The 57671-nt window shown below is 33.0% G+C and carries 52 protein-coding genes and 1 pseudogene (1 of these 53 only partly in view); 49 read left to right on the top strand and 4 right to left on the bottom strand.

The features are described 5' to 3' along the window. The 10 genes from ftsA to HMPREF3247_RS10330 all read left to right on the top strand — a co-directional run. A protein-coding gene (gene ftsA / locus HMPREF3247_RS10375; protein WP_001608325.1) for a cell division protein FtsA crosses the window boundary here: on the top strand, positions 1-160 show its final stretch. It extends 1259 nt beyond the left edge of the window; the window shows 160 of its 1419 coding nt (coding positions 1260-1419); its start codon lies beyond the left edge, outside the window; the stop codon is at positions 158-160. A gap of 32 nt (positions 161-192) precedes the next feature. Beyond that, positions 193-1365 carry a cell division protein FtsZ gene (ftsZ, locus tag HMPREF3247_RS10370; RefSeq protein WP_000888997.1) on the top strand — a complete coding sequence of 391 codons (1173 nt, stop codon included), beginning with the start codon at positions 193-195 and terminating at the stop codon, positions 1363-1365. 259 nt (positions 1366-1624) lie between these two features. Continuing rightward, the gene (gene pgeF / locus HMPREF3247_RS10365) at positions 1625-2416 is read left to right on the top strand and encodes a peptidoglycan editing factor PgeF (protein WP_000999345.1); all 792 of its coding nucleotides are present in this window, start codon (positions 1625-1627) and stop codon (positions 2414-2416) included. 23 nt (positions 2417-2439) lie between these two features. After that, a complete protein-coding gene (locus HMPREF3247_RS10360; protein WP_001548498.1) occupies positions 2440-3108 on the top strand; it encodes a YggS family pyridoxal phosphate-dependent enzyme in 669 nt (222 codons plus the stop codon). After that, positions 3105-3668: a cell division protein SepF gene (locus HMPREF3247_RS10355; RefSeq protein ID WP_000018608.1), complete on the top strand. Its 564-nt coding sequence runs from the start codon at positions 3105-3107 to the stop codon at positions 3666-3668. The genes HMPREF3247_RS10360 and HMPREF3247_RS10355 overlap by 4 nt, the downstream gene beginning before the upstream one ends. 11 nt (positions 3669-3679) lie before the next feature. After that, positions 3680-3970, top strand: coding sequence for a YggT family protein (locus tag HMPREF3247_RS10350; protein ID WP_000354110.1), 291 nt, complete (start codon positions 3680-3682; stop codon positions 3968-3970). 109 nt (positions 3971-4079) lie between these two features. Beyond that, positions 4080-4859, top strand: a complete 780-nt coding sequence (locus HMPREF3247_RS10345) for a YlmH family RNA-binding protein (protein ID WP_001805409.1) — start codon at positions 4080-4082, stop codon at positions 4857-4859. 23 nt (positions 4860-4882) lie between these two features. Further along, positions 4883-5500 carry a DivIVA domain-containing protein gene (locus HMPREF3247_RS10340; protein ID WP_001117066.1) on the top strand — a complete coding sequence of 206 codons (618 nt, stop codon included), beginning with the start codon at positions 4883-4885 and terminating at the stop codon, positions 5498-5500. A 220-nt stretch (positions 5501-5720) separates the two neighbouring features. Beyond that, entirely contained in the window at positions 5721-8474 is a 2754-nt protein-coding gene (gene ileS / locus HMPREF3247_RS10335) for an isoleucine--tRNA ligase (protein ID WP_000384691.1), read from the top strand. Positions 8475-8765: 291 nt separating this feature from the next. Further along, complete coding sequence (locus HMPREF3247_RS10330) at positions 8766-9563, top strand: VOC family protein (RefSeq protein WP_000274855.1); 798 nt, start codon at positions 8766-8768, stop codon at positions 9561-9563. On the opposite strand, the pseudogene HMPREF3247_RS14985 reads toward HMPREF3247_RS10330, so the two are convergent. Continuing rightward, positions 9538-9840 (bottom strand): annotated as a pseudogene (locus HMPREF3247_RS14985) (IS5/IS1182 family transposase); the annotation flags it as partial. The gene HMPREF3247_RS10330 and the pseudogene HMPREF3247_RS14985 sit on opposite strands and share 26 nt — an antisense overlap. A 547-nt stretch (positions 9841-10387) precedes the next feature. On the opposite strand from HMPREF3247_RS14985, the gene lspA reads away from it, so the two are divergent. The 12 genes from lspA to HMPREF3247_RS10265 all read left to right on the top strand — a co-directional run bounded on the left by lspA (position 10388) and on the right by HMPREF3247_RS10265 (position 23210). Beyond that, entirely contained in the window at positions 10388-10879 is a 492-nt protein-coding gene (gene lspA / locus HMPREF3247_RS10320) for a signal peptidase II (protein ID WP_000549207.1), read from the top strand. After that, positions 10879-11796, top strand: a complete 918-nt coding sequence (locus tag HMPREF3247_RS10315; RefSeq protein WP_070866237.1) for an RluA family pseudouridine synthase — start codon at positions 10879-10881, stop codon at positions 11794-11796. Before lspA ends, HMPREF3247_RS10315 begins: the two co-directional genes overlap by 1 nt. Before the next feature lie 399 nt (positions 11797-12195). After that, on the top strand, positions 12196-12723 hold the full coding sequence (gene pyrR, locus HMPREF3247_RS10310; protein ID WP_000003870.1) for a bifunctional pyr operon transcriptional regulator/uracil phosphoribosyltransferase PyrR: 528 nt from the start codon (positions 12196-12198) through the stop codon (positions 12721-12723). Between the two features lie 217 nt (positions 12724-12940). Then, entirely contained in the window at positions 12941-14248 is a 1308-nt protein-coding gene (locus HMPREF3247_RS10305; RefSeq protein WP_001178619.1) for a uracil-xanthine permease family protein, read from the top strand. A gap of 27 nt (positions 14249-14275) precedes the next feature. Further along, positions 14276-15157, top strand: a complete 882-nt coding sequence (locus HMPREF3247_RS10300) for an aspartate carbamoyltransferase catalytic subunit (RefSeq protein WP_001016166.1) — start codon at positions 14276-14278, stop codon at positions 15155-15157. 17 nt (positions 15158-15174) lie between these two features. Further along, positions 15175-16449, top strand: coding sequence for a dihydroorotase (locus HMPREF3247_RS10295; protein ID WP_000767028.1), 1275 nt, complete (start codon positions 15175-15177; stop codon positions 16447-16449). 1 nt (position 16450) lies between these two features. Next, positions 16451-17551: a carbamoyl phosphate synthase small subunit gene (locus tag HMPREF3247_RS10290; protein WP_001190913.1), complete on the top strand. Its 1101-nt coding sequence runs from the start codon at positions 16451-16453 to the stop codon at positions 17549-17551. Beyond that, complete coding sequence (gene carB, locus HMPREF3247_RS10285; protein WP_001126264.1) at positions 17544-20717, top strand: carbamoyl-phosphate synthase large subunit; 3174 nt, start codon at positions 17544-17546, stop codon at positions 20715-20717. Before HMPREF3247_RS10290 ends, carB begins: the two co-directional genes overlap by 8 nt. Before the next feature lie 109 nt (positions 20718-20826). After that, positions 20827-21519: an orotidine-5'-phosphate decarboxylase gene (gene pyrF / locus HMPREF3247_RS10280; RefSeq protein WP_000654067.1), complete on the top strand. Its 693-nt coding sequence runs from the start codon at positions 20827-20829 to the stop codon at positions 21517-21519. Continuing rightward, positions 21519-22130: an orotate phosphoribosyltransferase gene (pyrE, locus tag HMPREF3247_RS10275; RefSeq protein ID WP_001040248.1), complete on the top strand. Its 612-nt coding sequence runs from the start codon at positions 21519-21521 to the stop codon at positions 22128-22130. The genes pyrF and pyrE overlap by 1 nt, the downstream gene beginning before the upstream one ends. A 29-nt stretch (positions 22131-22159) precedes the next feature. Beyond that, on the top strand, positions 22160-22372 hold the full coding sequence (locus HMPREF3247_RS10270) for a hypothetical protein (RefSeq protein WP_000998557.1): 213 nt from the start codon (positions 22160-22162) through the stop codon (positions 22370-22372). Between the two features lie 436 nt (positions 22373-22808). Then, positions 22809-23210 carry a VOC family protein gene (locus HMPREF3247_RS10265; protein WP_000354184.1) on the top strand — a complete coding sequence of 134 codons (402 nt, stop codon included), beginning with the start codon at positions 22809-22811 and terminating at the stop codon, positions 23208-23210. Between the two features lie 262 nt (positions 23211-23472). Here the strand turns inward: HMPREF3247_RS10265 and HMPREF3247_RS10260 are convergent, their stop codons facing one another. Continuing rightward, entirely contained in the window at positions 23473-25170 is a 1698-nt protein-coding gene (locus HMPREF3247_RS10260) for an Rqc2 family fibronectin-binding protein (protein WP_000312767.1), read from the bottom strand. Positions 25171-25444: 274 nt separating this feature from the next. On the opposite strand from HMPREF3247_RS10260, the gene gmk reads away from it, so the two are divergent. The 5 genes from gmk to HMPREF3247_RS10235 all read left to right on the top strand — a co-directional run bounded on the left by gmk (position 25445) and on the right by HMPREF3247_RS10235 (position 31565). Then, on the top strand, positions 25445-26068 hold the full coding sequence (gene gmk, locus HMPREF3247_RS10255; RefSeq protein ID WP_000368226.1) for a guanylate kinase: 624 nt from the start codon (positions 25445-25447) through the stop codon (positions 26066-26068). Next, a complete protein-coding gene (gene rpoZ, locus HMPREF3247_RS10250) occupies positions 26068-26286 on the top strand; it encodes a DNA-directed RNA polymerase subunit omega (protein ID WP_000933956.1) in 219 nt (72 codons plus the stop codon). Before gmk ends, rpoZ begins: the two co-directional genes overlap by 1 nt. Before the next feature lie 215 nt (positions 26287-26501). Beyond that, positions 26502-27701 carry a bifunctional phosphopantothenoylcysteine decarboxylase/phosphopantothenate--cysteine ligase CoaBC gene (coaBC, locus tag HMPREF3247_RS10245; RefSeq protein ID WP_000722165.1) on the top strand — a complete coding sequence of 400 codons (1200 nt, stop codon included), beginning with the start codon at positions 26502-26504 and terminating at the stop codon, positions 27699-27701. Continuing rightward, entirely contained in the window at positions 27701-30109 is a 2409-nt protein-coding gene (gene priA, locus HMPREF3247_RS10240) for a primosomal protein N' (RefSeq protein ID WP_000560846.1), read from the top strand. Before coaBC ends, priA begins: the two co-directional genes overlap by 1 nt. 502 nt (positions 30110-30611) lie before the next feature. Next, positions 30612-31565, top strand: a complete 954-nt coding sequence (locus HMPREF3247_RS10235) for a hypothetical protein (protein ID WP_000751704.1) — start codon at positions 30612-30614, stop codon at positions 31563-31565. Positions 31566-31727: 162 nt separating this feature from the next. Here HMPREF3247_RS10235 and HMPREF3247_RS10230 read toward each other — a convergent pair whose 3' ends face one another. Continuing rightward, entirely contained in the window at positions 31728-31931 is a 204-nt protein-coding gene (locus HMPREF3247_RS10230; protein WP_001198024.1) for a TM2 domain-containing protein, read from the bottom strand. 298 nt (positions 31932-32229) lie between these two features. On the opposite strand from HMPREF3247_RS10230, the gene HMPREF3247_RS10225 reads away from it, so the two are divergent. The 9 genes from HMPREF3247_RS10225 (at position 32230) to HMPREF3247_RS10185 (ending at position 41184) form a co-directional block, all read left to right on the top strand. Next, on the top strand, positions 32230-32718 hold the full coding sequence (locus tag HMPREF3247_RS10225) for a peptide deformylase (RefSeq protein WP_000985287.1): 489 nt from the start codon (positions 32230-32232) through the stop codon (positions 32716-32718). Next, on the top strand, positions 32711-33646 hold the full coding sequence (gene fmt / locus HMPREF3247_RS10220; RefSeq protein WP_000161286.1) for a methionyl-tRNA formyltransferase: 936 nt from the start codon (positions 32711-32713) through the stop codon (positions 33644-33646). Before HMPREF3247_RS10225 ends, fmt begins: the two co-directional genes overlap by 8 nt. Beyond that, a complete protein-coding gene (gene rsmB / locus HMPREF3247_RS10215) occupies positions 33643-34950 on the top strand; it encodes a 16S rRNA (cytosine(967)-C(5))-methyltransferase RsmB (RefSeq protein ID WP_000572224.1) in 1308 nt (435 codons plus the stop codon). Before fmt ends, rsmB begins: the two co-directional genes overlap by 4 nt. 2 nt (positions 34951-34952) lie before the next feature. Beyond that, on the top strand, positions 34953-36047 hold the full coding sequence (gene rlmN, locus HMPREF3247_RS10210) for a dual-specificity RNA methyltransferase RlmN (RefSeq protein WP_000626903.1): 1095 nt from the start codon (positions 34953-34955) through the stop codon (positions 36045-36047). Positions 36048-36053: 6 nt separating this feature from the next. Further along, positions 36054-36797 (top strand): protein-serine/threonine phosphatase Stp1, encoded by a 744-nt coding sequence (locus HMPREF3247_RS10205; protein WP_000888493.1) that lies wholly within the window; start codon positions 36054-36056, stop codon positions 36795-36797. Next, on the top strand, positions 36794-38788 hold the full coding sequence (gene pknB, locus HMPREF3247_RS10200; RefSeq protein ID WP_000579564.1) for a serine/threonine protein kinase Stk1: 1995 nt from the start codon (positions 36794-36796) through the stop codon (positions 38786-38788). Before HMPREF3247_RS10205 ends, pknB begins: the two co-directional genes overlap by 4 nt. A gap of 227 nt (positions 38789-39015) precedes the next feature. Next, positions 39016-39891 (top strand): ribosome small subunit-dependent GTPase A, encoded by an 876-nt coding sequence (gene rsgA, locus HMPREF3247_RS10195; protein ID WP_000847935.1) that lies wholly within the window; start codon positions 39016-39018, stop codon positions 39889-39891. Then, on the top strand, positions 39892-40536 hold the full coding sequence (gene rpe / locus HMPREF3247_RS10190; protein ID WP_000164332.1) for a ribulose-phosphate 3-epimerase: 645 nt from the start codon (positions 39892-39894) through the stop codon (positions 40534-40536). It begins immediately after the preceding gene. A gap of 6 nt (positions 40537-40542) precedes the next feature. Next, positions 40543-41184, top strand: a complete 642-nt coding sequence (locus HMPREF3247_RS10185) for a thiamine diphosphokinase (RefSeq protein WP_000547905.1) — start codon at positions 40543-40545, stop codon at positions 41182-41184. Between the two features lie 380 nt (positions 41185-41564). Here HMPREF3247_RS10185 and rpmB read toward each other — a convergent pair whose 3' ends face one another. Further along, positions 41565-41753 carry a 50S ribosomal protein L28 gene (rpmB, locus tag HMPREF3247_RS10180; protein ID WP_000517908.1) on the bottom strand — a complete coding sequence of 63 codons (189 nt, stop codon included), beginning with the start codon at positions 41751-41753 and terminating at the stop codon, positions 41565-41567. Between the two features lie 442 nt (positions 41754-42195). Between rpmB and HMPREF3247_RS10175 the strand changes: the two genes are divergently transcribed. The 13 genes from HMPREF3247_RS10175 to ffh all read left to right on the top strand — a co-directional run. Next, on the top strand, positions 42196-42570 hold the full coding sequence (locus tag HMPREF3247_RS10175; protein ID WP_000171418.1) for an Asp23/Gls24 family envelope stress response protein: 375 nt from the start codon (positions 42196-42198) through the stop codon (positions 42568-42570). Positions 42571-42584: 14 nt separating this feature from the next. Next, positions 42585-44231, top strand: a complete 1647-nt coding sequence (gene fakA / locus HMPREF3247_RS10170; protein ID WP_000623903.1) for a fatty acid kinase catalytic subunit FakA — start codon at positions 42585-42587, stop codon at positions 44229-44231. Between the two features lie 189 nt (positions 44232-44420). Then, positions 44421-46481, top strand: a complete 2061-nt coding sequence (gene recG / locus HMPREF3247_RS10165) for an ATP-dependent DNA helicase RecG (protein WP_001151501.1) — start codon at positions 44421-44423, stop codon at positions 46479-46481. A gap of 202 nt (positions 46482-46683) precedes the next feature. Beyond that, positions 46684-47256, top strand: a complete 573-nt coding sequence (gene fapR / locus HMPREF3247_RS10160; RefSeq protein WP_001548538.1) for a transcription factor FapR — start codon at positions 46684-46686, stop codon at positions 47254-47256. 4 nt (positions 47257-47260) lie between these two features. Beyond that, positions 47261-48247 (top strand): phosphate acyltransferase PlsX, encoded by a 987-nt coding sequence (gene plsX, locus HMPREF3247_RS10155; RefSeq protein WP_000239742.1) that lies wholly within the window; start codon positions 47261-47263, stop codon positions 48245-48247. Beyond that, positions 48240-49166: an ACP S-malonyltransferase gene (fabD, locus tag HMPREF3247_RS10150; protein ID WP_000047347.1), complete on the top strand. Its 927-nt coding sequence runs from the start codon at positions 48240-48242 to the stop codon at positions 49164-49166. Before plsX ends, fabD begins: the two co-directional genes overlap by 8 nt. Further along, a complete protein-coding gene (gene fabG, locus HMPREF3247_RS10145; RefSeq protein ID WP_000167269.1) occupies positions 49159-49893 on the top strand; it encodes a 3-oxoacyl-[acyl-carrier-protein] reductase in 735 nt (244 codons plus the stop codon). The genes fabD and fabG overlap by 8 nt, the downstream gene beginning before the upstream one ends. A 433-nt stretch (positions 49894-50326) precedes the next feature. After that, on the top strand, positions 50327-50560 hold the full coding sequence (locus tag HMPREF3247_RS10135) for an acyl carrier protein (RefSeq protein WP_000426914.1): 234 nt from the start codon (positions 50327-50329) through the stop codon (positions 50558-50560). 115 nt (positions 50561-50675) lie between these two features. Then, positions 50676-51407, top strand: coding sequence for a ribonuclease III (gene rnc / locus HMPREF3247_RS10130; protein ID WP_000043237.1), 732 nt, complete (start codon positions 50676-50678; stop codon positions 51405-51407). A gap of 146 nt (positions 51408-51553) precedes the next feature. Then, positions 51554-55120 (top strand): chromosome segregation protein SMC, encoded by a 3567-nt coding sequence (gene smc / locus HMPREF3247_RS10125; RefSeq protein ID WP_000262696.1) that lies wholly within the window; start codon positions 51554-51556, stop codon positions 55118-55120. Then, the gene (gene ftsY, locus HMPREF3247_RS10120) at positions 55120-56370 is read left to right on the top strand and encodes a signal recognition particle-docking protein FtsY (RefSeq protein ID WP_000007687.1); all 1251 of its coding nucleotides are present in this window, start codon (positions 55120-55122) and stop codon (positions 56368-56370) included. Before smc ends, ftsY begins: the two co-directional genes overlap by 1 nt. Next, complete coding sequence (locus tag HMPREF3247_RS10115; protein ID WP_000531320.1) at positions 56357-56689, top strand: putative DNA-binding protein; 333 nt, start codon at positions 56357-56359, stop codon at positions 56687-56689. Before ftsY ends, HMPREF3247_RS10115 begins: the two co-directional genes overlap by 14 nt. 25 nt (positions 56690-56714) lie before the next feature. After that, positions 56715-57671 (top strand): signal recognition particle protein (gene ffh / locus HMPREF3247_RS10110; RefSeq protein WP_048517947.1); only part of this gene is annotated, 957 nt, incomplete at its 3' end.

Below are 57671 nucleotides of genomic sequence, written 5' to 3'. Positions count from 1 at the left end.
TCATGAAAATGAAGTAGAGTCAACAGATGAAGAAATTTATCAATCAGAAGATAATCATCAGGAACATAAACAGAATCATGAACATGTTCAAGACAAAGATAAAGATAAAGATAAAGAAGAAAGTAAATTCAAAAAACTAATGAAATCTCTATTTGAATGATTATTGGCCAATAAAACTAGGAGGAAATTTAAATGTTAGAATTTGAACAAGGATTTAATCATTTAGCGACTTTAAAGGTCATTGGTGTAGGTGGTGGCGGTAACAACGCCGTAAACCGAATGATTGACCACGGAATGAATAATGTTGAATTTATCGCTATCAACACAGACGGTCAAGCTTTAAACTTATCTAAAGCTGAATCTAAAATCCAAATCGGTGAAAAATTAACACGTGGTTTAGGAGCAGGAGCTAATCCTGAAATCGGTAAAAAAGCTGCAGAGGAATCTCGTGAACAAATTGAAGATGCAATCCAAGGTGCAGACATGGTATTTGTTACTTCTGGTATGGGTGGCGGAACTGGTACTGGTGCAGCACCAGTCGTTGCTAAAATTGCAAAAGAAATGGGCGCATTAACTGTTGGTGTTGTAACTCGTCCATTTAGTTTTGAAGGACGTAAACGTCAAACTCAAGCTGCTGCTGGAGTAGAAGCTATGAAAGCTGCAGTAGATACATTAATCGTTATACCAAATGACCGTTTATTAGATATCGTTGACAAATCTACGCCAATGATGGAAGCATTTAAAGAAGCTGACAACGTGTTACGCCAAGGTGTACAAGGTATTTCAGACTTAATCGCTGTTTCTGGTGAAGTAAACTTAGACTTTGCAGACGTTAAGACAATTATGTCTAACCAAGGTTCTGCATTAATGGGTATTGGTGTTTCTTCTGGTGAAAATAGAGCGGTAGAAGCTGCTAAAAAAGCAATCTCTTCTCCATTACTTGAAACATCTATCGTTGGTGCACAAGGTGTGCTTATGAATATTACTGGTGGCGAGTCATTGTCATTATTTGAAGCACAAGAGGCTGCTGATATTGTCCAAGATGCTGCAGATGAAGACGTTAATATGATTTTCGGTACAGTTATTAATCCTGAATTACAAGATGAGATTGTTGTAACAGTTATTGCAACTGGTTTTGATGACAAACCAACATCACATGGTCGTAAATCTGGTAGCACTGGATTCGGAACAAGCGTAAATACTTCTAGCAATGCAACTTCTAAAGATGAATCATTCACTTCAAATTCATCAAATGCACAAGCAACTGATAGTGTAAGTGAAAGAACACATACAACTAAAGAAGATGATATTCCTAGCTTCATTAGAAATAGAGAAGAAAGACGTTCAAGAAGAACAAGACGTTAATCGGTTAATATATATACACAAATAATTCAACACAAATCATCAGATAACATATCTGATGATTTTTTTACTAATTTTTAGAACATGTAGAAGGACATTTAAGTTTTTCAAAGTTATTAAAAGTGTTTAAGTATCGTGTGAAAATTAAGTCAAAAATTATTTGCGCAACATTTTAACTTTAAACATAAATGTTATATTATATAATTATTAACTTTGTACAGTTAGACGAAGATAATTTAAATGAAATGATGGTGACGATCGAGTGAATGATAATTTTAAAAAGCAACCGCATCATTTAATATATGAAGAGTTATTACAACAAGGTATTACTCTAGGTATTACAACTAGAGGAGATGGTTTAAGTGACTATCCTAAAAATGCTTTTAATATGGCGAGATATATTGATGATCGCCCATATAATATTACTCAACATCAATTGCAATTAGCTGAAGAAATTGCGTTTGATAGAAAAAATTGGGTGTTTCCCATTCAAACACATGAAAATAAAGTCGCTTGTATTACAAAGGATGATATAGGCACAAATATAGACACTTTAACTGATGCGCTTCATGGTATTGATGCGATGTACACATATGATAGTAATGTCTTATTAACGATGTGTTATGCAGACTGTGTACCAGTATATTTTTATAGTACAAAACATCATTTTATTGCATTGGCCCATGCAGGGTGGCGTGGTACCTATACTGAAATTGTAAAAGAAGTGCTAAAACATGTGAACTTTGATTTGAAAGACTTACATGTCGTTATTGGACCATCTACATCATCAAGTTATGAAATTAATGATGATATTAAAAGTAAATTTGAAACATTGCCAATTGATAGTGCCAACTATATTGAAACTAGAGGACGAGATCGTCATGGTATTGATTTGAAAAAAGCCAATGCTGCATTATTAAATTATTATGGTGTTCCTAAAGAAAATATTTATACGACAGCGTATGCTACATCTGAACATTTAGAATTATTTTTCTCTTATCGATTAGAAAAAGGTCAAACAGGACGCATGTTAGCATTCATTGGTCAACAGTAAACAAGGAGGAGATATGCTTGCGTGTGAAAGATAATTTACAACAAATCTCAACACAAATTAATGACAAAAGTGAAAAAAATAATTTTTCAACAAAACCAAACGTGATTGCAGTTACAAAATATGTTACAATAGAGCGAGCTAAAGAAGCGTATGAGGCTGGAATAAGACATTTTGGTGAGAATAGATTGGAAGGCTTTTTTCAAAAGAAAGAAGCATTACCATCAGATGCGGTGATCCATTTTATAGGATCATTACAATCTCGAAAAGTTAAGGACGTTATAAACGACGTAGATTATTTCCATGCTTTAGATCGATTGAGCTTAGCCAAAGAAATTAACAAACGTGCAGAACATAAAATTAAATGTTTCTTGCAAGTGAACGTTTCGGGAGAAGCTTCTAAACATGGTATTGCTTTAGAAGATGTTGATCAGTTTATAGATGATCTTAAAAAATATGACAAAATCGAAATTGTAGGTTTAATGACGATGGCACCATTGACAGATGATGAAGCATATATTAGATCGTTATTTAAACAGTTACGTTTGAAAAAAGAAGAAATACAACGACTCAATTTAGAATATGCGCCTTGTGATGAATTATCAATGGGAATGAGTAATGACTATCTTATTGCAGTTGAAGAAGGTGCGACGTTTGTTAGAATTGGGACTAAACTTGTAGGAGAAGAGGAGTGAGCCACTTGGCTTTAAAAGATTTATTTAGTGGATTTTTTGTAATAGATGATGAAGAGGAAGTAGAAGTACCTGACAAACAACAACAGGTCAATGAAGCGCCAGCAAAAGAGCAGTCACAACAAACAACAAAACAAAACGCAATCAAATCAGTCCCTCAAAAATCTGCATCAAGATATACAACAACGTCAGAAGAAAGGAATAACCGTATGTCTAATTATTCAAAAAATAATTCACGTAATGTTGTAACTATGAACAATGCTACACCAAACAATGCATCACAAGAAAGTTCAAAAATGTGTTTATTCGAACCACGTGTTTTTTCAGATACACAAGATATTGCTGATGAGCTTAAAAACCGCCGTGCGACACTTGTCAATTTACAACGTATTGATAAAGTATCAGCGAAAAGAATTATTGATTTTTTAAGCGGTACTGTTTATGCAATCGGTGGAGATATCCAACGTGTAGGTACTGATATTTTCTTATGTACGCCTGATAATGTGGAAGTAGCTGGAAGCATTACAGACCATATTGAAAATATGGAACATTCATTCGACTAAGGAGTTAACATATGGATATAAATGTGCTAGCTACAATATTTAAATTTATCCTTTTTGTTGTTGAAATTTATTATTTCGGCATGATTATATATTTCTTTACATCTTGGGTACCAAGTATTAGAGAAACTAAGATAGGTTATTTTTTAGCGAAAATATATGAACCTTTCTTACAACCATTTAGAAAAGTAATTCCACCTATTGGAATTATCGACATATCATCAATCGCTGCAATTTTCGTTTTAGTATTATTCCAAAAAGGGTTACTCCAAATCTTTAATTGGATTTTAATTCAATTACAATAAATTAAGCGACATAACGAGGCAAGGGTACATGATACTTTAGCCTCGTTTTTGATATGTATTTTTCTGAATATAAGGGCAATAGATGGTATTTTATAATTTTTTTAAGGTAGTGATTAACATAGATATTTATCAACACTTTAGACAGGAAGAATACGAATTAATTGATCAGCTAACGGATAAATGTGATCAAGCGGAACAGCATTATGCACCAGTATTAACGCATTTTTTAGATCCAAGAGGGCAATATATATTGGAAGTGATTTGTGGCAGTTATGAAGATTTAAACGTATCTTTTTATGGTGGACCTAATGCTGAAAGAAAAAGAGCAATCATTTCGCCGAACTATTATGAACCTAAAGAAAGCGACTTTGAATTAACTTTAATGGAAATAGATTATCCTGAAAAATTCGTCACTTTAAAACATCAACATATTTTAGGGACATTAATGTCTTTAGGTATCGAACGCGAACAAGTTGGAGATATAATTGTGAATGAACGAATTCAATTTGTTTTGACAAGTAGATTGGAATCATTTATTATGTTAGAATTACAACGTATTAAAGGCGCATCAGTTAAACTTTATACTATTCCAGTAACAGATATGATACAATCTAATGAGAATTGGAAAAATGAAAGTGCAACAGTTAGTTCTTTAAGGTTAGATGTTGTTATTAAAGAAATGATACGTAAATCACGTACGATTGCGAAACAACTAATCGAAAAAAAACGTGTTAAAGTGAATCACACTATTGTTGATTCAGCAGATTTTCAATTACAAGCAAATGATTTAATATCCATCCAAGGTTTTGGTAGAGCACACATTACTGACTTAGGTGGTAAAACTAAAAAAGATAAAACGCACATTACCTATAGAACATTATTCAAATAGTAATGATTTAAGGAGGATAACAAATGCCTTTTACACCAAATGAAATTAAGAATAAAGAGTTTTCACGTGTAAAGAATGGTTTAGAACCTACTGAAGTTGCTAATTTTTTGGAGCAACTAAGCACTGAAATTGAACGTCTTAAAGAAGATAAAAAACAACTTGAAAAAGTAATCGAAGAGAGAGATACTAATATTAAGTCTTATCAAGACGTGCATCAATCTGTAAGTGATGCTTTGATACAAGCTCAAAAAGCTGGTGAAGAAACTAAGCAAGCTGCAGAAAAACAAGCTGAAGCGATTATAGCTAAGGCAGAAGCGCAAGCTAATCAAATGGTTGGTGACGCGGTAGAAAAAGCACGCCGTTTAGCATTCCAGACTGAAGATATGAAACGTCAATCAAAAGTATTTAGATCGCGTTTCCGTATGTTAGTTGAAGCGCAATTAGACTTATTAAAAAACGAAGATTGGGATTACTTGTTGAATTATGATTTAGACGCTGAACAAGTGACGCTTGAAAATATTCATCATTTGCATGAAAATGATTTAAAGCCAGATGAAGTTGCAGCAAATGCACAAAATAATGCATCAAATACATCAGACAATAATCAACAATCCAATGATTCAGAAACAACTAAGAAGTAAGAATTAAATAAAGACAGACGCGTAATATACATTTAACTTTTCACAGCGAATTAGGTAATGGTGAGAGCCTAGTAAAAGCATGTATGTTATATCACTGGCTTTTTAATATTTAAATAATGTAATGAGAGAACTCTAAGTTGAGTTAATAAGGGTGGTACCGCGAGCAATCGTCCCTTTTAATTTAACTTAGAGTTTTTTAAATTTTTAAGGAGTGAAAAAAATGGATTACAAAGAAACGTTATTAATGCCTAAAACAGATTTCCCAATGCGAGGTGGTTTACCAAACAAGGAACCGCAAATTCAAGAAAAATGGGATGCAGAAGATCAATACCATAAAGCGTTAGAAAAAAATAAAGGTAACGAAACATTCATTTTACATGATGGCCCACCATATGCGAATGGTAACTTACATATGGGACATGCCTTGAACAAAATTTTAAAAGACTTTATTGTACGTTATAAAACTATGCAAGGGTTCTATGCACCATACGTACCAGGTTGGGATACACATGGTTTACCAATTGAACAAGCATTAACGAAAAAAGGTGTTGACCGAAAGAAAATGTCAACAGCTGAATTCCGTGAGAAATGTAAAGAATTTGCTTTAGAACAAATTGAATTACAGAAAAAAGATTTTAGACGTTTAGGTGTTCGTGGTGACTTTAATGATCCATATATTACATTAAAACCTGAATACGAAGCTGCACAAATTCGTATTTTTGGAGAAATGGCAGATAAAGGTTTAATTTATAAAGGTAAAAAGCCAGTTTATTGGTCTCCTTCAAGTGAGTCTTCATTAGCAGAAGCAGAAATTGAATATCACGATAAACGTTCAGCATCAATTTACGTTGCATTTGACGTTAAAGATGACAAAGGTGTCGTTGATGCAGATGCTAAATTTATTATCTGGACAACAACGCCATGGACAATTCCATCAAATGTTGCGATTACCGTTCATCCTGAATTAAAATATGGTCAATACAATGTAAATGGCGAAAAATATATTATTGCAGAAGCCTTATCTGACGCTGTAGCAGAAGCACTGGATTGGGATAAAGCATCAATCAAATTAGAAAAAGAATACACAGGTAAAGAATTAGAGTATGTTGTAGCACAACATCCATTCTTAGACAGAGAATCGTTAGTGATTAATGGTGATCATGTTACTACAGATGCTGGTACAGGTTGTGTACATACAGCACCAGGTCACGGGGAAGATGACTATATTGTTGGTCAAAAATATGAATTACCAGTAATTAGTCCAATCGATGATAAAGGTGTATTTACTGAAGAAGGCGGCCAATTTGAAGGGATGTTCTATGATAAAGCTAATAAAGCCGTTACTGATTTATTAACAGAAAAAGGTGCACTATTAAAATTAGACTTTATTACACATAGCTATCCACACGACTGGAGAACAAAAAAACCTGTAATCTTCCGTGCTACACCACAATGGTTTGCCTCAATCAGTAAAGTAAGACAAGATATTTTAGATGCAATCGAAAATACAAACTTCAAAGTAAATTGGGGTAAAACACGTATTTACAATATGGTTCGTGACCGTGGCGAATGGGTTATTTCTCGTCAACGTGTGTGGGGTGTACCGTTACCAGTATTTTATGCTGAAAATGGCGAAATTATCATGACGAAAGAAACAGTGAATCATGTTGCTGATTTATTTGCAGAACACGGTTCAAATATTTGGTTTGAAAGAGAAGCGAAAGACTTACTACCAGAAGGATTTACACATCCAGGCAGCCCTAACGGTACATTTACTAAAGAAACAGACATTATGGACGTTTGGTTTGATTCTGGTTCATCACACCGTGGCGTGTTGGAAACAAGACCGGAATTAAGTTTCCCAGCGGATATGTATTTAGAAGGTAGTGACCAATATCGTGGTTGGTTCAACTCTTCTATCACAACTTCAGTTGCTACAAGAGGAGTATCACCTTATAAATTCTTACTTTCTCATGGTTTTGTTATGGACGGTGAAGGTAAGAAAATGAGTAAATCTTTAGGTAATGTGATTGTACCTGACCAAGTGGTTAAACAAAAAGGTGCTGATATTGCGAGACTTTGGGTAAGTAGTACGGACTATTTAGCTGATGTTAGAATTTCTGATGAAATTTTAAAACAAACATCTGATGTTTATCGTAAAATCAGAAATACATTAAGATTTATGTTAGGTAACATTAACGATTTCAATCCTGACACAGATAGCATTCCTGAATCAGAGTTATTAGAAGTGGATCGTTACTTGCTAAATCGTTTACGTGAATTTACTGCAAGTACGATTAACAACTATGAAAACTTTGACTACTTAAATATTTATCAAGAAGTTCAAAACTTTATCAATGTTGAGTTAAGTAATTTCTATTTGGATTACGGTAAAGATATTTTATATATTGAACAACGAGATTCTCATATCCGTCGTAGTATGCAAACAGTGTTATATCAAATTTTAGTTGATATGACGAAGTTGTTAGCACCAATCTTAGTGCATACAGCTGAAGAAGTTTGGTCTCATACACCACATGTTAAAGAAGAAAGTGTTCACTTAGCAGACATGCCTAAAGTTGTAGAAGTAGATCAAGCTTTATTGGATAAATGGCGTACATTTATGAATTTACGTGATGATGTGAACCGTGCATTAGAAACTGCTCGTAATGAAAAAGTTATTGGTAAATCATTAGAAGCTAAAGTTACGATTGCTAGTAACGATAAATTTAATGCATCTGAATTCTTAACTTCATTTGATGCATTACATCAATTATTTATCGTGTCACAAGTTAAAGTTGTAGATAAGTTAGATGATCAGGCAACAGCTTATGAACATGGTGATATTGTCATCGAACATGCAGATGGTGAAAAATGTGAAAGATGTTGGAACTATTCAGAGGATCTTGGTGCTGTTGATGAATTGACGCATTTATGCCCACGATGCCAACAAGTTGTAAAATCACTTGTATAATTGAAATTGTATAAAGTACTCATACAGATGATATAAATTAAAGCTCTCTTCATAATCATGTTGTAGTTTTTGTTGACATGATGAAGAGAGTTTTTTTGTGAATAAAAAAAATGACCAAGTTACCGGTCATATGTGTAAAAAAATGTGTGATTTACTAAAATAAAAATTATTCAGGAATGGTACAAATTCTCTGAAGCTTATAAATGCGTTATAGTTGATATTCTCAATTATGTTCGCGATAATTTTAAGTAAAAGTAAGCACAGATATTGAATTTGATAGGAGTTAATTGAATGTATCATAACAGTAACGCAAACTTTGTCAATGGTATCACTTTAAATGTGAGAGATAAGAATGAATTAAAGCCATTTTATGAGGACGTATTAGGATTAAATATTATAAATGAGACATTAACATCGATACAATATGAAGTAGGTCAAAATAATCATGTCATTACACTTGTTGAATTACAAAATGGACGTGAACCTTTAATGTCCGAAGCGGGACTGTTTCATATCGCAATTAAACTACCTCAAATTAGTGATTTAGCTAATTTACTAATTCATTTAAGCGAATATGATATTCCAGTTAACGGAGGTATACAGCCTGCTTCGTTATCATTATTTTTTGAAGACCCAGAAGGAAACGGTTTTAAATTTTATGTTGATAAAGACGAAGCGCAATGGACGAGGCAAAATGATTTAGTAAAAATTGATATTAGACCATTAAATGTACCGAGATTAGTGAGTCATGCAACAAAATTGTTATGGTTAGGTATTCCAGATGACGCTATTATAGGTGCATTGCATATTAAGACAATTCATTTATCAGAGGTAAAAGAGTACTACCTCGATTATTTTGGATTAGAGCAATCGGCATATATGGATGATTATTCAATATTTTTAGCATCGAATGGCTATTATCAACATTTGGCCATGAATGATTGGGTATCAGCAACGAAACGTGTAGAAAATTTTGATACGTATGGATTAGCAATTGTTGACTTTCATTATCCTGAAACAACACATTTAAATTTACAAGGTCCGGATGGTATCTATTATCGCTTTAATCATATCGAAGTTGAAGATTAGTATATACTTTGAATGGACGAACCATATAATGAATCGTTTTTAATGATCTTTTTATACAAGTTATGAAGGAGGCTGGGACATTAAGTTCTTTAGGCAATGTAAAAAGCTGATTTCTATTAATTATTTGATAGAAATCAGCTTTTTTGATATGTATTTTATAATGTACAGCTCGTTGAGCTGCTATTTTCCTTATATTAAGTGCCATTAATACAAAACCTAGCTCTCGTTTAACTTTATTTATTCCTCGAACTGACATTCGAGTGAAACTCAAAATAGCCTACTTTCTTAAATTAACAATATCTATTCTCATAGAATTTGTCCAATTAAGTGTAGACGATTCATGTCTTATTTTTTTAAAGTATTTAAAAGTAAAATTACATGTTAATACGTAGTATTAATGGCGAGACTCCTGAGGGAGCAGTGCCAGTCGAAGACCGAGGCTGAGACGGCACCCTAGGAAGGGACCCATCATCAAAAATTCTATTTATAGAATTTTACAGTAATGTGCCAGATGGGCATAGCGAAGCCATTCAATACGAAGTATTGTATAAATAGAGAACAGCAGTAAGATAATTTTTAATTAGAAAATATCTTACTACTGTCTTTTTAGGGATTTATGTTCCAGCCTGCTTTCCTAATTTTTAATGTCATCTTAAATATGATAAATGAATAATTAAGTTCATATTTAATGTCAAAACATAGTAGTTTATCAAGTATTGAGTGAGTAACATTAGATTTAATGTAATATGCTTACTTTTTTTATTAGCAGGTGTAAGCTATAATATAAAGAGTTGTCTTATGGACGATTGATTGGAGGAACGAAAATGCACAAAAAATATTTTATTGGCACTTCCATTTTAATAGCAGTATTTGTCGTTATATTTGACCAAGTTACTAAATATATTATAGCTACTACAATGAAAATTGGAGATTCATTTGAAGTGATACCGCACTTTTTAAACATAACATCACATCGAAATAATGGTGCTGCATGGGGAATATTGAGTGGAAAAATGACATTTTTCTTTATTATTACCATTATTATATTAATAGCCTTAGTATATTTCTTTATTAAAGATGCTCAATATAATTTGTTTATGCAAGTTGCTATTAGTTTACTTTTTGCAGGTGCACTTGGAAACTTTATTGATAGAATTTTAACAGGAGAAGTTGTTGACTTTATTGATACAAATATTTTTGGTTATGATTTTCCAATATTTAATATCGCAGATTCAAGTTTAACAATTGGTGTAATATTAATTATTATTGCCTTATTAAAGGATACTTCCAATAAAAAGGAGAAGGAGGTTAAGTAATGGAGACTTATGAATTTAACATTACAGATAAAGAACAAACAGGTATGCGTGTAGATAAGTTGCTGCCTGAATTAAATAGTGATTGGTCTCGTAACCAGATACAAGATTGGATTAAAGCAGGTTTAGTCGTTGCAAACGATAAAGTTGTTAAATCTAATTATAAAGTGAAACTTAATGATCATATAGTTGTCACTGAAAAAGAAGTGGTTGAAGCTGATATTCTACCTGAAAATTTAAATTTAGATATTTATTATGAAGATGACGATGTTGCAGTTGTATATAAACCGAAAGGCATGGTAGTTCATCAATCACCAGGGCATTATACCAATACATTAGTTAATGGTTTAATGTATCAAATTAAAAATTTGTCAGGTATTAATGGAGAAATTCGTCCAGGTATTGTTCACCGTATAGATATGGATACTTCTGGTTTATTAATGGTTGCTAAAAATGATATTGCTCATCGTGGGCTTGTAGAACAATTAATGGATAAATCTGTTAAAAGAAAATATATCGCTTTAGTTCACGGGAATATTCCTCATGATTACGGTACAATCGATGCGCCAATTGGTAGAAACAAAAATGATCGTCAATCTATGGCTGTTGTTGATGATGGTAAGGAAGCAGTGACACATTTTAACGTACTAGAACATTTTAAAGATTATACGCTTGTTGAATGTCAACTTGAAACAGGACGTACGCATCAAATCCGTGTGCACATGAAATATATTGGCTTCCCATTAGTTGGTGATCCAAAGTATGGACCGAAAAAGACATTGGATATTGGTGGTCAAGCTCTACATGCTGGACTTATTGGATTCGAACATCCAGTAACAGGTGAATATATTGAAAGACATGCTGAATTACCACAAGACTTTGAAGATTTATTAGATACAATTCGAAAAAGAGATGCATAATTGTGTTGTGCTATAATTACGATAACATTATTATGTAAACTATAAGTATTTATCGTTTTCGTTTTTTTAAAATGAAAACACATTATAAAATAGATTAAGGTTAACATTTTTACTGAGATCGGTTAATTTTTCAATATAGATTGACAAAGCGCCTTATTAGTATTATCCTTATAACAGTTTAAGTACAACATAAAGAGTCTTTAATTGAGCGTCCAGAGAGACGTCAAAGACATGAAAATATAGATATATACTAAAATGATCATAACACTTTCACATATGCAAGAATAAGTAGTAATACTACGATTCTTCTATGTAAATAGGCTGATTGTATATACTAAACCTCATGTCGATATTAAAGACATGAGGTTTTTTGTTTCTAAATTTTGAAAGGGTGAGAATATGTCTGAACGTATCATAATGGATGATGCCGCAATACAACGTACAGTGACGAGAATCGCTCACGAAATTTTGGAGTATAACAAAGGTACTGATAATTTAATTCTTTTAGGTATCAAAACAAGAGGTGAATATTTAGCGAATCGTATACAAGATAAAATTCATCAAATTGAGCAACAACGTATACCTACTGGAACAATTGATATTACATACTTTAGAGATGATATAGAGCACATGTCATCACTTACGACAAAAGACGCAATAGACATCGACACAGATATTACAGATAAAGTAGTCATCATTATTGATGATGTGCTGTATACTGGTCGAACGGTTCGTGCTTCACTTGATGCTATTTTGCTAAATGCTAGACCTATTAAAATTGGTTTAGCTGCTTTGGTTGATCGAGGACATCGTGAGTTACCAATTCGAGCAGATTTTGTTGGTAAAAATATACCTACTTCTAAAGAGGAAACGGTAAGTGTCTATTTAGAAGAAATGGATCAAAGAAATGCAGTTATAATTAAATAATACCCCTTTTAATTCAGTACGAGAGACTGAAAAAGGTGGGGGAGTTGAATGATAAATAAGTTTTCATATGCTTGTTTATCTAATAATACCCTCATGTTCGACAACTATAAGTCAATTTCTATGGACGAAAATGACTTGTAGCAACTTGTCACACTTTTTGTCTCTTTACATATACTGATGTAAAGAGATTTTTTTATTATCGGAGGAAATGAATATTATGCAAAATGATGAAATGTTTGAACGAACAGTAAAACCTGTACTAGATGTAAATGAAAAACCACAACCAGCGCAATGGGCATTTTTAAGCTTACAACATTTATTTGCGATGTTTGGCGCAACAGTACTAGTACCATTCTTAACAGGACTACCAATATCCGCAGCGTTACTAGCTTCGGGAATCGGTACATTACTTTATATCTTAATAACGAAGGCGCAAATACCAGCATACTTGGGATCTAGCTTTGCATTTATCACACCAATTATCACGGGATTAAGTACGCATAGCTTAGGAGACATGCTTGTAGCATTATTCATGAGTGGTGTTATGTACGTCATCATCGGAATTCTAATCAAATTAAGTGGGACAGCATGGTTAATGAAATTATTACCACCAGTTGTTGTTGGACCAGTCATCATGGTAATTGGTTTAAGCTTAGCGCCTACTGCAGTCAATATGGCAATGTATGAAAATCCTGGAGATATGAAAGGTTACAATATCAGTTTCTTAATTGTTGCAATGATAACCTTGCTTGTAACAATAGTCGTTCAAGGATTTTTTAAAGGATTCCTATCTTTAATTCCAGTACTTGTAGGTATTATCGTAGGTTATGTGGTAGCGATTTTTATGGGGATTGTGAAATTTGATGCAATTATGTCAGCAAAATGGATAGATTTCCCTCATATTTATCTGCCATTTAAAGATTATGTACCTTCATTTCACTTAGGACTTGTACTTGTAATGATTCCGATTGTGTTTGTAACAGTAAGTGAACATATTGGGCACCAAATGGTATTGAATAAAATCGTAGGTAGAAACTTCTTTGAAAAGCCAGGACTTGATAAATCAATCATTGGTGATGGTGTTTCTACAATGTTTGCCAGTATTATTGGTGGACCACCAAGTACAACATACGGTGAAAATATCGGTGTATTAGCGATTACAAGAATATACAGTATTTACGTCATTGGTGGTGCAGCAGTTATAGCAATTGTTTTAGCATTCATTGGTAAGTTCACTGCATTAATTTCTTCTATACCTACACCAGTTATGGGAGGAGTATCTATATTACTTTTCGGTATTATTGCAGCAAGTGGCTTAAGAATGTTAGTTGAAAGCAAAGTAGATTTTGCGAACAATCGAAATTTAGTTATAGCTTCTGTAATTTTAGTTGTAGGTATCGGTAATTTAGTATTTAACTTAAAAGAAATTGGTATCAACCTTCAAATTGAGGGGATGGCATTAGCTGCACTTTCAGGAATTATTTTGAACTTAATCTTACCTAAAGAGAAAAAACAAAACAATTAAGATTTACAAATTAAGGAGGGCGCTTTTATGAATCATTTATTATCAATGGAACATTTATCTACAGATCAAATATACAAACTTATCCAAAAGGCAAGTCAATTTAAATCTGGTGAACGTCAACTACCAAACTTTGAAGGGAAATATGTCGCAAATTTATTCTTTGAAAATTCTACTCGAACAAAATGTAGTTTTGAAATGGCAGAACTTAAGCTAGGGTTAAAAACGATTAGCTTTGAAACATCAACATCATCTGTTTCAAAAGGTGAATCTTTATATGACACATGTAAAACTTTAGAAAGTATTGGCTGTGATTTATTAGTCATTAGACATCCGTTTAATAACTACTATGAAAAATTAGCGAATATTAACATCCCAATTGCGAATGCTGGTGATGGTAGTGGACAACATCCAACACAAAGTTTACTTGATTTAATGACGATATATGAAGAATATGGATATTTTGAAGGCTTGAATGTATTGATTTGTGGAGACATTAAAAATTCACGTGTCGCACGTAGTAATTACCATAGTTTAAAAGCATTAGGTGCAAACGTAATGTTTAATAGCCCAAATGCTTGGATTGATGATTCTTTAGAAGCACCTTATGTAAATATAGATGATGTTATAGAAACAGTAGATATAGTTATGTTGTTAAGAATTCAACATGAAAGACATGGGCTTGCAGAAGAAACTAGATTTGCAGCAGATGATTATCATCAAAAGCATGGCTTAAATGAAGTGCGCTATAACAAATTACAAGAACATGCTATTGTTATGCATCCGGCACCTGTGAATAGAGGAGTAGAAATACAAAGCGATTTAGTAGAAGCTTCAAAATCAAGAATTTTTAAGCAAATGGAAAATGGCGTTTACTTAAGAATGGCAGTCATTGATGAATTATTAAAATAGGTAAGGGGACGAAAATGATGAAATTAATTAAAAACGGTAAAGTATTACAAAATGGAGAATTACAACAAGCAGATATTTTAATTGATGGTAAGGTAATTAAACAAATTGCACCTGCAATTGAACCAAGCAATGGTGTTGACATCATAGATGCGAAAGGTCACTTTGTGTCACCTGGATTTGTCGATGTTCATGTTCATTTACGTGAACCTGGTGGTGAATATAAAGAGACAATTGAAACTGGTACTAAAGCTGCTGCTAGAGGCGGATTTACAACTGTATGTCCAATGCCTAACACAAGACCGGTACCAGATTCTGTAGAACATTTTGAAGCTTTACAAAAATTAATCGATGACAATGCTCAAGTACGTGTATTACCTTATGCTTCAATTACAACACGTCAATTAGGTAAAGAATTGGTTGATTTCCCAGCACTAGTAAAAGAAGGTGCCTTTGCGTTTACAGATGACGGTGTAGGAGTACAAACTGCAAGCATGATGTATGAAGGCATGATTGAAGCTGCAAAAGTAAACAAAGCCATCGTAGCACACTGTGAAGATAATTCATTAATCTATGGTGGTGCAATGCATGAAGGGAAACGCAGTAAAGAGTTAGGTATACCAGGTATTCCAAACATTTGTGAATCTGTTCAAATCGCAAGAGATGTACTATTAGCTGAAGCAGCAGGTTGTCATTATCATGTATGTCATGTTTCTACTAAAGAAAGTGTTAGAGTCATTCGTGACGCTAAACGCGCAGGCATTCATGTTACAGCTGAAGTTACACCACACCATTTATTGTTAACAGAAGATGATATTCCTGGTAATAATGCCATTTATAAAATGAATCCACCATTGAGAAGTACTGAAGATAGAGAGGCTTTGTTAGAAGGGTTACTAGACGGTACAATTGACTGTATCGCAACAGACCATGCACCACATGCACGTGATGAAAAAGCACAACCAATGGAAAAAGCACCATTCGGAATTGTTGGTAGTGAAACAGCATTCCCATTATTATATACGCATTTTGTAAAAAATGGTGATTGGACATTACAACAATTAGTAGATTACTTAACAATTAAACCATGTGAGACATTTAATTTAGAATACGGCACATTAAAAGAAAATGGTTATGCAGATTTAACAATCATTGATTTAGATAGTGAACAAGAAATTAAAGGAGAAGATTTCTTATCAAAAGCAGATAATACACCATTTATCGGCTATAAAGTTTATGGAAATCCGATCTTAACAATGGTTGAAGGCGAAGTTAAATTTGAGGGGGATAAATAATATGCAAAGCAAACGTTATCTAGTGTTAGAAGACGGTTCTTTTTACGAAGGCTACCGTTTAGGATCTGATAACTTAACTGTAGGAGAAATTGTATTTAATACAGCTATGACAGGTTATCAAGAAACTATTTCAGATCCATCATATACAGGTCAGATCATTACTTTTACGTATCCATTAATCGGTAATTATGGTATCAATAGAGACGATTTTGAATCATTAGTACCTACATTAAACGGTATTGTAGTGAAAGAAGCGAGTGCGCATCCAAGTAATTTTAGACAACAAAAGACACTTCATGACGTTTTAGAATTGCATCAAATTCCAGGGATTGCAGGTGTTGATACAAGAAGTATTACGCGTAAAATTCGACAACACGGTGTGTTAAAAGCTGGTTTTACTGATCGAAAAGAAGATATTGATCAACTTGTCAAACATTTACAACAAGTAGAATTACCTAAAAACGAAGTAGAAATCGTTTCGACTAAAACACCGTATGTTTCGACAGGTAAGGATCTAAGTGTCGTACTTGTAGACTTTGGTAAGAAGCAAAATATTGTTCGAGAATTAAACGTCAGAGGTTGTAACGTCACAGTTGTACCATATACAACTACTGCCGAAGAAATTTTAGCAATGGCTCCAGATGGCGTTATGCTATCAAACGGACCAGGTAATCCTGAAGTTGTAGAATGTGCGATTCCAATGATTCAAGGAATTTTAGGGAAAATTCCGTTCTTTGGTATCTGTCTAGGACATCAACTTTTTGCATTATCTCAAGGAGCAAGCTCATTTAAAATGAAGTTTGGTCATCGTGGTGCGAACCATCCAGTTAAAAATTTAGAGACTGGAAAAGTTGATATTACGAGTCAAAACCATGGATATGCAATAGATATAGATTCGTTAAAAAGTACTGATTTAGAAGTTACTCATCTTGCATTAAATGATGGTACTGTAGAAGGTTTAAAACATAAAACATTACCAGCATTTTCTGTTCAATACCATCCTGAAGCAAATCCAGGACCGTCAGATTCAAACTATCTATTTGATGATTTTGTAGCAATGATGACTAATTTTAAGGAAAAGGAGCGTCATATCAATGCCTAAACGTAATGATATCAAAACAATTTTAGTAATAGGGTCTGGGCCAATTATCATAGGTCAAGCAGCTGAATTTGATTATGCTGGAACACAAGCATGTCTAGCTTTAAAAGAAGAGGGATATCGAGTTATTCTTGTAAATTCAAATCCAGCGACAATCATGACTGATAAGGAAATTGCGGATAAAGTATATATCGAACCGTTAACTCATGATTTTATAGCGCGAATTATACGTAAAGAGCAACCTGACGCTTTACTTCCAACTTTAGGTGGTCAAACAGGTTTAAACATGGCGATTCAACTACACGAAAGTGGTGTGCTTCAAGATAATAACGTCCAATTATTAGGAACTGAGCTAACATCAATTCAACAAGCAGAAGACCGTGAAATGTTTAGAACATTAATGAATGATTTAAACGTTCCTGTACCAGAGAGTGACATTGTAAATACAGTAGAGCAAGCCTTTAAATTCAAAGAGCAAGTGGGATACCCGCTAATTGTTAGACCGGCATTTACGATGGGTGGTACCGGAGGCGGTATTTGTCATAATGATGAAGAATTACATGAAATCGTCTCAAATGGTCTTCATTATAGTCCAGCAACGCAATGTTTATTAGAAAAATCTATCGCAGGTTTTAAAGAAATCGAATACGAAGTAATGCGTGATAAAAACGATAATGCCATCGTTGTATGTAACATGGAAAATATTGATCCAGTTGGTATTCATACTGGCGATTCAATTGTTGTGGCTCCTAGTCAAACATTATCAGATGTTGAGTATCAAATGTTACGTGATGTTTCATTAAAAGTTATTCGAGCTTTAGGTATCGAAGGTGGTTGTAATGTTCAATTAGCATTAGATCCCCATTCATTCGATTATTATATTATAGAAGTAAATCCGCGTGTATCACGTTCATCAGCGTTAGCTTCAAAAGCAACAGGATATCCTATTGCAAAATTAGCTGCTAAAATCGCGGTTGGTCTAACATTAGATGAAATGTTAAATCCAATTACAGGAACATCTTATGCAGCGTTTGAACCAACTTTAGACTATGTGATTTCAAAAATACCAAGATTTCCTTTTGATAAATTTGAAAAAGGAGAACGAGAGCTTGGCACACAAATGAAAGCAACAGGTGAAGTTATGGCCATTGGTCGAACTTACGAAGAATCATTGTTAAAAGCAATTCGATCACTTGAGTATGGTGTGCATCACTTAGGATTACCAAATGGTGAAAGCTTCGATCTTGATTATATTAAAGAACGTATTTCACACCAAGATGATGAACGATTATTTTTCATCGGCGAAGCAATTAGAAGAGGGACAACATTAGAAGAAATTCATAATATGACTCAGATTGATTACTTCTTCTTACACAAGTTCCAAAACATTATTGATATTGAGCATCAATTAAAAGAGCATCAAGGTGATTTAGAATATCTTAAATATGCAAAAGATTATGGATTTAGTGATAAAACAATAGCGCATCGCTTTAATATGACGGAAGAAGAAGTATATCAATTGCGTATGGAAAATGATATTAAACCTGTTTACAAGATGGTTGATACTTGCGCAGCTGAATTTGAATCTTCAACACCATATTATTATGGTACATACGAAACTGAAAATGAATCCATAGTTACTGACAAAGAAAAAATCTTAGTATTAGGCTCTGGACCAATTCGAATCGGCCAAGGTGTAGAATTTGACTATGCGACAGTTCACGCCGTTTGGGCAATTCAAAAAGCAGGGTACGAAGCGATAATTGTGAATAACAATCCAGAAACAGTTTCAACAGACTTCTCAATTTCTGACAAATTATACTTTGAACCTTTAACTGAAGAAGATGTGATGAATATCATTAATTTAGAAAAACCTAAAGGTGTCGTTGTACAATTTGGAGGACAAACAGCGATTAATTTAGCAGACAAATTGGCTAAACATGGTGTTAAAATACTTGGTACTTCACTAGAAAATCTAAATCGTGCTGAAGATAGAAAAGAATTTGAAGCACTATTAAGAAAAATTAACGTGCCACAGCCACAAGGGAAAACAGCTACATCACCTGAGGAAGCATTAGCGAATGCTGCAGAAATCGGATATCCGGTTGTAGTAAGACCTTCTTATGTATTAGGTGGTCGCGCAATGGAAATTGTAGACAATGACAAAGAGTTAGAAAACTATATGACCCAGGCTGTAAAAGCGAGTCCGGAACATCCGGTACTAGTCGATAGATATTTAACTGGTAAAGAAATTGAAGTTGATGCGATTTGTGATGGAGAAACGGTCATTATTCCAGGAATCATGGAACATATTGAACGTGCTGGTGTACATAGTGGTGACTCAATCGCTGTATATCCGCCACAAACTTTGACAGAAGACGAGTTAGCAACACTTGAGGACTATACTATAAAATTAGCTAAAGGTTTAAACATCATTGGCTTAATCAACATTCAATTCGTTATAGCTCACGATGGTGTATATGTTTTAGAAGTAAACCCACGTTCTAGTAGAACGGTACCATTCTTAAGTAAAATTACTGATATTCCAATGGCACAATTAGCTATGCGAGCAATCATTGGGGAAAAACTAACAGATATGGGTTATCAAGAAGGGGTTCAACCATATGCTGAGGGTGTCTTTGTGAAAGCACCGGTATTTAGTTTTAATAAATTGAAAAATGTTGATATTACTTTAGGACCTGAAATGAAGTCAACAGGTGAAGTGATGGGGAAAGATACTACATTAGAAAAGGCGTTATTCAAAGGGTTAACAGGTAGTGGCGTTGAAGTTAAAGATCACGGTACAGTATTAATGACCGTCAGTGACAAAGATAAAGAGGAAGTTGTTAAATTGGCACAACGCTTAAATGAAGTTGGCTATAAAATTTTAGCAACGTCTGGAACAGCTAATAAATTAGCTGAGTATGACATACCTGCAGAAGTAGTAGGCAAAATTGGTGGCGAAAATGATTTATTAACACGTATTCAAAATGGTGATGTTCAAATCGTTATAAATACAATGACTAAAGGTAAAGAAGTAGAAAGGGATGGCTTCCAAATTAGACGTACTACAGTTGAAAATGGTATTCCATGTTTGACATCTTTAGATACAGCTAATGCCTTAACGAATGTAATTGAAAGTATGACATTTACAATGCGTCAAATGTAAATCAATCAAACTGTATCGGTGGGGCTGTAATTAACCATTTACTTAAAGAAGTTTATATTACAGCCTCATTATTTTAATGAATTTCTTAATATAAAGGGAGACATATATGATGAAAGATTTACCAATTATTGCATTAGATTTTGAATCAAAAGAAAAAGTAAATCAATTTTTAGATTTATTTGATGAATCATTATTCGTAAAAGTAGGTATGGAACTTTTTTATCAAGAAGGTCCTCAATTAATTAATGAGATAAAAGAAAGAGGCCATGATGTATTTTTAGATTTAAAATTGCATGATATTCCTAATACAGTAGGTAAGGCGATGGAAGGACTAGCTAAATTGAATGTTGATCTGGTAAATGTTCATGCTGCTGGTGGCGTAAAAATGATGTCTGAGGCCATTAAAGGATTAAGAAAACATAATCAACATACAAAAATTATTGCAGTAACACAGCTTACGTCAACAACAGAAGACATGTTACGACACGAACAAAATATACAAACATCGATTGAAGAGGCCGTTTTAAATTATGCCAAGTTAGCAAATGCAGCTGGTTTAGATGGCGTTGTTTGTTCACCTCTTGAAAGTCGTATGTTGACTGAAAAGTTAGGTACATCATTTTTAAAAGTAACACCAGGTATTAGACCTAAAGGTGCATCTCAAGATGACCAACACCGTATTACGACACCGGAAGAAGCAAGACAGCTTGGTTCGACGCATATTGTAGTCGGTAGACCGATTACACAAAGTGACAATCCAGTCGAAAGTTATCATAAAATTAAAGAAAGTTGGTTAGTATAATGGCTAAAGAAATTGCAAAATCATTATTAGATATTGAAGCTGTAACATTATCACCAAATGATTTATATACATGGAGTTCAGGTATTAAATCACCGATTTACTGTGATAACCGTGTTACGTTAGGTTATCCTTTAGTTCGAGGCGCAATCCGCGATGGTTTAATTAACTTAATTAAAGAACACTTTCCTGAAGTAGAAGTTATTTCTGGTACTGCAACAGCTGGTATTCCACATGCAGCTTTTATTGCTGAAAAATTAAAATTACCAATGAATTATGTTCGTTCATCAAATAAGAGTCATGGTAAGCAAAATCAAATCGAAGGTGCTAAAAGTGAAGGTAAAAAAGTAGTTGTGATAGAAGATTTAATTTCGACAGGGGGATCTTCAGTCACAGCAGTTGAAGCCTTAAAACAAGCAGGTGCAGAAGTATTAGGTGTTGTAGCTATCTTTACTTACGGTTTGAAAAAAGCAGATGATACATTTAGCAATATTCAACTACCTTTTTACACTTTAAGTGATTACAATGAATTAATTGAAGTAGCTGAAAATGAAGGTAAAATTTCTAGTGAAGATATCCAAACATTAGTTGAATGGAGAGACAACTTAGCATAATATAGACACTAGAAGGAGGAATTCAACAAATGAATGACAAAACATCTAATGATTTATATGGGAAGATAAAACATTGTAACGAATTTATCAATCATTCAAATGATTCCAATCTATCTAGTAGTCACGATGTCGACGAAAGTTCAACGAAGCAAAAACATATAAAAAATAAAACAACTATAGATCATAATGATGATTTATTTAAACATGTAAAGGATATATTACGTAAACAAGGACAAATTTAAAAACAAAAAAGCTATAGTGTTTAATATCAGGGGCTGCTTAACCGCATCCGAATATTACAAACACTATAGCTTTTATTATATAAAAAATTTATTAGCGGATAATTAACTTTATTAAAATCCAACCAATTAAGAATACGAGTAATAGGACTAATACTGGAATCACATAATGTAACATAACGTCCCTCCTTTAACTTAATTTTAATTGTAATCAAATTTGACAATAAGTCAAAACATTAATACCTATGATAAGTATCATTTATTAACATATGTATCATATTTTTAATCTTGCGTAATTTTTATCGTTAACTATGTGATTTAATCAACAGGCCAATAAGACGTTTGTCATTCGTGCACATAACGGTATGACGCGCTTTTGTCATTTTAATTATGTTAAGATAATAGTAGTTATAGAAGTTCGACCTATAGGAGGCATAGCATGGATATTCCAAAAATCACGACATTTTTAATGTTTAATAACCAAGCTGAAGAAGCTGTTAAACTATACACAAGCTTATTTGAAGATAGTGAGATTATAACAATGGCTAAGTATGGTGAAAATGGACCTGGTGATCCCGGGACTGTACAACACTCAATATTTACATTAAATGGACAAGTATTCATGGCGATTGATGCTAATAGTGGCACAGAATTACCAATGAATCCTGCGATTTCATTATTTGTTACAGTAAAAGATACTATTGAAATGGAACGGCTATTTAATGGATTAAAAGATGAAGGTGCCATTTTAATGCCAAAAACGAATATGCCACCATACAGAGAGTTTGCTTGGGTTCAAGATAAGTTTGGAGTAAGTTTTCAATTAGCTTTACCTGAGTAAAAGGATTTGCACAGCGTTGAATGATAAAGAAACACTTTTTCTTATGCATGCGTTTTACCTATGTATTTCTATTTTAAGTACACATTAGCATTTTAGTTTCACTCATTTTTAAAATCACAAAGATAATTTGTAACTTAAATGATGATACGTTATTTAAAAACACGATACTTCGTTTCAATGAACGCATTAAATTAAAAATAAACACCTCGCAAAAGAAAGTAGTCCTTTCTTATGGTGAGGTGTTTATTTGTCGACAACTTGATTATGATTGTTTCATTTTTTGAATATGTTCATAATCAGGTGTAGCATACAAAGTTTTTTGATTGTCATATGTTACAAACCCAGGCTTTGCACCTGATGGTTTGTGCACATTTTTAATTAATGTGTAATCAACAGGTATTTGTCCAGAATTACCAGCTTTTGAAAAGTATCCTGCTAACATAGCCGCTTCCTTGATTGTCGTATCACTTGGTGCATCATTAAATATAACGACATGTGAACCAGGAATATCTTTTGTGTGTAACCATGTGTGAGTTTTTTTAGCTTTTTTATTTGTTAAATAATCATTTTGCTTGTTATTCTTGCCAACATATATATCGTCGCCATCAGTTGATACATAATGTTGTAATTGAATCTGCGCTTTCTTTTTCTTAGTTTGATTTTTACGCTGTTTCATAAAGCCTTGTTCTGCTAATTCATCTCTAATTTCATCAATGTCATGGACAGAAATATGATGTAATTGTTGTTCGATTGTTGAAAAATAATCTATATTGTCTTTCGTCAATTGAATTTGATGTTGTAATTCACGTTCTCTCGTTTTCATACGATTATATTGTTTATAATAATATTGAGCATTTGCTGATGGGGATTTTGTAGGATTTAAAGGAATGACAACTTCTTCATTCGTATAATAATTCAATGCCGTCACTTCTTTATCGCCTTGCTTAATTCGATATATATTAGCAGTGATCAATTCACCATATAACTGTTCAGTATCTTTATTTTTAGACTGCTCATATTCTTCAATCAACTTCGCTAATTTATTTTGATATTTGTGCAACTGCTGTTGAACAAATCGAACTAAATCATTCGCACGTTGTTTAACGCGTTCACGTTCGCCACGCGCGTCATAAAAACGATCAAGTAAATCATTTAATGAATCGTACGTAACTGTATCATCATTAAATTGATTTAACTTTATAAAATAGAAATCCTCTTTACCTGTTTCATGATTTTTATGAAAAATAGGAGTAGGTGGTAACTTGGTTTCTGCCATTACTTCGTCAAATGCTTCTGGTAATGTTGATGAAGTCATAAATTGACGACGACTAACGATTTCATTCGTAATTAAAGGGCTAAATCCTTCAAACTGATTCAATAATTGTTTAGCAATATTACCTGCGTTAAAATCGATATATTTCAACACCTCTGCACCTGTAATATCATACGGATTTATTTTGTGCTGAGTAGGTGGTGCTTCATAATTAAATCCTGGCATTACTGTACGATAGTGATTCGTATTTGGTGTTAAGTGTTTAAATCCTTCAATTATTTTGCGATTTTCATCTACTAAAATTAAGTTACTATGTTTACCCATAATCTCAAGGATGACAGTGCGGTAAATAGTATCGCCAATTTCATCTTTACTCTTTATATCGATTTCAATGCGACGATCATTACCAATTTGCTTAATCGATTCGATAATACCACCTTCTAAGTGTTTTCTAAAAACACGCGCAAACATGGGTGGATTAAATGGATTATCATATTTTTTAGTAGTCAATTGTAATCTTGAAAAGTTTGGATGGATTGACAATAACAATTGATGGTTTTGTCTATTTTGACGTACAACCATTAGTATCGTGTCATTATCAGGTTGATTGATTTTGTGAACGCGTCCTGTTGTTAAAAATTGTAGAGACTCAACCATTTTCTTTGTAAATAAGCCATCATAAGCCATAATTTATCTTCCACCTTCTTCATATCATTCGTTTCATTTTAACATGATTGTAACTTTTCGGTATAGTTATTGAACCATACATTATGCCATACATTTTACATTATCTAAAAGTTCGCAATTCAATTTATTTAATTAAAATTAATCGTGCAATATAACGATATTGTTAGACCTAATAGAAATTATGGCATGCAATTTCAAATATGCTATACAATATAAAGAACAATGTGATATCATATTTAAATAATAGAAGATTAGCTTAGAGAGGTCGTAAGGCATGGATAATGAAAAAGGATTGTTAATCGTTTTATCAGGACCATCTGGAGTAGGTAAAGGTACTGTTAGAAAACGAATATTTGAAGATCCAAGTACATCGTATAAGTATTCTATTTCAATGACAACACGTCAAATGCGTGAAGGTGAAGTTGATGGCGTAGATTACTTTTTTAAAACTAGGGATGCGTTTGAAGCTTTAATTAAAGATGACCAATTTATAGAATATGCTGAATATGTAGGCAACTATTATGGTACACCAGTTCAATATGTTAAAGATACAATGGACGAAGGTCATGATGTATTTTTAGAAATTGAAGTAGAAGGTGCAAAGCAAGTTAGAAAGAAATTTCCAGATGCGTTATTTATTTTCTTAGCACCTCCAAGTTTAGATCACTTGAGAGAGCGATTAGTAGGTAGAGGAACAGAATCCAATGAGAAAATACAAAGTCGTATTAACGAAGCGCGTAAAGAAGTTGAAATGATGAATTTATACGATTACGTTGTAGTTAATGATGAAGTAGAACTTGCGAAGAATAGAATTCAATGTATTGTAGAAGCTGAGCACTTAAAAAGAGAGCGCGTAGAAGCTAAGTATAGAAAAATGATTTTGGAGGCTAAAAAATAATGTTAAATCCACCATTAAACCAATTAACGTCACAAATTAAATCAAAGTATTTAATTGCAACAACTGCAGCGAAAAGAGCGCGTGAAATTGATGAACAACCTGAAACTGAATTATTAAGTGAATATCATTCATTTAAACCAGTTGGTAGAGCGTTAGAAGAAATTGCTGACGGTAAAATTCGCCCTGTTATTTCAAGTGATTATTATGGTAAAGAATAGTTTCGGCCATTAAAAATATGTGAAGCTAGACGTACATCAAATACGTCAAGGGATATCCAAATCAAACGCACCTATGTAGGTGTGTTTTTTTAGTTTATCCAATGATTGATGTTATAATAATACTAAATTTGTATCTATAAAAAAGTAATGAGCATTTGTGCGCATATGATGATGTAAAGCGTAAATGTCATAGTGATATTTAAGGGAGATTGAATATGAAGAAAATATTATTAGCCGTTACAGGTGGCATTGCGGCATATAAAGCGATTGATTTGACAAGTAAGTTAACACAATCTGGGTATGAAGTTCGCGTTATGTTAACGAATCACGCACAAAAATTTGTGACACCATTAGCATTTCAAGCAATAAGTCGAAATGCTGTTTATACAGATACTTTTATAGAAGAAAATCCTTCAGAAATACAGCATATTGCATTAGGTGATTGGGCAGATGCAATCATTGTTGCACCTGCAACGGCAAATACAATTGCAAAATTGAGTGTAGGTATTGCTGATGATTTGGTGACATCAACGTTGCTAGCAACAGAGACACCGAAATTTATTGCGCCTGCTATGAATGTGCATATGTATGAAAATAAACGTACGCAGCAAAATATTAATATTTTAAAAGAAGATGGGTATCATTTTATCGAACCAGGAAGCGGATTTCTAGCATGTGGTTATGTTGCTAAAGGACGTATGGAAGAACCGCTTCAAATCGTTTCTGTTATTGATGCTCATTTTCAAAATAGTAATCGTTTAGCTAATAGTTCATTTCAAGATAAACGCGCATTGGTTACAGCAGGACCAACTATTGAAGTTATCGATCCAGTCAGATTTGTATCCAATCGTTCTTCTGGAAAAATGGGTTATGCAATAGCTGAAGCATTGCGAAATCGAGGAGCTATCGTGACGTTAGTTGCTGGTCCTACAACACTAGAGGATCCAAAAGATATTGAAGTTATTCATGTTCAAAGTGCTGAAGAAATGTTTGAACAAGTGACAAGCCGATTTGACGAACAAGATATTGTTGTAAAAGCAGCAGCCGTATCTGACTATACACCGGTTGATGTATTAGAACATAAGATGAAAAAGCAGGATGGTGATTTGTCAGTATCTTTTAAACGTACTAAAGACATTCTTAAATATTTAGGTGAACATAAAACATCACAGTATTTAATAGGCTTTGCAGCAGAGACTGAAGATATTGAAAATTATGCACAACAAAAATTACGCAAGAAAAATGCAGATGTGATTATTTCAAATAATGTTGGGGATATGTCTATCGGATTTAGTTCTGATGATAATGAATTGACAATGCATTTTAAAAATAATGAAAAAGTAAATATCAAGAAAGGAAAAAAAGTAGTATTAGCTGCACAAATTTTAGATGAACTAGAAACTAGGTGGCAATAATGATAGCGAAAGTCATAGTCGATGTCGCGTCGAAGAGCGTTGACTATAAATTTGATTATATAATTCCCGAACAACTCGAATCTGTCATCCAACCTGGTGTGCGTGTAATTGTACCTTTTGGACCAAGAACGATTCAAGGTTATGTAATGGAAGTAACAGCAGAACCTGATGCACAACTTGACGTTTCGAAGTTAAAAAAAATCATAGAAGTGAAAGATATACAACCTGAATTAACATCAGAATTAATAGCTTTAAGTGAGTGGATGGGTTCAACTCATGTCATTAAACGTATTTCTATGCTAGAAGTGATGCTTCCGAGTGCTATTAAAGCGAAGTATAAAAAAGCATTTAAGATGAAAGATGACATAGAGCTACCTTCAGCTTTATTACAAAAATTTGATAAGCATGGTTACTATTATTATAAAGATGCGCAAAAAAATAATGATATTCAATTGCTTATGAAGTTGTTAAAAGATGATATCGTTGAAGAAAAAACGATTCTCACACAAAATATAACTAAAAAAACCAAGCGTGCTGTTCGTGTCATTGAAGGGTATCATCCTGATGAAGTATTAGCTAAGTTGGAGAAAGTTATTAAACAATACGATTTGTATGCTTACTTGTCTGAAGAACAACATAAAACAATATTTTTAACTGATATTGAGGATATGGGCTTTTCAAAATCCAGTTTAGATGGACTTATCAAAAAAGGTTATGTTGAAAAATATGACGCGGTTGTTGAAAGAGACCCATTTAAAGATAGTGTTTTCGAACAAGAATCAAAACAGCAATTAACAGAAGACCAATATAAAGCATATGAAGCGATTAAAGCTAAAATTGTAAGCCAAGAGCAAGAAACATTTTTACTTCATGGTGTGACGGGATCAGGTAAAACAGAAGTATATTTACAAACGATAGAAGATGTTTTAAGCCAAGGAAAACAGGCGATGATGTTAGTTCCTGAAATCGCTCTAACACCGCAAATGGTTTTACGCTTCAAACGTCGATTTGGTGATGACGTTGCTGTATTACATTCTGGCTTATCTAATGGGGAACGTTATGATGAGTGGCAAAAAATTAGGGATGGTCGTGCGAGAGTAAGTGTTGGTGCAAGGTCAAGTGTGTTCGCACCTTTCAAAAATTTAGGGTTAATCATCATTGATGAAGAACATGAATCTACATATAAACAAGAAGATTATCCGAGATATCACGCTAGAGAAATTGCCCAATGGCGAAGTGAATATCATCACTGTCCAGTCATTTTAGGAAGTGCAACACCATGTCTTGAAAGTTATGCACGAGCTGAAAAAGGCGTTTATCATTTGCTATCATTACCAAACAGAGTGAACCAACAAGCTTTACCTGAAATTGATATAGTAGACATGCGTGAAGAATTGAGTGAAGGTAATCGGTCAATGTTTTCAAAAGATTTACGTGAAGCCATACAATTAAGATTAGATCGACAGGAACAAGTTGTTTTATTTTTAAATCGACGTGGTTATGCATCGTTTATGTTATGTCGGGATTGTGGATATGTACCGCAATGTCCAAACTGTGATATTTCATTAACGTATCATAAAACGACAGACTTATTAAAATGTCACTATTGTGGTTACCAAGAGACGCCACCGAATCAATGTCCAAATTGTGAGAGTGAACACATTCGACAAGTAGGTACTGGTACTCAGAAAGTTGAAGAACTATTGCAACAAGAATTTGAAGATGCGCGCATAATTAGGATGGATGTAGATACAACCTCAAAGAAAGGTGCACATGAAAAGTTATTGACTGAATTCGAAAAAGGTAACGGTGACATTTTACTAGGTACTCAGATGATTGCGAAAGGATTAGATTATCCAAATATTACTTTAGTTGGTGTGCTGAATGCAGATACAATGTTAAATTTACCTGATTTTCGGGCGAGCGAACGTACTTATCAACTATTAACGCAAGTGGCTGGTAGAGCTGGTCGTCATGAAAAGGCAGGTCAAGTCATCATTCAAACGTATAATCCAGACCATTATTCAATATTGGATGTTCAAAAAAATGATTATTTAACATTTTATCGTCAGGAAATGGAATATCGTAAATTAGGAAAGTATCCACCGTATTATTATTTGATTAATTTCACAATCTCACATAAAGAAATGAAGAAGGTTATGGAAGCATCGCAACATGTTCATAAAATTTTATTACAGCATTTAACAGAAAAAGCGCTTGTACTAGGCCCATCTCCGGCAGCACTTGCGAGAATCAACAATGAATTTAGATTCCAAATTTTAGTGAAATATAAAAGTGAACCTGGATTATTAAAAGCCATTCAATTTTTAGATGACTATTACCATGAAAAATTTATAAAAGAAAAATTAGCATTGAAGATTGATATTGATCCACAGATGATGATGTAATTTTTTGACTAAAACACTTTAATATCAATGTTTCCTAAGAGTATGAAAGGTCTTGTTTTTACTTTAAGTACAGAAAAAGGGCAGAATATACAACTGTTAACTATTTAAATTAGCAGTTTATATTCTGTCTTTTTATATGGCTTTATAACTTACGTGATTTTGGTTTGATAAGGAATTTATTAGTATTTTCATTTACGAATTCTGATTTTAATGCAAGCGCCATACTTACTGATGAATAAAAGTACTAATGATTAAACAAACTATTTTTAAATGGCAAATTGAAATAGTGCAAATTTTACACTTATAAATTAATGGCTATAAACTATTTTATATCTATCTATGTTTTAACTACTTAAATTATTAGACAAAACAATTTTCTTAAATTATCAATTAAAGTATTTAAAAATATTGATGGTTAATGTAAAATATCAATATAAATAAGTTTTTTAAATTTATGTATGTTTATTTGATTCAAACAAAATAACTTAAGAGGAGAAAGTTTATGAAAAAGACACTGGGATGTTTACTTTTAATTATGCTTTTAGTCGTAGCAGGTTGTTCTTTTGGTGGGAATCATAAATTATCATCAAAGAAATCAGAAGAATCAAAACAAGAAACTGTAAAAAAAGAATCGGAAGAAGAGAAAGATCCAGATTTAGAGAAATATGAAGAAATAGAGAAGAAAATGAAAGGAATTAAAGATGCGCCATCTCTTGATAAGTTGGATCCATTAATGACAGAAAAGTCGTTTACGAATAGTAAAGGGATTCAAGGATGGAAAGATTACAAAGAATTAATGGGTAAAGTGGAACTTGCAGATTATAGATTTACTAAAGATTCAAAAGGATCTTCAATAAAAGATGTTGATGCATTCTTTAAAGGTAAGAAAGGTATAAAAAGGAAAGTGATTGAAACACACGATGATGTAAAACAAGTTGATTATTGGTATGTAGATCCAGATGGAAAGAAAATTGGCAATTCAAACACACCTGTTTTTTACGCAGAAATTATGACAAAATATAAAGATGGAAAGTTAGTTTATGCATCAGTCGAACCAGGATCTTACGTAATACATAAAGATGATGCAATTAAATATGACGATTATTCTAAGTTAAAAAAATTAAGTCAGCTAACTAAACTTGATCATCCAAAACCAGTTCCATATAGCGTAGCTCAAATCAAATCTTTCGGAGTACCTTTAACAAGCGTTTCATTTATGACACATGGATCAAAGGATACTAAAGATGAAGTGTTGCCGGCATTGGCCTATTTCACTTTTTCACCAAAAAATTATGAAGACAAGTCTAATCCAGATCCAAAAGTTTTAAATTTAGTACATATGGATTTCTTAAATGCATCTAGTGATTTTGGTAACGCACATTTTGTTGTTTTAAGTAAATATATTAAAGAGTATGAATCAAACTATGAAACAGCGTCAGATGATTCTTTAAAATAGTATTTACTGTGTGAAAAATAAATAGTGTACTACATTAAATAATCGCAATAATAATCCCGATAAACAATCAGCATTACTGCTTATCATATAGAGTTCGTAATAACTATAACTCTATGATTCGCAAATAATAAATGATTGTCATCGGGATTTATTTTTATCAATTTATAAAGTGACATTACCTTGTTCATCAGCAGGTTTGAAAACAGTAATCACTGCACTAATAATTGCTAAAATGTGTGGGATACCTGTCCAACAGAATATTAAGTGTAGAATACCTTGCATATTCTTGCCGGCATAAAATTTATGAATACCAAAACTACCTAAGAACAATGCTAATAAAATATAAATAACTTTGTTTACTTGCATTTCTTTCCCTCCAGTTGAATTGCTTATAATGACATTAGCTTCTCTTTTTATTATACCCACTTTTAGTTCAAACATTCTAGTTTAAGCATTCCCAATCATCTAAATTTCAGTTATTCAATCCTTACAATAAATTTAGGATTACACTTCAGTTGCATTGTATTATTTTACGTGTGAAATATACGTAATGAATCACATGACAATCTTTAAATTGAAAAATATACATTCTATGATGTAAGGTCGCATTTTTAATATATTTACGTTATAATGGTTTGATGAATTTTATTGAGGAGTAAGAGCTATGGCGATTAAAAAGTTAGTACCAGCATCGCATCCTATTTTAACGAAAAAAGCGCAAGCAGTTATAAAATTTGATGATTCGTTAAAAAGATTATTACAAGATTTAGAAGATACAATGTATGCACAAGAAGCAGCTGGCTTATGTGCACCTCAAATTAATCAGTCATTGCAAGTGGCAATCATTGATATGGAAATGGAAGGATTATTACAACTTGTTAATCCGAAAATTATTAGTCAATCAAATGAAACGATAACAGACTTAGAAGGTTCAATTACATTGCCAGATGTTTACGGCGAAGTGACAAGAAGTAAAATGATAGTTGTCGAAAGTTATGACGTCAATGGGAACAAAGTTGAACTAACTGCACATGAAGATGTAGCAAGAATGATTTTGCATATTATAGATCAAATGAACGGTATCCCTTTTACAGAACGTGCGGACCGTATTTTAACAGATAAAGAAGTGGAGGCATATTTTATAAATGACTAAAATAATATTTATGGGTACACCAGACTTTTCAACAACTGTTTTAGAAATGCTTATTGCAGAACATGATGTCATTGCAGTCGTAACGCAACCAGATCGACCTGTTGGACGTAAACGTGTTATGACACCACCACCAGTTAAAAAAGTTGCAATGAAATATGATTTACCTGTATATCAGCCTGAAAAATTAAGTGGATCAGAAGAATTAGAACAATTGCTTCAATTAGATGTAGATTTAATTGTAACTGCTGCTTTTGGACAATTATTACCTGAATCATTGTTGGCATTACCAAAACTTGGGGCAATTAATGTACATGCATCATTGTTACCGAAGTATAGAGGTGGTGCACCAATTCATCAGGCAATTATCGATGGTGAACAAGAAACCGGCATAACAATTATGTATATGGTTAAAAAATTAGATGCGGGTAATATTATTTCGCAACAAGCAATTAAAATAGAAGAAAATGATAATGTCGGTACGATGCATGATAAATTAAGTGTATTAGGGGCAGATTTATTAAAAGAAACTTTACCATCTATTATAGAGGGCACAAATGAAAGTGTACCTCAAGATGATACGCAAGCAACATTTGCTTCCAATATTCGACGCGAAGATGAGCGAATTAACTGGAATAAACCAGGAAGACAAGTGTTTAATCAAATTCGTGGATTATCACCATGGCCAGTTGCTTATACAACTATGGATGACACTAACTTGAAAATATACGATGCTGAACTCGTTGAGACTAATAAGATAAACGAGCCTGGAACCATTATAGAAACGACTAAAAAAGCCATTATTGTTGCTACAAATGATAATGAAGCTGTTGCAATTAAAGATATGCAATTAGCTGGGAAAAAGAGAATGTTAGCTGCCAATTATTTAAGTGGTGCGCAAAACACACTAGTAGGGAAGAAACTTATATGATAGAAAACGTGAGAAGTCTTGCTTTTGACACGATTCAAGATATATTAAATGAAGGTGCGTATAGTAACTTGCGTATCAATGAAGTGTTGTCAGAAAATGAATTAAATGCAATGGATAAGGCTTTATTTACAGAAATTGTCTACGGAACCGTTAAAAGAAAATTTACGTTAGATTTTTATTTAAAGCCTTTTGTGAAAACAAAAATTAAGGCATGGGTTAGGCAATTATTATGGATGAGTATTTATCAATATGTTTATTTAGATAAAGTTCCAAATCACGCCATCATTAATGAAGCAGTTGAAATAGCAAAAGAACGCGGTGGCTATCATAATGGTAATGTCGTAAATGGTATTTTACGTACAATGATGCGTAGTGACTTACCTGATTTTAATGAAATTGCAGATCCTAAAAAAAGAATGGCAATCGAGTATAGTATGCCGAAGTGGATTATAGATCATTGGGCAACACATTATGGTCTCGAAAAAACTGAAACAATTTTACAGTCATTTTTAGAAACGACATCAACAACTGTGCGTGCCAACCTGACGCGAGCATCATTAGATGATATTATTGAAAAGTTGCAAGACGAAGGTTATGACGTTGAAAAAGATCATGACTTACCTTATTGTCTCCATATAGGAGGACAACCAATTATTCATTCTCGTTCATTTAAAGATGGATTCGTTTCAATTCAAGATAAAAGCTCAATGTTTGTTGCACACATTATGAATGTAGACCGACATGATAACGTATTAGATGCATGTAGTGCACCTGGCGGTAAAGCTTGTCACATTGCTGAAGTTTTAATGCCAGAAGGGCAAGTTGACGCTTCAGATATACATGATCACAAAATAGACTTAATTAATTTTAATATAAAAAAATTACGATTAACAAATATTAAAGCTTTTCAACATGATGCGACAAAACCTTATGATAAAACATACGATAAGATACTTGTTGATGCACCATGTAGCGGATTAGGTGTAATGAGACATAAGCCGGAGATTAAGTATACTCAAAGCAAACAACATATTGAGTCACTAGTTGAATTACAGCTTGAAATATTGGAAAATGTAAAAAACAATGTAAAAATAGGTGGCGAAATCATCTATTCAACATGTACAATTGAGCAACTAGAAAATGAAAACGTGATTTATACGTTTTTGAAAAATAATAAAAACTTCGAATTTGAACCGTTTCAACATCCGATAACTGGAGAGTTGGTCAAAACGTTACAAATCATGCCGCAAGACTTTAATTCAGATGGATTCTTTATCACTAAGATAAAAAGAAAGGACAATTAGGAATGATAACTGCTGAAAAGAAAAAGAAGAATAAATTTCTTCCAAATTTTGACAAGCAATCAATATATTCATTGCGATTTGACGAAATGCAAAACTGGCTCGTTGAACAAGGTCAACAAAAATTTCGAGCGAAACAGATTTTTGAATGGTTATATCAAAAAAGAGTAGATTCGATTGATGAAATGACGAACTTATCGAAAGACTTACGACAGCTTTTAAAAGATAACTTTACTGTTACAACTTTAACAACTGTAGTAAAACAAGAAAGTAAAGACGGTACAATTAAATTCTTATTTGAATTACAAGATGGCTATACAATTGAAACTGTTTTAATGAGACATGATTATGGAAATTCAGTATGTGTAACGACACAAGTAGGTTGTCGTATCGGATGTACGTTTTGTGCTTCTACACTTGGCGGCTTAAAAAGAAACCTTGAAGCTGGCGAAATTGTTTCACAAGTTTTAACAGTTCAAAAAGCCCTTGATGTTACAGAAGAGCGCGTATCTCAAATTGTCATAATGGGTATCGGTGAACCATTTGAAAATTATGATGAAATGATGGACTTTTTAAGAATCGTCAATGATGATAATAGTTTAAATATTGGTGCACGTCACATTACAGTATCAACATCAGGTATCATTCCTAGAATATATGACTTTGCGGATGAAGATATTCAAATTAATTTTGCTGTAAGCTTACACGCCGCAAAAGATGAAGTGCGATCACGCTTGATGCCAATTAACCGTGCATATAATGTTGAGAAGTTAATCGAAGCAATTCAATATTATCAAGAAAAAACAAATCGTCGTGTTACTTTTGAATATGGTCTGTTTGGTGGTGTGAATGACCAACTAGAACATGCAAGAGAATTAGCACATTTAATAAAAGGCTTAAACTGCCATGTTAACTTAATTCCTGTCAACCATGTTCCAGAAAGAAATTATGTGAAAACGGCTAAAAATGATATCTTTAAATTTGAAAAAGAATTAAAGAGACTAGGAATTAATGCCACAATACGTCGTGAACAAGGTTCGGATATTGACGCAGCTTGTGGTCAATTAAGAGCAAAGGAACGACAAGTAGAAACGAGGTAAAGACAAATGCTAGAGGCACAATTTTTTACTGATACTGGACAACATAGAGATAAGAATGAAGATGCGGGTGGTATTTTTTATAATCAAACTAATCAACAACTTTTAGTTCTGTGTGATGGTATGGGTGGCCATAAAGCAGGAGAAGTTGCAAGTAAATTTGTTACAGATGAGTTGAAATCCCGTTTTGAAGCGGAAAATCTTATAGAACAACATCAAGCTGAAAATTGGTTGCGTAATAATATAAAAGATATAAATTTTCAGTTATATCACTATGCACAAGAAAATGCAGAATATAAAGGTATGGGTACAACATGTGTTTGTGCACTTGTTTTTGAAAAATCAGTTGTGATAGCAAATGTCGGTGATTCTAGAGCCTATGTTATTAATAGTCGACAAATTGATCAAATTACTAGTGATCACTCATTTGTTAATCATCTTGTTTTAACGGGTCAAATTACGCCGGAAGAAGCATTTACACATCCACAACGTAATATTATTACGAAGGTGATGGGCACAGATAAACGTGTGAGTCCAGATTTGTTTATTAAGCGATTAAATTTTTATGATTATTTATTATTAAATTCAGATGGATTAACTGATTATGTTAAAGACAATGAAATTAAGCGTTTGTTAGTAAAAGAAGGTACAATAGAAGATCATGGTGATCAATTAATGCAATTGGCATTAGATAACCATTCGAAAGATAACGTTACTTTCATACTCGCGGCTATTGAAGGTGATAAAGTATGATAGGTAAAATAATAAATGAACGATATAAAATTGTAGATAAGCTTGGCGGCGGTGGCATGAGTACCGTTTATCTTGCTGAAGATACGATACTTAACATTAAAGTTGCAATTAAGGCGATTTTTATACCACCTAGAGAAAAAGAAGAAACATTAAAACGTTTTGAACGAGAAGTACATAACTCATCACAGCTATCACATCAAAATATAGTAAGTATGATCGATGTTGATGAAGAAGATGACTGTTACTACTTAGTAATGGAATATATTGAAGGTCCGACTTTGTCTGAGTATATTGAAAGTCATGGGCCATTAAGTGTTGACACGGCGATTAATTTTACGAATCAAATATTGGATGGTATTAAACATGCGCATGATATGCGTATTGTACATAGAGATATTAAGCCACAAAATATATTAATTGACAGCAATAAAACGTTGAAAATATTTGATTTTGGAATTGCTAAAGCTTTAAGTGAGACGTCTTTAACTCAGACTAATCATGTGTTAGGTACTGTGCAGTACTTTTCGCCAGAACAAGCAAAAGGTGAGGCAACGGATGAATGTACAGATATTTATTCTATAGGTATTGTGTTATATGAAATGCTTGTTGGTGAACCACCCTTTAATGGAGAAACTGCAGTTAGCATTGCGATTAAACATATTCAGGATTCTGTGCCAAATGTGACAACAGATGTACGTAAGGATATTCCGCAATCTTTAAGTAATGTCATTTTACGCGCTACAGAAAAAGACAAAGCGAATCGTTACAAAACAATTCAAGAAATGAAAGATGATTTGAGTAGTGTTTTACATGAAAATCGAGCGAATGAAGATGTCTATGAACTCGATAAAATGAAAACGATAGCGGTACCTTTGAAAAAAGAAGATCTAGCAAAGCATATTAGTGAACATAAGTCGAATCAACCTAAACGTGAAACGACGCAAGTACCTATTGTAAATGGGCCTGCTCATCATCAGCAATTCCAAAAGCCAGAAGGTACGGTTTACGAACCAAAACCTAAAAAGAAATCAACACGAAAGATTGTGCTCTTATCACTAATCTTTTCGTTGTTAATGATTGCACTTGTTTCTTTTGTGGCAATGGCAATGTTTGGTAATAAATACGAAGAGACACCTGATGTAATCGGGAAATCTGTAAAAGAAGCAGAGCAAATATTCAATAAAAACAACCTGAAATTGGGTAAAATTTCTAGAAGTTATAGTGATAAATATCCTGAAAATGAAATTATTAAGACAACTCCTAATACAGGTGAACGTGTTGAACGTGGTGACAGTGTTGATGTTGTTATATCAAAAGGCCCTGAAAAGGTTAAAATGCCAAATGTCATTGGTTTACCTAAGGAGGAAGCCTTGCAGAAATTAAAATCGTTAGGTCTTAAAGATGTTACGATTGAAAAAGTATATAATAATCAAGCGCCAAAAGGATACATTGCAAATCAAAGTGTAACCGCAAATACTGAAATCGCTATTCATGATTCTAATATTAAACTATATGAATCTTTAGGCATTAAGCAAGTTTATGTAGAAGACTTTGAGCATAAATCCTTTAGCAAAGCTAAAAAAGCCTTAGAAGAAAAAGGGTTTAAAGTTGAAAGTAAGGAAGAGTATAGTGACGATATTGATGAGGGTGATGTGATTTCTCAATCTCCTAAAGGAAAATCAGTAGATGAGGGGTCAACGATTTCATTTGTTGTTTCTAAAGGTAAAAAAAGTGACTCATCAGATGTCAAAACGACAACTGAATCGGTAGATGTACCATACACTGGTAAAAATGATAAGTCACAAAAAGTTAAAGTTTATATTAAAGATAAAGATAATGACGGTTCAACTGAAAAAGGTAGTTTCGACATTACTAGTGATCAACGTATAGACATTCCTTTAAGAATTGAAAAAGGAAAAACAGCAAGTTATATTGTTAAAGTTGACGGTAAAACTGTAGCTGAAAAAGAAGTCAGCTATGATGATGTATAAATATAATTGAAGTAAATGTACCGAGGTTTCTATTTGGAAGTCTCGGTATTTTTATGTTGAGATTGCGGTAGTTTTAAAATGCTTCATGTCATCATATACAGGTGAGCATTGTCTATCAATTCTGTATCACTCTCACAATATTTATATCATTTGAAATGATCATTTATATATTAATTTTCCAGTCTTTGATATAATAAATGCAGTAAAATTAATCGAGAGGTGCCATTTTGAAGACAGGTCGAATAGTGAAATCAATTAGTGGGGTATATCAAGTAGACGTTAATGGCGAACGTTTCAATACAAAACCACGAGGATTATTTAGAAAGAAAAAATTTTCACCGGTAGTTGGTGATATAGTGGAATTTGAAGTTCAAAACATTAACGAAGGCTATATTCATCAAGTGTTTGAGCGGAAAAATGAGTTGAAAAGACCACCTGTAAGTAATATAGATACACTAGTAATTGTAATGAGTGCTGTCGAGCCAAATTTTTCAACGCAATTATTAGATCGATTTTTAGTTATTGCACATTCGTATCAGTTAAATGCGAGAATTTTGGTGACTAAAAAAGATAAAACACCAATTGAAAAGCAGTTCGAAATTAATGAGTTGTTGAAAATATATGAAAATATTGGCTATGAGACTGAATTTATTGGAAATGATGATGATCGAAAAAAAATTGTAGAAGCTTGGCCAGCTGGACTTATAGTACTTAGTGGTCAATCAGGTGTCGGTAAGTCCACTTTCTTAAATCATTATCGTCCAGAACTTAATCTTGAGACAAATGATATATCAAAATCATTAAATCGAGGAAAGCATACTACAAGACATGTCGAACTATTCGAACGTCAAAACGGTTATATTGCAGACACACCTGGATTCAGTGCTTTAGATTTTGATCATATAGATAAAGATGAAATAAAAGATTATTTTCTTGAATTAAATCGATATGGTGAAACATGTAAGTTTAGAAATTGTAATCATATCAAAGAACCTAATTGTAATGTTAAGCATCAATTAGAGATAGGGAATATTGCGCAATTTAGATACGACCATTATTTACAACTATTTAATGAAATTTCAAATAGAAAGGTTAGATATTAAATGACAAAACTATATCCATCATTATTATCTGTTGATTTTTTGGATTTACAACATGAATTAAAACGACTTGAAGAAGCAGGTGTCGACGGAGTTCATTTTGATGTTATGGATGGTCAATTTGTGCCTAATATATCTATTGGTTTACCAATATTAGATGCAGTAAGAAAAGGCACAACATTACCTATAGACGTACATTTGATGATTGAAAATCCAGAAAAGTATATTGCATCATTTGCAGAACATGGTGCCGATATGATTTCAATTCATGTCGAATCAACGCCTCATATTCATCGTGCTATTCAAATGATTAAACATTTAGATAAAAAAGCTGGTGTAGTAATTAATCCTGGTACACCAATATCACAAATTGAACCTATTTTAGACATTGTTGATTATGTACTAGTGATGACAGTTAACCCAGGGTTTGGTGGTCAATCATTTATTGATCAATGCGTAGAAAAAATAGCGGGTCTTAATGCTATTAAAATGGAACGTCAATTAAACTTTGATATTGAAGTTGATGGAGGCGTAAATACCGATACAGCGAAAGTTTGTGTTGAAAATGGTGCTACAATGCTAGTAACAGGTTCATTTTTCTTTAAACAAGAGGATTATAAAAAAGTCACACAAGCATTGAAAGGTTGAGTGTATATGCATATAAATTTATTATGTTCTGATCGACACTTGCCGCAAGATATTTGGGCCAAAAGTAATGAAGGTAAATGGGGCGGCGTTGATAGAGGTGCTTTGATTTTATTGAAGCATCAAATTATCCCTTTTTTCTCAGTGGGAGACTTTGATTCAGTCAGTAAAGAAGAACGCCAACTTCTAACAGAACAGTTACAAATCAAACCAGTTCAAGCTGAAAAAGCTGATACGGATTTAGCTTTAGCGGTTGATAAAGCTGTTGCACTTGGATTTGATAGTATTACAATTTATGGTGCAACAGGCGGACGATTAGATCACTTTTTTGGGGCAATTCAGTTATTATTGAAAAAAGCATATTATAAACATGATGTTCATATAGAAGTTATCGATCAACAAAATAAAATTGAATTATTGCCTAAAGGTCAACATACAGTTGAAAAAGATAAGAGTTATCCGTACATTTCATTTATACCGATGACTGATGATGTAGAACTTTCTCTAGCAGGTTTTAAATATAATTTAGCTAGACAAATGCTTAATATAGGTTCTACTTTAACTATTTCAAATGAAATTGAGTCTTTGCAAGCGAAAGTAACTGTACATGATGGGTTGATTTTGCAAATTAGAAGTACAGATTTAAATTAAGTATATTCAAATTTGTGAGGATTTTTAATAAAGTGCATGAGTTATTTAATAAAGTGACGTTTATAGATAGAATTTATAACATAATAATAGATGAATCACGCTGTAATTAATGAAGATTATGGCGTGATTTATTATTGAAAGGAAAATTGTAGGTCCTAGTACATTGATTTATGTGCCAAAATCGATATTGAACCCATAAGTCCAATTTGACAGAGAACCATTATTAAACGTATTAACCAAATTATATTGATAGTTCGAATTTCACTATGAACCATTATGTATTGTTTGGTAACAAAAAAAGAACTAAGAGATTGAGCTCTTAGTTCTTAAGTAAATGTGTCCTCCACATAAGGTCACATTTTTTATGTGCAATATATTTATTAAACTCTAGTTACTTTACCAGATTTTAAAGCACGTGCAGAAACCCAAACTTTTTTAGGTTTACCGTCAACTAGGATTCTAACTTTTTGAAGGTTAGCGTTCCATCTACGTTTAGTAGAGTTTAAAGCGTGTGAACGTCTGTTACCAGTCGAAGCTTTACGACCTGTTACGAAACATTGTTTACCCATATGAGTACCTCCTTTAATAAATATAAATACACATAACTACTTATATACTTAATTAAGATAGCATAGTTTCATTTGAAAAACAATGAATAATTTTCACATAAAAGTCAAAAATACTGAGTTTTGTGATATAATTGTAGACTGTGAAGTTATGTAGTATGATATTTTAGAGAAATAAGTGAATGAAACATTTAAAATTTTTATTTAATGATACTACATCTATTAAAAGAAAACGCCTATAGATAATCGTCATGAGTGTAAATTCAGTTTACTCAAAATATAATAGGTGATTTAAGCGTAAGTCATTCTGATAAGTTGTACCATTGATATTTTATAAAAATAATCAATGAAACTTAAAGCGTTTATGACTACACTAAGTGGTAAAATTTTAAAAGTGATTAGGGAAAACGAATAATAAACTTTGAAATTTAGGAGGGACAAAGATATGACATTAGAGATTTCAAATGATTACGGTAAAATTGATATTTCAAACGAAGTGATTGCTTCGGTTGTAGGTGGAAAGGCCGTTGAATGTTATGGTATTGTAGGTATGGCATCTAGACAACAAGTTAGAGATGGTATTGCGGAAATACTAGGACATGAAAATTATGCTAAAGGCATCAAAGTAACTGAAAATAATGGCGTAGTGGATATAGATATGTACATTATTGTAAGTTACGGTGTGAAAATATCTGAAGTTGCCAATAATGTACAATCAACAGTGAAATATACTTTGGAAAAATCACTTAATGTATCAGTAAATTCAATCAATATATATGTACAAGGTGTACGTGTGAATAATACAGGCAAGAAAGCTTAGGAGGACAACTTGAAATGATTAGCAAAATTAATGGTAAATTATTTGCCGATATGATTATACAAGGGGCACAAAATTTATCTAACAATGCAGATTTGGTAGATTCTTTGAATGTGTATCCAGTGCCAGATGGTGATACAGGAACAAATATGAATCTTACTATGACTTCAGGTCGCGAAGAAGTAGAGAATAATTTGTCGAAAAATATCGGCGAATTAGGTAAAACATTCTCGAAAGGTTTACTAATGGGTGCAAGAGGTAACTCTGGTGTCATCTTGTCACAATTATTCAGAGGATTTTGTAAAAATATTGAAAGTGAATCTGAAATTAATTCAAAATTGTTAGCTGAAAGTTTTCAAGCTGGTGTTGAAACGGCATATAAAGCTGTTATGAAACCAGTTGAAGGTACAATACTTACAGTTGCAAAAGATGCTGCGCAAGCTGCAATAGAAAAAGCAAATAATACTGAAGATTGTATAGAATTAATGGAGTACATTATTGTAAAAGCCAATGAATCACTTGAAAACACACCAAACTTATTAGCTGTACTTAAAGAAGTTGGTGTTGTTGATAGTGGCGGTAAAGGTTTGTTATGCGTTTACGAAGGATTCTTAAAAGCGCTTAAAGGTGAAAAAGTTGAAGCCAAAGTTGCAAAGATAGATAAAGATGAATTTGTACATGATGAACATGATTTCCATGGTGTAATTAATACTGAAGATATTATTTATGGCTATTGTACTGAAATGATGGTTCGTTTTGGAAAGAATAAAAAAGCCTTTGATGAACAAGAATTCAGGCAAGATATGAGTCAATTTGGTGATTCTTTATTAGTCATTAATGATGAAGAAATTGTGAAAGTTCACGTGCATACCGAATACCCAGGTAAAGTGTTTAATTATGGTCAACAATATGGTGAATTAATTAAACTTAAGGTTGAAAATATGAGAGAACAGCACCGTGAAGTGATTCGAAAAGAACAGCACACAGCTAAACCGAAAATGGAAACGGTTGAAACAGCAATTATTACTATTTCTATGGGTGAAGGTATTTCAGAGATATTCAAATCAATGGGTGCCACACATATCATTAGTGGTGGACAAACGATGAATCCTTCTACAGAAGATATCGTTAAAGTCATTGAACAATCAAAATGTAAACGTGCAATTATTTTACCGAATAATAAAAATATTTTAATGGCAAGTGAACAAGCAGCGAGTATTGTTGATGCAGAAGCAGTTGTTATTCCAACGAAATCTATTCCTCAAGGTATAAGCGCACTATTCCAATATGATGTGGACGCAACACTTGAAGAAAATAAAGCGCAAATGGCTGATTCAGTAAATAACGTTAAATCTGGTTCATTAACGTACGCTGTTCGTGATACGAAAATTGATGGCGTTGAGATTAAAAAAGACGCGTTTATGGGCTTGATTGAAGATAAGATTGTAAGCAGCCAAAGTGATCAATTAACAACGGTTACTGAGTTGTTAAATGAGATGTTAGCAGAAGATAGTGAAATATTGACTGTGATTATTGGTCAAGATGCAGAGCAAGCAGTTACAGATAACATGATAAACTGGATCGAAGAGCAATATCCAGATGTAGAAGTGGAAGTTCATGAAGGTGGACAACCAATTTATCAATATTTCTTTTCAGTAGAATAAAAATTTAAAATAAAAAACTACCAATGATAAATCATCAGTTGGTAGTTTTTTATTTTGCTATTTTAGTGATATTGCGGGTTAAAAGTATCGTTCTCGAGTTGCTAACAATGTCATGTTCAACTTAGTCATGATAAAATAAATAACATACTAAATGATACGTAAAATCAAATAAAACATAGGTGATTTATTTTGGCTAAAGTAAACTTAATAGAAAGTCCATATTCTCTTTTACAATTAAAAGGTATAGGTCCTAAGAAAATAGAAGTATTGCAACAACTAAATATTCATACAGTGGAAGATCTTGTTCTTTATTTGCCAACTAGATATGAAGATAATACAGTGATTGATTTGAATCAAGCAGAAGATCAATCTAACGTTACGATAGAAGGACAAGTATATACAGCTCCAGTAGTTGCATTTTTTGGAAGAAATAAATCAAAATTAACCGTTCATTTAATGGTAAATAATATTGCTGTCAAATGTATTTTTTTCAATCAACCGTATTTAAAAAAGAAAATCGAATTAAATCAAACTATAACTGTTAAAGGTAAGTGGAATAGGGTTAAACAGGAAATTACTGGTAATAGGGTTTTCTTTAATTCACAAGGGACACAAACTCAAGAAAACGCAGATGTTCAATTAGAACCAGTCTATCGTATTAAGGAAGGTATTAAACAAAAGCAAATACGAGACCAAATTAGACAAGCGTTAAATGATGTGACAATTCATGAATGGTTAACTGATGAACTAAGAGAAAAATATAAATTAGAGACCTTGGACTTTACTTTGAACACATTACATCATCCTAAAAGTAAAGAGGATTTATTACGTGCTCGTAGAACCTATGCATTTACTGAACTGTTTTTATTCGAATTACGTATGCAATGGCTAAATAGATTAGAAAAGTCATCTGACGAAGCAATTGAAATTGATTATGACATAGACCAAGTTAAATCATTTATTAATCGTTTACCTTTTGAACTAACTGAAGCACAGAAATCCAGTGTTAATGAAATTTTTAGAGATTTAAAAGCACCAATACGTATGCATCGATTACTTCAAGGTGATGTAGGTTCAGGAAAAACAGTAGTTGCTGCAATTTGTATGTATGCGTTAAAAACGGCTGGTTATCAATCAGCATTGATGGTACCAACTGAAATTTTAGCAGAGCAACATGCTGAAAGTTTAATGGCTTTATTTGGAGATTCTATGAACGTTGCATTGTTAACTGGGTCAGTAAAAGGTAAGAAACGAAAGATACTTTTAGAACAACTTGAAAATGGTACGATTGATTGTTTAATTGGAACCCATGCTTTGATTCAAGATGATGTGATTTTCCATAATGTTGGTTTAGTAATTACAGATGAACAACATCGATTTGGTGTGAATCAACGCCAGCTTTTAAGAGAAAAAGGTGCAATGACGAATGTGTTATTTATGACAGCAACGCCGATACCAAGAACACTAGCAATATCAGTTTTTGGTGAGATGGATGTGTCTTCAATTAAACAATTACCAAAAGGTCGTAAACCTATTATTACTACTTGGGCAAAGCATGAGCAATACGATAAAGTTTTGATGCAAATGACCTCAGAGTTGAAAAAAGGTCGTCAAGCATATGTCATTTGCCCGCTAATAGAAAGTTCTGAGCATCTCGAAGATGTTCAAAATGTTGTCGCATTGTACGAGTCTTTACAACAGTATTATGGTGTTTCCCGTGTAGGGTTATTGCATGGTAAGTTATCTGCTGATGAAAAAGATGAGGTCATGCAAAAGTTTAGTAATCATGAGATAGATGTTTTAGTTTCTACTACTGTTGTTGAAGTAGGTGTTAATGTACCGAATGCAACTTTTATGATGATTTATGATGCGGATCGCTTTGGATTATCAACTTTACATCAGTTACGCGGTCGTGTAGGTAGAAGTGACCAGCAAAGTTACTGTGTTTTAATTGCATCCCCTAAAACAGAAACAGGAATTGAAAGAATGACAATTATGACACAAACAACGGATGGATTTGAATTGAGTGAACGAGACTTAGAAATGCGTGGTCCTGGAGATTTCTTTGGTGTTAAACAAAGTGGGTTGCCAGATTTCTTAGTTGCCAATTTAGTTGAAGATTATCGTATGTTAGAAGTTGCTCGTGATGAAGCAGCTGAACTTATTCAATCTGGCGTATTCTTTGAAAATACGTATCAACATTTACGTCATTTTGTTGAAGAAAATTTATTACATCGCAGTTTTGACTAATTACCATGCTGATTTGTCAATTTGAGTGCAACACTTCGTTAATTGAGTGATATGACACTTGAACTATTTAAATGTAAAGTGGTATTTTAACAATTTATAAATTTCCGACTAAATAATAGCTAAATAATACAGTTATTTGTTGAGTCGGTTAAATAGAAAGTGTTATGATATGTGAGGAATGTTTAAGACTAGGTACTAAAAAATGAGGGGTGAGACGTTGAAACTAAAGAAAGATAAACGTAGAGAAGCAATCAGACAACAAATTGATAGCAATCCCTTCATCACAGACCATGAACTAAGCGACTTATTTCAAGTGAGTATACAAACAATTCGTTTAGATCGCACTTATTTAAACATACCAGAATTAAGGAAGCGTATTAAATTAGTTGCTGAAAAGAATTATGACCAAATAAGTTCTATTGAAGAACAAGAATTTATTGGTGATTTGATTCAAGTCAATCCAAATGTTAAAGCGCAATCAATTTTAGATATTACATCGGATTCTGTTTTTCATAAAACTGGAATTGCGCGTGGTCATGTGCTGTTTGCTCAGGCAAATTCGTTATGTGTTGCGCTAATTAAGCAACCAACAGTTTTAACTCATGAGAGTAGCATTCAATTTATTGAAAAAGTAAAATTAAATGATACGGTAAGAGCAGAAGCACGAGTTGTAAATCAAACTGCAAAACATTATTACGTCGAAGTAAAGTCATATGTTAAACATACATTAGTTTTCAAAGGAAATTTTAAAATGTTTTATGATAAGCGAGGATAAAATTATGGTTAAATTAGCAATTGATATGATGGGTGGCGACAATGCGCCTGATATCGTATTAGAAGCCGTACAAAAGGCTGTTGAAGACTTTAAAGATCTAGAAATTATACTTTTCGGTGACGAAAAAAAGTATAATCTGAACCATGAACGAATCGAATTTAGACATTGTTCTGAAAAGATTGAAATGGAAGATGAGCCTGTTAGAGCGATTAAACGTAAAAAAGATAGCTCAATGGTAAAAATGGCTGAAGCTGTGAAATCTGGTGAAGCAGATGGATGTGTGTCAGCAGGTAATACTGGTGCTTTAATGTCAGCTGGTTTATTCATTGTTGGACGTATTAAAGGTGTAGCTAGACCGGCTTTAGTAGTAACATTGCCAACGATTGATGGAAAAGGTTTTGTCTTTTTAGACGTTGGTGCAAATGCTGATGCTAAACCTGAACACTTATTACAGTATGCGCAACTAGGGGATATTTATGCTCAAAAAATTAGAGGTATTGATAATCCGAAAATCTCATTATTAAATATAGGTACCGAGCCAGCTAAAGGTAATAGTTTAACGAAAAAATCATTTGAGTTATTAAATCAAGATCATTCATTGAATTTTGTTGGGAATATTGAAGCGAAGACATTAATGGATGGCGATACAGATGTTGTAGTTACCGATGGCTATACTGGGAACATGGTCCTTAAAAATTTAGAAGGTACTGCAAAATCAATCGGTAAAATGTTAAAAGATACGATTATGAGTAGTACTAAAAATAAATTAGCAGGTGCAATATTGAAGAAAGATTTAGCAGAATTCGCTAAAAAGATGGATTACTCAGAATACGGTGGTTCAGTATTATTAGGATTGGAAGGTACTGTAGTTAAAGCACACGGTAGTTCAAATGCTAAAGCTTTTTATTCTGCAATTAGACAAGCGAAAATCGCAGGAGAACAAAATATTGTACAAACAATGAAAGAGACTGTAGGTGAATCAAATGAGTAAAACAGCAATTATTTTTCCGGGACAAGGTGCCCAAAAAGTTGGTATGGCACAAGATTTGTTTAACAACAATGATCAAGCAACTGAAATTTTAACTTCAGCAGCAAACACGTTAGACTTTGATATTTTAGAGACAATGTTTACTGATGAAGAAGGTAAATTGGGTGAAACTGAAAACACGCAACCAGCTTTATTGACGCATAGTTCGGCATTATTAGCAGCGCTAAAAAATTTGAATCCTGATTTTACTATGGGGCATAGTTTAGGTGAATATTCAAGTTTAGTTGCAGCTGACGTATTATCATTTGAAGATGCAGTTAAAATTGTTAGAAAACGTGGTCAATTAATGGCGCAAGCATTTCCTACTGGTGTAGGAAGCATGGCTGCAGTATTGGGCTTAGATTTTGATAAAGTCGATGAAATTTGTAAGTCATTATCATCTGATGACAAAATAATTGAACCAGCAAACATTAATTGCCCAGGTCAAATTGTTGTTTCAGGTCACAAAGCTTTAATTGATGAGCTAGTAGAAAAAGGTAAATCATTAGGTGCAAAACGTGTCATGCCTATAGCAGTATCTGGGCCATTCCATTCATCGCTAATGAAAGTGATTGAAGAAGATTTTTCAAGTTATATTAATCAATTTGAATGGCGTGATGCTAAGTTTCCTGTAGTTCAAAATGTAAATGCGCAAGGTGAAACTGACAAAGAAGTAATTAAATCTAATATGGTCAAGCAATTATATTCACCAGTACAATTCATTAACTCAACAGAATGGCTAATAGACCAAGGTGTTGATCATTTTATTGAAATTGGTCCTGGAAAAGTTTTATCTGGCTTAATTAAAAAAATAAATAGAGATGTTAAGTTAACATCAATTCAAACTTTAGAAGATGTGAAAGGATGGAATGAAAATGACTAAGAGTGCTTTAGTAACAGGTGCATCAAGAGGAATTGGACGTAGTATTGCGTTACAATTAGCAGAAGAAGGATATAATGTAGCAGTAAACTATGCAGGCAGCAAAGAGAAAGCTGAAGCAGTAGTCGAAGAAATCAAAGCTAAAGGTGTTGACAGTTTTGCGATTCAAGCAAATGTTGCCGATGCTGATGAAGTTAAAGCAATGATTAAAGAAGTAGTTAGCCAATTTGGTTCTTTAGATGTTTTAGTAAATAATGCAGGTATTACTCGCGATAATTTATTAATGCGTATGAAAGAACAAGAGTGGGATGATGTTATTGACACAAACTTAAAAGGTGTATTTAACTGTATCCAAAAAGCAACACCACAAATGTTAAGACAACGTAGTGGTGCTATCATCAATTTATCAAGTGTTGTTGGAGCAGTAGGTAATCCGGGACAAGCAAACTATGTTGCAACAAAAGCAGGTGTTATTGGTTTAACTAAATCTGCGGCGCGTGAATTAGCATCTCGTGGTATCACTGTAAATGCAGTTGCACCTGGTTTTATTGTTTCTGATATGACAGATGCTTTAAGTGATGAGCTTAAAGAACAAATGTTGACTCAAATTCCGTTAGCACGTTTTGGTCAAGACACAGATATTGCTAATACAGTAGCGTTCTTAGCATCAGACAAAGCAAAATATATTACAGGTCAAACAATCCATGTAAATGGTGGAATGTACATGTAATATATTTGAGCTAAAGCTCCAGATAAAGACGTAGTAATCAATAAATTGATAACTGATAAGCGGAACGCCTGAGCTAAAGCTAATTGACGCAGTGGTTGACTGGTCATCCAATGGAGAATTGCCTGACCTAGTCAACTTTGCGGGGGAAATTCTAAGCAACCTAGATAAGGTTCGAGAATTTCTCCCTAAGAAACACTAATCAATAAATTGATAAGAAGATTAGAGGAACGCTTGAGCTAAAGCTCATGTATAAGAAACACTAATCAATAAATTGATAAGAAGATTAGAGGAACGCCTGAGCTAAAGCTCATGCATAAGAAACACTAATCAATAAATTGATAAGTGTTTCTAAAATTTCTACTTGTTTTTTAGAATTTAAAATGGGAAAATATAATAGTCTATGTATAGGCATTTTTAAAGGAGGTGAATCGACGTGGAAAATTTCGATAAAGTAAAAGATATCATCGTTGACCGTTTAGGTGTAGACGCTGATAAAGTAACTGAAGATGCATCTTTCAAAGATGATTTAGGCGCTGACTCACTTGATATCGCTGAATTAGTAATGGAATTAGAAGACGAGTTTGGTACTGAAATTCCTGATGAAGAAGCTGAAAAAATCAACACTGTTGGTGATGCTGTTAAATTTATTAACAGTCTTGAAAAATAATAAATCTTACATCTGGGTCGTCAGTATTGTCGACTCAGTTTTTTTCTTTAATTATCAATAGTTTTAACGTAAAATTAAAGATGATTCAAGAGCAACACATAAAGGAGATAAAATAATGTCTAAACAAAAGAAAAGTGAGATAGTTAATCGTTTTAGAAAGCGCTTTGATACTAAAATGACAGAGTTAGGCTTTACTTATCAAAATATTGATTTATACCAACAAGCATTTTCGCATTCGAGTTTTATTAATGATTTTAATATGAATCGTTTAGACCATAATGAGCGTTTAGAGTTTTTGGGTGATGCGGTATTAGAATTGACGGTTTCACGATATTTATTTGATAAACATCCCAACTTGCCAGAAGGGAATTTAACAAAAATGCGTGCCACTATTGTATGTGAGCCCTCACTTGTAATATTTGCGAATAAAATTGGATTGAACGAAATGATTTTACTTGGTAAAGGTGAAGAGAAAACAGGGGGACGTACAAGACCATCATTAATATCAGATGCATTCGAAGCATTTATTGGGGCATTGTATTTGGATCAAGGACTAGATATAGTTTGGAAATTTGCTGAGAAAGTTATTTTCCCACATGTAGAACAAAATGAGTTATTAGGCGTGGTAGATTTTAAAACACAATTCCAAGAATATGTGCACCAGCAAAATAAAGGTGATGTAACCTATAATTTAATAAAAGAAGAGGGACCGGCACATCATCGTCTATTCACTTCAGAAGTTATTCTGCAAGGGGAAGCAATAGCTGAAGGTAAAGGGAAAACGAAAAAAGAATCAGAACAACGTGCTGCTGAAAGTGCCTATAAGCAATTAAAACAAATTAAATAGAAATTTATATGATACGACATATAGGTGTTCGATTTAGGATTTAAGGAAGAATTTTTAATATTTTATGGAACAACTTCGAAATTTAATATACAAATACTAAAATATCGTTTACATGTGTTCTTTAAAATTGTGATAAGGAGTTTAGGATGGTTTATTTAAAATCAATAGATGCCATTGGATTTAAGTCTTTTGCAGATCAAACCAATGTTCAATTCGATAAAGGTGTAACTGCAATTGTTGGTCCAAATGGAAGCGGTAAAAGTAATATTACAGATGCTATTAAATGGGTGTTGGGTGAACAATCGGCTAAATCATTACGTGGCTCAAAAATGGAAGATATTATCTTCTCAGGTGCAGAACATCGCAAAGCTCAAAATTATGCTGAAGTACAGTTAAGATTAGATAATCATTCTAAAAAGCTCAGTGTTGATGAAAACGAAGTTATTGTAACAAGAAGATTGTATCGAAGTGGTGAAAGTGAGTACTACATAAATAATGACCGTGCAAGATTAAAAGATATTGCCGATTTATTTTTAGATTCTGGATTGGGAAAAGAAGCATATAGCATTATCTCGCAAGGTAGAGTTGATGAAATACTAAATGCTAAACCAATTGATAGACGTCAAATTATTGAAGAATCGGCTGGTGTACTTAAATATAAAAAACGTAAAGCTGAATCATTAAATAAACTTGACCAAACAGAAGATAATTTAACGAGAGTAGAAGACATTTTATATGATTTGGAAGGTCGTGTAGAACCTCTAAAAGAGGAGGCAGCTATAGCTAAAGAATATAAGACACTTTCACATCAAATGAAACATAGTGACATTGTAGTTACAGTGCACGATATTGATCAATATACAAATGACAATAGACAATTAGATCAACGTTTAAATGATTTACAAGGCCAACAAGCAAATAAAGAAGCTGACAAACAACGTTTAAGCCAACAAATTCAACAATATAAAGGTAAACGTCATCAACTTGATAATGATGTTGAATCGCTTAATTATCAATTAGTAAAAGCTACGGAAGCCTTTGAAAAATATACGGGACAATTAAATGTTTTAGAAGAACGTAAGAAAAATCAATCTGAAACAAATGCACGATATGAAGAAGAACAAGAAAATTTAATGGAGCTTTTAGAAAATATATCAAATGAGATTTCTGAAGCTCAAGATACTTATAAGTCTCTGAAAAGTAAACAAAAAGAACTCAATGCTGTCATTCGTGAACTTGAAGAACAACTTTATGTTTCAGACGAAGCACATGATGAAAAATTGGAAGAAATTAAAAACGAATACTATACATTAATGTCAGAGCAATCAGATGTTAACAATGATATTCGTTTTTTAAAGCATACTATAGAAGAGAATGAGGCTAAAAAATCAAGACTAGATTCTCGATTAGTTGAAGTTTTTGAGCAATTGAAAGATATTCAGGGTCAAATAAAAACGACAAAAAAAGAATATCAACAGACCAACAAAGAACTTTCTGCTGTAGATAAAGAAATTAAAAATATAGAAAAAGATCTCACTGATACAAAAAAAGCACAAAATGAATACGAAGAGAAATTGTATCAAGCATATCGATATACCGAAAAAATGAAAACACGTATTGATAGTTTGGCAACGCAAGAGGAAGAATATACTTATTTTTTCAATGGCGTCAAACATATTTTGAAAGCTAAAAATAAAGAATTAAAGGGTATTCATGGTGCAGTTGCGGAAATTATTGATGTGCCATCTAAATTAACTCAGGCAATTGAAACAGCATTAGGTGCTTCATTACAACATGTCATTGTAGATTCAGAAAAAGATGGACGCCAGGCTATTCAATTTTTAAAAGAACGTAATTTAGGTCGTGCGACGTTTTTACCATTAAATGTTATACAGAGTAGAGTGGTAGCGACTGATATTAAGTCTATTGCTAAAGAGGCAAACGGATTTATTAGTATTGCTTCGGAAGCAGTTAAAGTAGCACCAGAATATCAAAATATTATCGGGAATTTATTAGGTAATACGATTATCGTTGATCATTTAAAGCATGCAAATGAATTGGCACGTGCGATTAAATATCGAACTCGTATTGTTACTTTGGAAGGTGATATTGTAAATCCTGGTGGTTCTATGACTGGTGGTGGCGCTCGTAAGTCAAAAAGTATTCTGTCTCAAAAAGACGAGTTGACAACAATGAGACACCAATTAGAAGATTACTTGCGTCAAACAGAATCATTTGAACAACAATTTAAAGAGTTGAAGATAAAAAGTGATCAATTAAGTGAACTGTATTTTGAAAAAAGTCAAAAGCATAATACACTTAAAGAGCAAGTGCATCATTTTGAAATGGAGCTCGATAGATTAACTACACAAGAAACACAAATAAAAAATGATCATGAAGAATTCGAATTTGAAAAAAATGATGGTTATACGAGTGACAAAAGTCGACAAACTTTGAGTGAAAAAGAAACTCATCTAGAAAGTATTAAAGCATCTTTAAAACGACTAGAAGATGAAATTGAACGCTACACAAAACTTTCTAAAGAAGGTAAGGAAAGCGTTACTAAAACACAACAAACCTTACATCAGAAACAATCTGATCTTGCTGTGGTTAAAGAGCGTATTAAAACACAACAACAGACAATTGATCGATTAAATAATCAAAGTCAACAAACTAAACATCAATTAAAAGATGTTAAAGAAAAAATTGCATTCTTTAATTCGGATGAAGTGATGGGCGAACAAGCTTTTCAAAATATTAAAGATCAAATTAATGGTCAACAAGAAACGAGAACACGCTTATCTGATGAATTAGATAAATTGAAACAACAACGTATTGAGTTGAATGAACAAATCGATGCGCAAGAAGCTAAACTACAAGTTTGTCACCAAGATATTTTAGCTATCGAAAATCACTACCAAGATATTAAAGCTGAACAATCAAAGCTAGATGTATTAATTCATCATGCGATAGATCATTTAAATGATGAATATCAATTGACTGTTGAACGTGCGAAATCTGAATATACGAGTGATGAATCGATTGACGCATTACGTAAAAAAGTTAAGTTAATGAAGATGTCGATTGATGAACTAGGTCCTGTAAACTTAAATGCAATTGAACAATTTGAAGAGTTAAATGAACGTTATACATTTTTAAGTGAACAACGTACAGATCTTCGTAAAGCTAAAGAAACATTAGAGCAAATTATAAGTGAAATGGATCAAGAGGTTACTGAAAGATTTAAAGAAACTTTCCATGCTATTCAAGGACATTTTACAGCTGTGTTCAAACAATTGTTTGGTGGAGGCGATGCAGAATTGCAATTAACTGAAGCCGATTATTTAACAGCTGGTATTGATATTGTGGTACAACCACCGGGTAAAAAATTGCAACATTTATCGTTACTGAGTGGTGGTGAGCGTGCATTAACTGCTATTGCTTTACTATTTGCAATTTTAAAAGTAAGATCTGCACCTTTTGTTATATTAGATGAGGTTGAAGCTGCACTAGATGAAGCAAATGTTATTAGATACGCAAAATATTTAAATGAGTTATCAGACGAAACACAATTCATTGTTATTACACACCGTAAAGGAACAATGGAATTTGCAGATAGGTTATACGGTGTAACAATGCAAGAATCAGGTGTTACTAAACTTGTGAGTGTGAATTTAAATACAATAGATGATGTGTTGAAGGAGGAGCAATAATGAGCTTTTTTAAACGCTTAAAAGATAAGTTTGCAACAAATAAAGAAAATGAAGAAGTTAAATCCTTAACAGAAGAACAAGGTCAAGACAAATTAGAAGATACACATTCTGAAGGTTCAACGCAGGACGTAAATGATTTAGCAGAAAATGCTGAAGTGAAAAAGAAGCCACGCAAGTTGAGTGAAGCGGATTTTGATGACGATGGCTTAATATCAATTGAAGATTTTGAAGAAATTGAAGCTCAAAAAATGGGGGCTAAATTTAAAGCAGGACTCGAAAAATCTCGTCAAAATTTCCAAGAACAATTAAATAATTTGATAGCGAGATATCGTAAAGTAGATGAAGACTTTTTTGAAGCTTTAGAAGAAATGTTAATCACTGCAGACGTCGGTTTTAATACAGTGATGACGTTAACTGAAGAATTACGTATGGAAGCACAACGACGTAATATTCAAGATACTGAAGATTTGCGTGAAGTCATTGTTGAAAAAATCGTAGAGATTTACCATCAAGAAGATGATAATTCAGAAGCTATGAACTTAGAAGATGGTCGTTTAAATGTCATTTTAATGGTCGGTGTGAATGGTGTTGGTAAAACAACAACAATTGGAAAATTAGCTTACCGATATAAAATGGAAGGTAAAAAAGTAATGTTAGCTGCGGGCGATACTTTTAGAGCGGGTGCTATTGATCAATTGAAAGTTTGGGGCGAACGTGTTGGTGTAGACGTAATTAGCCAAAGTGAAGGTTCTGATCCAGCTGCTGTTATGTATGATGCGATTAATGCCGCTAAAAACAAAGGTGTTGATATTTTAATCTGTGATACCGCTGGACGTTTACAAAATAAAACAAATCTAATGCAAGAATTAGAAAAAGTTAAGCGTGTAATTAATCGAGCAGTGCCAGATGCGCCTCATGAAGCATTACTATGTTTAGATGCTACAACTGGTCAGAATGCGTTGTCACAAGCTAGAAACTTTAAAGAAGTAACAAATGTTACAGGTATTGTATTAACGAAATTAGATGGTACAGCCAAAGGTGGTATCGTATTAGCCATTCGTAATGAATTGCACATTCCAGTTAAATATGTAGGTTTAGGTGAGCAATTAGATGACTTACAACCATTTAACCCTGAAAGTTATGTCTACGGCTTATTCGCTGATATGATTGAACAAAATGAAGAAATAACAACAGTTGAAAATGATCAAATTGTAACAGAAGAAAAGGACGATAATCATGGGTCAAAATGATTTAGTTAAAACGTTACGAATGAATTATTTGTTTGATTTTTATCAATCCTTATTGACGAATAAACAACGTAATTATTTGGAATTATTTTATCTCGAAGATTATTCTTTAAGTGAAATCGCAGATACTTTTAATGTGAGTAGACAAGCAGTTTATGATAATATAAGAAGAACTGGCGATTTAGTTGAAGATTATGAAAAGAAATTGGAATTATACCAGAAATTTGAGCAACGCCGAGAAATATATGATGAAATGAAACAACATTTAAGTAATCCAGAACAAATACAACGTTATATTCAACAATTAGAAGACTTAGAATAGATATAAATTGAGGGAGGACATCGATATGGCATTTGAAGGCTTATCAGAACGCCTGCAAGCGACGATGCAAAAAATGCGTGGTAAGGGTAAACTTACTGAAGCTGATATAAAGATAATGATGCGTGAAGTAAGATTAGCGTTACTTGAGGCTGACGTAAACTTTAAAGTGGTAAAAGAATTTATTAAAACAGTATCAGAACGCGCATTAGGTTCCGATGTAATGCAATCATTAACACCAGGGCAACAAGTTATTAAAATAGTTCAAGATGAATTAACGCAGTTGATGGGTGGAGAAAATACGTCGATTAATATGTCAAATAAACCACCTACTGTTGTTATGATGGTTGGTTTACAAGGTGCTGGTAAAACAACAACTGCAGGTAAATTAGCATTATTGATGCGTAAAAAATACAACAAAAAACCTATGTTAGTTGCAGCAGATATTTATCGTCCAGCAGCGATAAATCAATTACAAACAGTAGGGAAACAAATTGATATTCCTGTATACAGTGAAGGAGATCAAGTAAAGCCACAACAAATTGTAACTAATGCATTAAAACATGCTAAAGAAGAACATTTAGACTTTGTAATCATTGATACAGCAGGTCGATTACACATCGATGAAGCATTGATGAACGAATTAAAAGAAGTAAAAGACATTGCTAAACCAAACGAAATTATGTTAGTTGTCGATTCAATGACGGGTCAAGATGCTGTCAATGTTGCAGAATCTTTTGACGATCAACTTGATGTCACAGGTGTTACCTTAACTAAATTAGATGGTGATACACGTGGTGGTGCAGCTTTATCTATTCGTTCGGTGACACAAAAACCAATTAAATTTGTTGGTATGAGTGAAAAGTTAGATGGTTTAGAGCTATTCCATCCTGAACGTATGGCATCACGTATTTTAGGTATGGGTGATGTGTTAAGTTTAATTGAAAAAGCGCAACAAGATGTGGATCAAGAAAAAGCAAAAGAT

Origin of the sequence: Staphylococcus sp. HMSC36A10, assembly GCF_001838845.1 — a bacterium.
In the GTDB taxonomy this organism is placed as follows: domain Bacteria; phylum Bacillota; class Bacilli; order Staphylococcales; family Staphylococcaceae; genus Staphylococcus; species Staphylococcus aureus.
The sequence above is the reverse complement of the archived record's forward strand: the minus strand, read 5'-3'. Positions and strand labels throughout refer to the sequence as shown.

What these genes read in the sequence shown, in the direction of transcription:
- HMPREF3247_RS10290 (WP_001190913.1), top strand. Translation starts at nt 16,451, where the DNA reads ATGCAAAGCAAACGTTATCTAGTGTTAGAAGACGGTTCTTTTTACGAA.
- ftsY (WP_000007687.1), top strand. Translation starts at nt 55,120, where the DNA reads ATGAGCTTTTTTAAACGCTTAAAAGATAAGTTTGCAACAAATAAAGAA.
- fapR (WP_001548538.1), top strand. Translation starts at nt 46,684, where the DNA reads ATGAGGGGTGAGACGTTGAAACTAAAGAAAGATAAACGTAGAGAAGCA.
- rpoZ (WP_000933956.1), top strand. Translation starts at nt 26,068, where the DNA reads ATGTTAAATCCACCATTAAACCAATTAACGTCACAAATTAAATCAAAG.
- HMPREF3247_RS10300 (WP_001016166.1), top strand. Translation starts at nt 14,276, where the DNA reads ATGAATCATTTATTATCAATGGAACATTTATCTACAGATCAAATATAC.
- pyrE (WP_001040248.1), top strand. Translation starts at nt 21,519, where the DNA reads ATGGCTAAAGAAATTGCAAAATCATTATTAGATATTGAAGCTGTAACA.
- HMPREF3247_RS10330 (WP_000274855.1), top strand. Translation starts at nt 8,766, where the DNA reads ATGTATCATAACAGTAACGCAAACTTTGTCAATGGTATCACTTTAAAT.
- HMPREF3247_RS10305 (WP_001178619.1), top strand. Translation starts at nt 12,941, where the DNA reads ATGCAAAATGATGAAATGTTTGAACGAACAGTAAAACCTGTACTAGAT.
- pyrR (WP_000003870.1), top strand. Translation starts at nt 12,196, where the DNA reads ATGTCTGAACGTATCATAATGGATGATGCCGCAATACAACGTACAGTG.
- pknB (WP_000579564.1), top strand. Translation starts at nt 36,794, where the DNA reads ATGATAGGTAAAATAATAAATGAACGATATAAAATTGTAGATAAGCTT.
- HMPREF3247_RS10295 (WP_000767028.1), top strand. Translation starts at nt 15,175, where the DNA reads ATGAAATTAATTAAAAACGGTAAAGTATTACAAAATGGAGAATTACAA.
- HMPREF3247_RS10185 (WP_000547905.1), top strand. Translation starts at nt 40,543, where the DNA reads ATGCATATAAATTTATTATGTTCTGATCGACACTTGCCGCAAGATATT.
- lspA (WP_000549207.1), top strand. Translation starts at nt 10,388, where the DNA reads ATGCACAAAAAATATTTTATTGGCACTTCCATTTTAATAGCAGTATTT.
- pyrF (WP_000654067.1), top strand. Translation starts at nt 20,827, where the DNA reads ATGAAAGATTTACCAATTATTGCATTAGATTTTGAATCAAAAGAAAAA.
- priA (WP_000560846.1), top strand. Translation starts at nt 27,701, where the DNA reads ATGATAGCGAAAGTCATAGTCGATGTCGCGTCGAAGAGCGTTGACTAT.
- rnc (WP_000043237.1), top strand. Translation starts at nt 50,676, where the DNA reads ATGTCTAAACAAAAGAAAAGTGAGATAGTTAATCGTTTTAGAAAGCGC.
- HMPREF3247_RS10270 (WP_000998557.1), top strand. Translation starts at nt 22,160, where the DNA reads ATGAATGACAAAACATCTAATGATTTATATGGGAAGATAAAACATTGT.
- HMPREF3247_RS10265 (WP_000354184.1), top strand. Translation starts at nt 22,809, where the DNA reads ATGGATATTCCAAAAATCACGACATTTTTAATGTTTAATAACCAAGCT.
- ileS (WP_000384691.1), top strand. Translation starts at nt 5,721, where the DNA reads ATGGATTACAAAGAAACGTTATTAATGCCTAAAACAGATTTCCCAATG.
- coaBC (WP_000722165.1), top strand. Translation starts at nt 26,502, where the DNA reads ATGAAGAAAATATTATTAGCCGTTACAGGTGGCATTGCGGCATATAAA.
- ftsZ (WP_000888997.1), top strand. Translation starts at nt 193, where the DNA reads ATGTTAGAATTTGAACAAGGATTTAATCATTTAGCGACTTTAAAGGTC.
- smc (WP_000262696.1), top strand. Translation starts at nt 51,554, where the DNA reads ATGGTTTATTTAAAATCAATAGATGCCATTGGATTTAAGTCTTTTGCA.
- HMPREF3247_RS10260 (WP_000312767.1), bottom strand. Translation starts at nt 25,170, where the DNA reads ATGGCTTATGATGGCTTATTTACAAAGAAAATGGTTGAGTCTCTACAA.
- HMPREF3247_RS10230 (WP_001198024.1), bottom strand. Translation starts at nt 31,931, where the DNA reads ATGCAAGTAAACAAAGTTATTTATATTTTATTAGCATTGTTCTTAGGT.
- plsX (WP_000239742.1), top strand. Translation starts at nt 47,261, where the DNA reads ATGGTTAAATTAGCAATTGATATGATGGGTGGCGACAATGCGCCTGAT.
- HMPREF3247_RS10225 (WP_000985287.1), top strand. Translation starts at nt 32,230, where the DNA reads ATGGCGATTAAAAAGTTAGTACCAGCATCGCATCCTATTTTAACGAAA.
- HMPREF3247_RS10205 (WP_000888493.1), top strand. Translation starts at nt 36,054, where the DNA reads ATGCTAGAGGCACAATTTTTTACTGATACTGGACAACATAGAGATAAG.
- HMPREF3247_RS10350 (WP_000354110.1), top strand. Translation starts at nt 3,680, where the DNA reads ATGGATATAAATGTGCTAGCTACAATATTTAAATTTATCCTTTTTGTT.
- rsmB (WP_000572224.1), top strand. Translation starts at nt 33,643, where the DNA reads ATGATAGAAAACGTGAGAAGTCTTGCTTTTGACACGATTCAAGATATA.
- rpe (WP_000164332.1), top strand. Translation starts at nt 39,892, where the DNA reads ATGACAAAACTATATCCATCATTATTATCTGTTGATTTTTTGGATTTA.
- fmt (WP_000161286.1), top strand. Translation starts at nt 32,711, where the DNA reads ATGACTAAAATAATATTTATGGGTACACCAGACTTTTCAACAACTGTT.
- HMPREF3247_RS10340 (WP_001117066.1), top strand. Translation starts at nt 4,883, where the DNA reads ATGCCTTTTACACCAAATGAAATTAAGAATAAAGAGTTTTCACGTGTA.
- fabG (WP_000167269.1), top strand. Translation starts at nt 49,159, where the DNA reads ATGACTAAGAGTGCTTTAGTAACAGGTGCATCAAGAGGAATTGGACGT.
- rpmB (WP_000517908.1), bottom strand. Translation starts at nt 41,753, where the DNA reads ATGGGTAAACAATGTTTCGTAACAGGTCGTAAAGCTTCGACTGGTAAC.
- HMPREF3247_RS10175 (WP_000171418.1), top strand. Translation starts at nt 42,196, where the DNA reads ATGACATTAGAGATTTCAAATGATTACGGTAAAATTGATATTTCAAAC.
- HMPREF3247_RS10315 (WP_070866237.1), top strand. Translation starts at nt 10,879, where the DNA reads ATGGAGACTTATGAATTTAACATTACAGATAAAGAACAAACAGGTATG.
- carB (WP_001126264.1), top strand. Translation starts at nt 17,544, where the DNA reads ATGCCTAAACGTAATGATATCAAAACAATTTTAGTAATAGGGTCTGGG.
- fabD (WP_000047347.1), top strand. Translation starts at nt 48,240, where the DNA reads ATGAGTAAAACAGCAATTATTTTTCCGGGACAAGGTGCCCAAAAAGTT.
- rlmN (WP_000626903.1), top strand. Translation starts at nt 34,953, where the DNA reads ATGATAACTGCTGAAAAGAAAAAGAAGAATAAATTTCTTCCAAATTTT.
- fakA (WP_000623903.1), top strand. Translation starts at nt 42,585, where the DNA reads ATGATTAGCAAAATTAATGGTAAATTATTTGCCGATATGATTATACAA.
- HMPREF3247_RS10115 (WP_000531320.1), top strand. Translation starts at nt 56,357, where the DNA reads ATGGGTCAAAATGATTTAGTTAAAACGTTACGAATGAATTATTTGTTT.
- HMPREF3247_RS10235 (WP_000751704.1), top strand. Translation starts at nt 30,612, where the DNA reads ATGAAAAAGACACTGGGATGTTTACTTTTAATTATGCTTTTAGTCGTA.
- gmk (WP_000368226.1), top strand. Translation starts at nt 25,445, where the DNA reads ATGGATAATGAAAAAGGATTGTTAATCGTTTTATCAGGACCATCTGGA.